This window comes from Pseudomonas sp. AP42 (genome assembly GCF_001728935.1).
Taxonomy (GTDB): Bacteria; Pseudomonadota; Gammaproteobacteria; order Pseudomonadales; family Pseudomonadaceae; genus Aquipseudomonas; species Aquipseudomonas lactis.
Genome location: NZ_LYSO01000020.1, coordinates 1 through 56,199, shown reverse-complemented (window position 1 = coordinate 56,199; position 56,199 = coordinate 1). Strand labels below are relative to the sequence as shown.

Annotated in this window: 58 protein-coding genes (1 of these 58 only partly in view); 32 read left to right on the top strand and 26 right to left on the bottom strand. The window is 58.1% G+C overall.

The window, feature by feature from the left end:
- From A7K61_RS10540 to A7K61_RS10500, 9 genes are all read left to right on the top strand, one after another.
- On the top strand, positions 1–118 hold the 3' end of the coding sequence (locus A7K61_RS10540; protein ID WP_032895109.1) for a YjfI family protein. The gene continues 464 nt to the left of window position 1, outside the view; the window shows 118 of its 582 coding nt (coding positions 465–582); its start codon lies beyond the left edge, outside the window; the stop codon is at positions 116–118.
- A gap of 17 nt (positions 119–135) precedes the next feature.
- Positions 136–834, top strand: a complete 699-nt coding sequence (locus tag A7K61_RS10535) for a PspA/IM30 family protein (protein WP_047711872.1) — start codon at positions 136–138, stop codon at positions 832–834.
- 184 nt (positions 835–1,018) lie between these two features.
- Entirely contained in the window at positions 1,019–1,579 is a 561-nt protein-coding gene (locus A7K61_RS10530) for a rhomboid family intramembrane serine protease (protein WP_047711871.1), read from the top strand.
- Between the two features lie 72 nt (positions 1,580–1,651).
- Complete coding sequence (locus A7K61_RS10525; protein ID WP_069557509.1) at positions 1,652–2,686, top strand: ion channel; 1,035 nt, start codon at positions 1,652–1,654, stop codon at positions 2,684–2,686.
- Positions 2,673–3,347 (top strand): DUF2491 family protein, encoded by a 675-nt coding sequence (locus tag A7K61_RS10520; RefSeq protein WP_069557508.1) that lies wholly within the window; start codon positions 2,673–2,675, stop codon positions 3,345–3,347. The genes A7K61_RS10525 and A7K61_RS10520 overlap by 14 nt, the downstream gene beginning before the upstream one ends.
- A 15-nt stretch (positions 3,348–3,362) precedes the next feature.
- On the top strand, positions 3,363–3,791 hold the full coding sequence (locus tag A7K61_RS10515; protein ID WP_003194539.1) for a DUF350 domain-containing protein: 429 nt from the start codon (positions 3,363–3,365) through the stop codon (positions 3,789–3,791).
- 18 nt (positions 3,792–3,809) lie between these two features.
- Entirely contained in the window at positions 3,810–4,520 is a 711-nt protein-coding gene (locus A7K61_RS10510) for a DUF1190 domain-containing protein (RefSeq protein ID WP_032895116.1), read from the top strand.
- An 11-nt stretch (positions 4,521–4,531) separates the two neighbouring features.
- Positions 4,532–5,689 (top strand): glutathionylspermidine synthase family protein, encoded by a 1,158-nt coding sequence (locus tag A7K61_RS10505; RefSeq protein ID WP_069557507.1) that lies wholly within the window; start codon positions 4,532–4,534, stop codon positions 5,687–5,689.
- A gap of 180 nt (positions 5,690–5,869) precedes the next feature.
- Positions 5,870–6,634, top strand: a complete 765-nt coding sequence (locus tag A7K61_RS10500) for a type IV toxin-antitoxin system AbiEi family antitoxin (RefSeq protein WP_057711956.1) — start codon at positions 5,870–5,872, stop codon at positions 6,632–6,634.
- A 192-nt stretch (positions 6,635–6,826) separates the two neighbouring features.
- Here the strand turns inward: A7K61_RS10500 and ycaC are convergent, their stop codons facing one another.
- Positions 6,827–7,459 (bottom strand): isochorismate family cysteine hydrolase YcaC, encoded by a 633-nt coding sequence (gene ycaC / locus A7K61_RS10495; RefSeq protein WP_069557506.1) that lies wholly within the window; start codon positions 7,457–7,459, stop codon positions 6,827–6,829.
- Positions 7,460–7,964: 505 nt separating this feature from the next.
- Between ycaC and A7K61_RS10490 the strand changes: the two genes are divergently transcribed.
- Positions 7,965–8,201 carry a hypothetical protein gene (locus A7K61_RS10490; RefSeq protein WP_069557505.1) on the top strand — a complete coding sequence of 79 codons (237 nt, stop codon included), beginning with the start codon at positions 7,965–7,967 and terminating at the stop codon, positions 8,199–8,201.
- A 359-nt stretch (positions 8,202–8,560) separates the two neighbouring features.
- On the opposite strand, the gene A7K61_RS10485 is transcribed toward A7K61_RS10490, so the two are convergent.
- Positions 8,561–9,235, bottom strand: coding sequence for a hypothetical protein (locus tag A7K61_RS10485; RefSeq protein WP_017736617.1), 675 nt, complete (start codon positions 9,233–9,235; stop codon positions 8,561–8,563).
- Between the two features lie 237 nt (positions 9,236–9,472).
- On the opposite strand from A7K61_RS10485, the gene A7K61_RS10480 reads away from it, so the two are divergent.
- From A7K61_RS10480 to A7K61_RS33650, 4 genes are all read left to right on the top strand, one after another.
- Positions 9,473–10,759 carry a hypothetical protein gene (locus tag A7K61_RS10480; RefSeq protein WP_017736616.1) on the top strand — a complete coding sequence of 429 codons (1,287 nt, stop codon included), beginning with the start codon at positions 9,473–9,475 and terminating at the stop codon, positions 10,757–10,759.
- 68 nt (positions 10,760–10,827) lie between these two features.
- On the top strand, positions 10,828–11,058 hold the full coding sequence (locus A7K61_RS10475) for an AlpA family transcriptional regulator (RefSeq protein WP_017736615.1): 231 nt from the start codon (positions 10,828–10,830) through the stop codon (positions 11,056–11,058).
- Between the two features lie 332 nt (positions 11,059–11,390).
- Positions 11,391–12,356 (top strand): inovirus-type Gp2 protein, encoded by a 966-nt coding sequence (locus tag A7K61_RS10470; RefSeq protein ID WP_017736614.1) that lies wholly within the window; start codon positions 11,391–11,393, stop codon positions 12,354–12,356.
- Between the two features lie 178 nt (positions 12,357–12,534).
- Positions 12,535–13,545 (top strand): hypothetical protein, encoded by a 1,011-nt coding sequence (locus A7K61_RS33650; protein ID WP_156796360.1) that lies wholly within the window; start codon positions 12,535–12,537, stop codon positions 13,543–13,545.
- On the opposite strand, the gene A7K61_RS10465 is transcribed toward A7K61_RS33650, so the two are convergent.
- Positions 13,473–14,204: a GntR family transcriptional regulator gene (locus A7K61_RS10465; RefSeq protein WP_231980899.1), complete on the bottom strand. Its 732-nt coding sequence runs from the start codon at positions 14,202–14,204 to the stop codon at positions 13,473–13,475. The two genes, A7K61_RS33650 and A7K61_RS10465, sit on opposite strands and share 73 nt — an antisense overlap.
- Positions 14,205–14,582: 378 nt before the next feature.
- Between A7K61_RS10465 and A7K61_RS10460 the strand changes: the two genes are divergently transcribed.
- The 9 genes from A7K61_RS10460 (at position 14,583) to A7K61_RS10420 (ending at position 24,843) form a co-directional block, all read left to right on the top strand.
- The gene (locus tag A7K61_RS10460) at positions 14,583–16,274 is read left to right on the top strand and encodes an ABC transporter substrate-binding protein (protein WP_254814061.1); all 1,692 of its coding nucleotides are present in this window, start codon (positions 14,583–14,585) and stop codon (positions 16,272–16,274) included.
- A 67-nt stretch (positions 16,275–16,341) separates the two neighbouring features.
- Positions 16,342–17,382, top strand: a complete 1,041-nt coding sequence (locus A7K61_RS10455) for an ABC transporter permease (protein WP_017736610.1) — start codon at positions 16,342–16,344, stop codon at positions 17,380–17,382.
- 41 nt (positions 17,383–17,423) lie between these two features.
- Positions 17,424–18,224, top strand: coding sequence for an ABC transporter permease (locus tag A7K61_RS10450; protein ID WP_017736609.1), 801 nt, complete (start codon positions 17,424–17,426; stop codon positions 18,222–18,224).
- The gene (locus A7K61_RS10445; RefSeq protein ID WP_017736608.1) at positions 18,221–19,879 is read left to right on the top strand and encodes an ABC transporter ATP-binding protein; all 1,659 of its coding nucleotides are present in this window, start codon (positions 18,221–18,223) and stop codon (positions 19,877–19,879) included. Before A7K61_RS10450 ends, A7K61_RS10445 begins: the two co-directional genes overlap by 4 nt.
- Positions 19,876–20,832 (top strand): NAD(P)-dependent oxidoreductase, encoded by a 957-nt coding sequence (locus A7K61_RS10440; RefSeq protein ID WP_017736607.1) that lies wholly within the window; start codon positions 19,876–19,878, stop codon positions 20,830–20,832. The genes A7K61_RS10445 and A7K61_RS10440 overlap by 4 nt, the downstream gene beginning before the upstream one ends.
- Positions 20,829–21,752, top strand: coding sequence for an allantoinase PuuE (locus A7K61_RS10435; RefSeq protein WP_019751963.1), 924 nt, complete (start codon positions 20,829–20,831; stop codon positions 21,750–21,752). Before A7K61_RS10440 ends, A7K61_RS10435 begins: the two co-directional genes overlap by 4 nt.
- Positions 21,745–22,506 (top strand): SDR family NAD(P)-dependent oxidoreductase, encoded by a 762-nt coding sequence (locus A7K61_RS10430; protein WP_017736605.1) that lies wholly within the window; start codon positions 21,745–21,747, stop codon positions 22,504–22,506. Before A7K61_RS10435 ends, A7K61_RS10430 begins: the two co-directional genes overlap by 8 nt.
- 154 nt (positions 22,507–22,660) lie before the next feature.
- Positions 22,661–24,097, top strand: a complete 1,437-nt coding sequence (gene hydA / locus A7K61_RS10425) for a dihydropyrimidinase (RefSeq protein WP_017736604.1) — start codon at positions 22,661–22,663, stop codon at positions 24,095–24,097.
- Positions 24,094–24,843, top strand: coding sequence for a fumarylacetoacetate hydrolase family protein (locus A7K61_RS10420; RefSeq protein WP_019818812.1), 750 nt, complete (start codon positions 24,094–24,096; stop codon positions 24,841–24,843). Before hydA ends, A7K61_RS10420 begins: the two co-directional genes overlap by 4 nt.
- A 1,127-nt stretch (positions 24,844–25,970) precedes the next feature.
- On the opposite strand, the gene A7K61_RS33125 is transcribed toward A7K61_RS10420, so the two are convergent.
- The 15 genes from A7K61_RS33125 to A7K61_RS10350 all read right to left on the bottom strand — a co-directional run bounded on the left by A7K61_RS33125 (position 25,971) and on the right by A7K61_RS10350 (position 40,077).
- Complete coding sequence (locus tag A7K61_RS33125) at positions 25,971–26,216, bottom strand: SDR family oxidoreductase (protein WP_256203226.1); 246 nt, start codon at positions 26,214–26,216, stop codon at positions 25,971–25,973.
- 14 nt (positions 26,217–26,230) lie between these two features.
- Entirely contained in the window at positions 26,231–26,410 is a 180-nt protein-coding gene (locus A7K61_RS10415) for a hypothetical protein (protein ID WP_017736600.1), read from the bottom strand.
- 13 nt (positions 26,411–26,423) lie between these two features.
- Complete coding sequence (gene radC, locus A7K61_RS10410) at positions 26,424–26,921, bottom strand: DNA repair protein RadC (protein WP_017736599.1); 498 nt, start codon at positions 26,919–26,921, stop codon at positions 26,424–26,426.
- Positions 26,893–27,843, bottom strand: coding sequence for a hypothetical protein (locus A7K61_RS10405; RefSeq protein ID WP_017736598.1), 951 nt, complete (start codon positions 27,841–27,843; stop codon positions 26,893–26,895). Before A7K61_RS10405 ends, radC begins: the two co-directional genes overlap by 29 nt.
- A gap of 91 nt (positions 27,844–27,934) precedes the next feature.
- Positions 27,935–28,939 (bottom strand): YqaJ viral recombinase family protein, encoded by a 1,005-nt coding sequence (locus A7K61_RS10400; RefSeq protein WP_019818805.1) that lies wholly within the window; start codon positions 28,937–28,939, stop codon positions 27,935–27,937.
- Between the two features lie 75 nt (positions 28,940–29,014).
- Positions 29,015–29,983 carry a DUF932 domain-containing protein gene (locus A7K61_RS10395; RefSeq protein WP_017736596.1) on the bottom strand — a complete coding sequence of 323 codons (969 nt, stop codon included), beginning with the start codon at positions 29,981–29,983 and terminating at the stop codon, positions 29,015–29,017.
- Positions 29,984–30,075: 92 nt separating this feature from the next.
- A complete protein-coding gene (locus A7K61_RS33645) occupies positions 30,076–30,405 on the bottom strand; it encodes a hypothetical protein (protein ID WP_074059157.1) in 330 nt (109 codons plus the stop codon).
- A gap of 295 nt (positions 30,406–30,700) precedes the next feature.
- Positions 30,701–32,086 (bottom strand): aspartate aminotransferase family protein, encoded by a 1,386-nt coding sequence (locus A7K61_RS10385; RefSeq protein WP_017736594.1) that lies wholly within the window; start codon positions 32,084–32,086, stop codon positions 30,701–30,703.
- Between the two features lie 11 nt (positions 32,087–32,097).
- Positions 32,098–33,570, bottom strand: coding sequence for an NAD-dependent succinate-semialdehyde dehydrogenase (locus A7K61_RS10380; RefSeq protein ID WP_017736593.1), 1,473 nt, complete (start codon positions 33,568–33,570; stop codon positions 32,098–32,100).
- A 145-nt stretch (positions 33,571–33,715) separates the two neighbouring features.
- Entirely contained in the window at positions 33,716–34,195 is a 480-nt protein-coding gene (locus A7K61_RS10375) for an Lrp/AsnC family transcriptional regulator (RefSeq protein WP_017736592.1), read from the bottom strand.
- Positions 34,196–34,334: 139 nt separating this feature from the next.
- Complete coding sequence (gene doeB / locus A7K61_RS10370) at positions 34,335–35,336, bottom strand: N(2)-acetyl-L-2,4-diaminobutanoate deacetylase DoeB (RefSeq protein ID WP_017736591.1); 1,002 nt, start codon at positions 35,334–35,336, stop codon at positions 34,335–34,337.
- Positions 35,337–35,339: 3 nt separating this feature from the next.
- Positions 35,340–36,530 carry an ectoine hydrolase DoeA gene (doeA, locus tag A7K61_RS10365; RefSeq protein WP_019818799.1) on the bottom strand — a complete coding sequence of 397 codons (1,191 nt, stop codon included), beginning with the start codon at positions 36,528–36,530 and terminating at the stop codon, positions 35,340–35,342.
- Between the two features lie 43 nt (positions 36,531–36,573).
- Complete coding sequence (gene eutC / locus A7K61_RS10360; RefSeq protein WP_017736589.1) at positions 36,574–37,566, bottom strand: ectoine utilization protein EutC; 993 nt, start codon at positions 37,564–37,566, stop codon at positions 36,574–36,576.
- A 36-nt stretch (positions 37,567–37,602) separates the two neighbouring features.
- Positions 37,603–38,574, bottom strand: a complete 972-nt coding sequence (eutB, locus tag A7K61_RS10355; RefSeq protein ID WP_019818796.1) for a hydroxyectoine utilization dehydratase EutB — start codon at positions 38,572–38,574, stop codon at positions 37,603–37,605.
- A gap of 108 nt (positions 38,575–38,682) precedes the next feature.
- Positions 38,683–40,077 (bottom strand): PLP-dependent aminotransferase family protein, encoded by a 1,395-nt coding sequence (locus A7K61_RS10350; protein ID WP_017736587.1) that lies wholly within the window; start codon positions 40,075–40,077, stop codon positions 38,683–38,685.
- A gap of 276 nt (positions 40,078–40,353) precedes the next feature.
- Here A7K61_RS10350 and ehuB point away from each other — a divergent pair, with 276 nt between their 5' ends.
- The 5 genes from ehuB (at position 40,354) to A7K61_RS10325 (ending at position 43,808) form a co-directional block, all read left to right on the top strand.
- Entirely contained in the window at positions 40,354–41,211 is an 858-nt protein-coding gene (gene ehuB, locus A7K61_RS10345) for an ectoine/hydroxyectoine ABC transporter substrate-binding protein EhuB (protein ID WP_017736585.1), read from the top strand.
- A gap of 69 nt (positions 41,212–41,280) precedes the next feature.
- Positions 41,281–41,940, top strand: coding sequence for an ectoine/hydroxyectoine ABC transporter permease subunit EhuC (ehuC, locus tag A7K61_RS10340; protein WP_019818793.1), 660 nt, complete (start codon positions 41,281–41,283; stop codon positions 41,938–41,940).
- Positions 41,937–42,593 (top strand): ectoine/hydroxyectoine ABC transporter permease subunit EhuD, encoded by a 657-nt coding sequence (gene ehuD / locus A7K61_RS10335; RefSeq protein ID WP_017736583.1) that lies wholly within the window; start codon positions 41,937–41,939, stop codon positions 42,591–42,593. Before ehuC ends, ehuD begins: the two co-directional genes overlap by 4 nt.
- 80 nt (positions 42,594–42,673) lie before the next feature.
- On the top strand, positions 42,674–43,468 hold the full coding sequence (gene ehuA, locus A7K61_RS10330) for an ectoine/hydroxyectoine ABC transporter ATP-binding protein EhuA (RefSeq protein WP_017736582.1): 795 nt from the start codon (positions 42,674–42,676) through the stop codon (positions 43,466–43,468).
- Between the two features lie 100 nt (positions 43,469–43,568).
- Positions 43,569–43,808: a hypothetical protein gene (locus tag A7K61_RS10325; protein WP_017736581.1), complete on the top strand. Its 240-nt coding sequence runs from the start codon at positions 43,569–43,571 to the stop codon at positions 43,806–43,808.
- Between the two features lie 484 nt (positions 43,809–44,292).
- Here the strand turns inward: A7K61_RS10325 and A7K61_RS10320 are convergent, their stop codons facing one another.
- Positions 44,293–44,625, bottom strand: coding sequence for a hypothetical protein (locus A7K61_RS10320; protein WP_017736580.1), 333 nt, complete (start codon positions 44,623–44,625; stop codon positions 44,293–44,295).
- A gap of 233 nt (positions 44,626–44,858) precedes the next feature.
- On the opposite strand from A7K61_RS10320, the gene A7K61_RS10315 reads away from it, so the two are divergent.
- Positions 44,859–45,077 (top strand): hypothetical protein, encoded by a 219-nt coding sequence (locus A7K61_RS10315; protein ID WP_017736579.1) that lies wholly within the window; start codon positions 44,859–44,861, stop codon positions 45,075–45,077.
- Positions 45,078–45,193: 116 nt separating this feature from the next.
- Here the strand turns inward: A7K61_RS10315 and A7K61_RS10310 are convergent, their stop codons facing one another.
- Both A7K61_RS10310 and A7K61_RS10305 read right to left on the bottom strand, forming a co-directional pair.
- Positions 45,194–45,814 carry a tyrosine-type recombinase/integrase gene (locus A7K61_RS10310; RefSeq protein WP_017736578.1) on the bottom strand — a complete coding sequence of 207 codons (621 nt, stop codon included), beginning with the start codon at positions 45,812–45,814 and terminating at the stop codon, positions 45,194–45,196.
- 149 nt (positions 45,815–45,963) lie between these two features.
- The gene (locus tag A7K61_RS10305) at positions 45,964–46,881 is read right to left on the bottom strand and encodes a LysR family transcriptional regulator (RefSeq protein ID WP_017736577.1); all 918 of its coding nucleotides are present in this window, start codon (positions 46,879–46,881) and stop codon (positions 45,964–45,966) included.
- A 143-nt stretch (positions 46,882–47,024) separates the two neighbouring features.
- Here A7K61_RS10305 and A7K61_RS10300 point away from each other — a divergent pair, with 143 nt between their 5' ends.
- The 3 genes from A7K61_RS10300 to A7K61_RS10290 are packed head-to-tail and all read left to right on the top strand — an operon-like array spanning position 47,025 to position 51,102.
- On the top strand, positions 47,025–48,449 hold the full coding sequence (locus A7K61_RS10300) for a cytosine permease (protein WP_017736576.1): 1,425 nt from the start codon (positions 47,025–47,027) through the stop codon (positions 48,447–48,449).
- 50 nt (positions 48,450–48,499) lie between these two features.
- A complete protein-coding gene (locus tag A7K61_RS10295; RefSeq protein WP_017736575.1) occupies positions 48,500–50,113 on the top strand; it encodes a class I adenylate-forming enzyme family protein in 1,614 nt (537 codons plus the stop codon).
- A complete protein-coding gene (locus A7K61_RS10290; protein ID WP_017736574.1) occupies positions 50,110–51,102 on the top strand; it encodes a DsbA family protein in 993 nt (330 codons plus the stop codon). The genes A7K61_RS10295 and A7K61_RS10290 overlap by 4 nt, the downstream gene beginning before the upstream one ends.
- A gap of 164 nt (positions 51,103–51,266) precedes the next feature.
- Here A7K61_RS10290 and A7K61_RS10285 read toward each other — a convergent pair whose 3' ends face one another.
- The 5 genes from A7K61_RS10285 to A7K61_RS10260 form a co-directional block, all read right to left on the bottom strand.
- Complete coding sequence (locus A7K61_RS10285; protein WP_017736573.1) at positions 51,267–52,472, bottom strand: integrase arm-type DNA-binding domain-containing protein; 1,206 nt, start codon at positions 52,470–52,472, stop codon at positions 51,267–51,269.
- Between the two features lie 361 nt (positions 52,473–52,833).
- The gene (locus A7K61_RS10275) at positions 52,834–53,604 is read right to left on the bottom strand and encodes a S24 family peptidase (protein WP_044269006.1); all 771 of its coding nucleotides are present in this window, start codon (positions 53,602–53,604) and stop codon (positions 52,834–52,836) included.
- A 211-nt stretch (positions 53,605–53,815) separates the two neighbouring features.
- Positions 53,816–54,343 (bottom strand): inorganic diphosphatase, encoded by a 528-nt coding sequence (gene ppa, locus A7K61_RS10270; protein WP_003176323.1) that lies wholly within the window; start codon positions 54,341–54,343, stop codon positions 53,816–53,818.
- Between the two features lie 109 nt (positions 54,344–54,452).
- Positions 54,453–55,268, bottom strand: coding sequence for a zinc-dependent peptidase (locus A7K61_RS10265; protein WP_044269004.1), 816 nt, complete (start codon positions 55,266–55,268; stop codon positions 54,453–54,455).
- A gap of 6 nt (positions 55,269–55,274) precedes the next feature.
- Complete coding sequence (locus tag A7K61_RS10260) at positions 55,275–55,931, bottom strand: DedA family protein (RefSeq protein ID WP_003194521.1); 657 nt, start codon at positions 55,929–55,931, stop codon at positions 55,275–55,277.
- Between the last annotated feature and the right edge of the window lie 268 nt (positions 55,932–56,199).

The window sequence follows — 56,199 nt, the reverse complement described above, 5'->3', positions numbered from 1 at the left end:
CAACATGTTCGGTGCGCTCAGCTCCGACTCCAGCCTGACCAACATCGTGACCGAGGTGAAAACCCTGGTTGATAACGTGCAGCGCGCCAGCGAAGCCTTCGAACGTTTCTTCATTTAATTATTCGGGAAAATCCAATGACTCAGTCCATCTGGAGCAAATTGTTCACCGCGTTGCGTGGCGGTGCCAGCGAAGTCGGCGAATCGATCGTCGACCAACAGGCCCTGCGCATCCTTGACCAGGAAATTCGCGATGCCGACAGCGCCTTGGCCAGCGCCAAGCGTGAATTGGTAAGCATCATGGCCAAGCACAAACTGGCGGCTGATCGCGTTGGCGAGTACGACGCCAAGATCAAAGACCTGGAATCCAAGGCGATGGCCGCTATCCAGGCCAACCGTGAAGACCTCGCCCTGGAAGTGGCCGAAGCCATTTCGACCCTGACCAACGAGCGGGACGTGGAGCAAAAGCAGACCACCGAGTTCGGTGGGTACGCTGAAAGCATGCGCAAAGACATCACCAAAGCCGAGAGCCGCATCAAAAGCCTGCGCCAGCAAGTGGACATGGCCAAGGCTCGCGACAGCGTGCAAAAGGCCCAGGTCAGTGCCTCCATTGCCAGCGGCGGTGCTAACGGCAAGCTGGAAACCGCGGTCGGTACGCTCAACCGCTTGCAGGCCAAGCAGCAGCAACGTGCCGCTGAGCTGCAAGCCCAGGATGAGCTGGCTGATGCGTCAACGGGCACGGACCTGGAGCGCAAACTGCGCGATGCCGGCATCACGCCGAACGAAGGCAGTGCCAATGCGATTCTGGAGCGTTTGAAGCAAAAGTCGGCTGAGTAATAAAGGCAAGTCCAAGCAGCGCAGACCAAAGTGGGGCTTGCTCGCGAAAGCGGTGGGGCAGTCACTGTCAATGTTGACTGAGCTGGCGCCTTCGCGAGCAAGTCGAATCGTCGCACCGCCGCTCCCACAAGGGGCGGTGTTTCACTGAGCGGCATTGGGCACTTCTTTTCATGTTGAGGTCAGGATGAACGCCTTGAACGGTTTCAAGACAATCGCAGGCCTGGCCCTCTTCATGGTCGCGCTGCAACTGCTCAATGTGGCGACCGGTTACAGCCTCATGGCGTTCGGGCTGATCCCGAGAACGGTGCAGGGCCTGTTCGGTATCCTCACCTCACCGTTTTTGCATGCCTCCTTCGCCCACCTGAGCGCCAACCTGATTGCTTTTTTGGTCTTGGGCTCTTTGGTCATGATCGAAGGGGTCAGCCGGTTCATTGCCGTCAGTGCCATCGTCATTCTGCTGGGCGGCTTGTTGGTCTGGCTGTTTGGTTTTTCAGGCGTACACGTCGGCGCCAGCGGCTGGGTGTTCGGACTATGGGCCTATCTGCTGTCTCGCGCCTGGTTTCACAGAAGCTGGGGCAATTTGCTAACAGCCGCTGTCGTGGCTTTGCTGTATGGCGGACTGATCGTGGGCTTCCTTCCGCGGCAGGGCGTTTCCTTCGAAGGGCATCTGTTTGGTGCGCTCGCCGGATTTATTGCAGCCAAGGTACTTCTATCCACGCCGCGCAGCGGGTTTAATGCCGGGTGACCGCACTTGAGCATCCAGACGCCGAGGCGATGCTGTCGTCAGGATTCAAGTACCCAGGGAGCCAGGGGCCAAATGTCGATTTTCCTACTGTTACGCATGTACGCCTCGTCCCTCTTTCACCGCTTCGGTTGGGCAGGGCTGATCGTTGCCTTGGGTGTCCACCTGAGCACGGCTTACCTGGGCCTGGTGTTGCTGGGCGAACAACACCTCACTGCTCCCGCCACGTTTATCTACTTCTACCTCACCACCACACTCACCGTCGGCTATGGCGACCTCGCGCCGCAGACCTCGGCGGGACGAATTTTCGTGGCGACCTGGGTCATGCTCGGGGGCATTGCGCTGCTCACGGCCGCCATCGGCAAAACCACCAGCAGTGTTATCGATGCATGGAGAAAAGGCATGAAGGGCAAAGGTGATTTCACCGGCAAGGTCGGCCATACCGTGCTGATCGGCTGGGAGGGCGCGTCCAGCGAGCGGGTGATTGAGTTGTTGCTGCAAGACGAAACCTCGAACGACAACCTGATCGTGATCTGCGATTGCAGCCTTGAAGAAAACCCGATGCCGGGCAAAGCAGCGTTCATCCGCGGCGAGAGCCTGTCTTCCACCGCGCTGTTGCTGCGTGCCGGTGTGCCCGGTGCCGAGCGTGTGCTGGTGCGAACCCCGTCTGATGACCTGACGCTGGCCACCGTGCTGGCGGTGAACCAACTAAGCCCCGTCGGGCATGTGGTCGCCCACTTCAACGAAAGTGAAATCGCCGCACTCGCCAGCTCCTACGCCCCGCGGCTGGAATGCACGTCCAGCATGGCAATCGAAATGCTGGTGCGCGCCTCTCAGGATCCGGGCTCGTCGGTGGTGATCAATGAATTGCTGTGCGTGGGGCAGGGCGCCACCCAGTACCTGATGAAATTGCCCGATGCCTTTGAGGCAACCTTCGGCGAGCTGTACACGCAGATGAAGGAACGCCACAACGCCACCCTCATCGGCTATCGCGCCCAAGGTGTTCAGCAGGCGTCGATCAACCCGCCCAATGCCACACAGGTCAAAGGCGGCGAACTCTTCTACATCGCTTCCACCCGACTTAAGGAAATCTCCCATGGGATGGCTTAAACAGTTGATGGGGCTTGAGGCCCCAAAAGCCACTACCGACTCGAGCCCGGCCGTCAGCCCAAGCCTGCCAGCCACCGGCCCGCTGGGCCTGGCACCGGGCAAGGGGGTGATGTTCGACACCACCCTGAAATTGCTGCTCGATGAAAAAACCAACGTGGTGATCCCCGGTTCCCAGGAAATCTGGAGCAACGGCACCATCGACCTCGGCCAGTCCACCTGGCTGTCGCGCTATTACATGAACGACGAAGATTATTGGCTGCAGGTGCACACCACCGGGCAGGTCGCAGGCCAGGTCGAGTCGGTGATTCTGTTCAACTACCTCAGTTACGTCACCATCAGCAGTGAAGCAGAACTGCGCAGGCTGGCGGGCCCACAGAGCCTGATCGGGCTGCCGACTTACACCCACGACGGCGTCGAGTTCTTCCGTGAGTGGGGCAGCGAGGACGGCCAGACCGAACTGGTGGCGATGAGCGAGCAGGTCACCAGCCCAGAAGCCACCTACAGCGTCGAGCACCGTTCGATGCTATACGCCCGCGACACCGGCCTGACCGACCGTCGAGAGTTCCTGCTGTTCTCCGTCGAAGAAGATACCGAAGGCACCATCAGCCTGAGCACATCCCTGGGCATTTCGCTGTACACCACCGACCTGACTACGCTCTAAAAAAGGAAGCCGTCCATGCTAGAAGCACTCTCCATCTCCCTTAACAAAGCTGCCGTGCTCGGCTTTGTCCTCTATATCCTGGGGGCTGCGGTACTGTTCGCGCTGTTCCAGTTCATCTACACCCGCATCACTCCGCACAAGGAGTTCGAACTGATCCGTGCGGGCAACACCTCCGCAGCGGTCGCCCTGGGCGGTGCCATCGTCGGTTTCGCCATTCCGGCCAGCAACGTGATTGCCTACTCGATCAACGTTCTTGACTTCATCGTCTGGGCCGTGATCGCCGCCGTCGTCCAGCTGCTGGCGTTCCTGCTGACCAGCCTGGTACTAAAAGGCACGTCCGAGCGCATCAAGAAGGGCGAGCTGGCGGCCGGTATCTACGTGGCCGCGGTGGCCATCAGCGTCGGCATGCTGAATGCCGCGTGCATGACGCCCACCTCGAACTGATTGCCCACGGAGCTCCCGATGAAACGAAGCAAGTACGTCCAGCTGTCGCTGGCAGCGTCGGTCGCCATGGCGATATCCGGCTGTGGCCCAACGGAAAAAACCTACGACCTGCAAAAGAAGTACAACTTCCAATCGGTACAGCAATGCGCCGATGAAAAACTTCCGGTAGACGTCTGCTCGGACGCCTACATGACCGCCATGGCCGAGCATCGCCGCATAGCGCCGGTGTACGACAGCCAGGCCGACTGCGACGCCGACTTTGTTGCCGACTGGTGCCAGCAAGACTCCACCGGCAAATTCATCCCGCGCTTGGGCGGTTTCGAACTGACCGCCGAAGGCCAGGTGACCCAATCCCAGGTCGACGCTGCCAATGCGCAAGCGGCCAACGCTCAGGCCAGCGGCGGTGGCTCAGGCTTCTCTACCAGCAGCCTGCTGACCGGCCTGCTGATCGGCAACATGCTGAGCAACAACCGCAACAGCTACCGCTCGGAGCCGGTGTACCGCTATCGCGATGATCGCGGCAATTACGGCAACTCGACGCTCAACCAACGCGTGTCAAATGGCGCGACCTTTGGCCGTTCCAACCAGGCCCGGTACGGCAGCAGCAATTACACCAGCACGCTGCGCTCTTCCCCTAAGTCGAGCTCGGTTTCATCGGCCACCTCCCGGGGTGGCTTCGGCAGCAAAGCCAGCGCACGCAGCGGCTGGGGCGGCGGGTCGAGCAGCTAAGGAAACCGGCCATGAAGAAGATCCAATGCGCAGAGCGTCATGACTGGAAACATACCGCCGAGAGTCTTGGCTTCCTGTTCCATACCATCGACGACGAACCTTACTGGGACGAAAGCGCGTACTACCAGTTCACGCTCAAGCAAATCGAGCGCGACCTCGAAGACCCGACCACCGAGCTCCATGACATGTGCATGGACCTCGTCGCCCGCGTGGTCCACAGCGAAGAGCTGCTTGAACGCCTGAGCATCCCCGCGCCCTTCTACGACATGATCCGCACCTCATGGCTCGAAGGCCACCCGCACCTGTACGGGCGCATGGACTTCTCCTACAACGGCAGCGGGCCCGCCAAGCTGCTGGAGCTCAACTACGACACCCCCACCAGCCTCTACGAAGCCGCGGCATTTCAGTGGGGCTGGCTGGAACAATGCATCGAACGCGGCCTGCTGCCCAAGCACGCCGACCAGTTCAATAGCATCGACACCAAACTGCACCAGGCCTTCGCGCAACTGCAGGTCAACCAGCCGTTCTACTTCGCCTCGATGAAAGACTCGGTCGAAGACAAAGGCACCACCGACTACCTGCGTCTGGTCGCCGAAAAGGTCGGCATCGAATCCCGCCACATCGACATCGAAGACATCGGCCTGACCAGCGAAGGCCGCTTCGTCGATCTTGAAGATCGCTGGATCCCCCACCTGTTCAAACTGCATGCCTGGGAGTTCATCTTCCACGAACCCTTTGGTGCGGCGATTGCCCAGAGCGACACACAGTTCTTCGAGCCCGCGTGGAAATCCATTATTTCCAACAAAGGCATCCTGCCGCTGCTGTGGGAATTCAACAAAGGCCACCCCAACCTGCTCGCGTCCCACCTGGACACCGATCCAAGTAAAGCCGTGCCAAAAGGCTGGGTGCGCAAACCTTTCTTCTCACGGGAAGGCGCCAACATCGAACTGCAAACCGCCGACGGCCTGACTGTAAAAGAAGACGGCCCCTACACGGATGCGCCCTTCATCCTTCAAGAGTTCGCGCCGCTGCCAAAATTTGGTGACAGCTACACGCTGATCGGCTCTTGGGTAATTGGCGACCAGGCCGCCGGCATCGGTGTGCGCGAGGACAATAGCTTGATCACCAAGGACTCAAGCCGGTTTCTGCCGCACTTGATCCTGGATTAAGGAAGTTGATCGTTCCCACGCTCCGCGTGGTAACGCAGCCACTGACGCTCCGCGTCACCGCGCCCTGGTATTGACGTACCCATTCACGGCTGCAATCAAAGCTTCGCAAGAATAGTCATGCCCAGCATTCTCGTGGTTTAATATTTTTTATATAAATACCCTTATAGGGTGATATTTATCATGAAAATAAACCATCTTCTCGCTGAATGGCCGTCGGGCTCCATTGCCACCCAAGCGTGGCTGCACGAACACGGCGTTGGGCCGAGCCTCATTCAAAAGTATCAGCACACGGGTTGGGTAGAGCGTGTGGGGCATGGTGCGTGGAAACGCAGCGGCGACGATCTTGACTGGCACGGCGGCGTCTTCGCACTGCAACAAGACGCAACGGTGCAGATTTGGCCGGGTGGTGCGACGGCGTTGAGCCTGGCCGGTTACAGCCACTACCTGACCTTCGGAAAGCAGACAGTCGATCTATTCGGCGCATCAGAAGCTCTTCTGCCAGGCTGGTTTCGCAAGCACGAATGGGAGGCCCAGGTAAATTTCTACCGAGGTGCGCTCTTTGCGGGGCTGGAAGATATGGCGTTACAAGTTTTCCAAGTGCCGTACCGCCAATTTGCGCTAAAAATCTCCACCCCGGAGCGTGCGGTGCTTGAGCTTATCCATCAAAGCGACGATGAAATGCTGTTCAGCGGTGTGGCCGATGTATTGAGCGGTCTGGCCACACTCAGCCCCAAACGCCTGCAAAAACTGCTTGAAGCGTGCAACTCGATCCGCGTCAAACGTGTGTTCCTGTTGCTGGCACGTAACGCGAACCATGCGTGGTATAGGCGAATAGATCGTTCCAGCATCGACATGGGTAAGGGCAAGCGGCAAATCATCCGGGGCGGTCGACTCGATAAAGAGTTCCTCATTACCGTTCCGGAGCGTTTTGCCAATGCCACTTGATCCACGTTATGCCGCTCAGGCTTGTTTACCTGCCGTGCGATGGAAGCTGCATACCATCAGGTAGATAGCTGTTGCTAAGCGGATAGGCGCTCTGACCAAATTCAAGGCGGTGGTTGGGCAATTGCTGGCCGGGTAAGCCGTGAAATGAAAAAGCCTGCTTTTCAAAGCAGGCTTGTCATACAGCGTGGTGACTTACTTAGATTGGGCAGTCAGCGCCGCATACCCATTCATCAAATTGCGATAGTTAGGAATCCGCTGGGACAACAGATTCCCCAGCCCTTCGATGTCGTTGCGCCAGTCGCGGTGCAACTCACACGCCACCGAGAACCAGTTCATCAACTGCGCACCGGCCTGCGTCATCCGGCTCCACGCCGCTTGCTGCACGGTGGTATTGAACGTGCCCGATGCATCCGTCACCACAAACACCTCAAACCCTTCCGCCAGCGCCGACAGCGTCGGGAACGCCACACACACATCCGTTACTACACCGGCAATGATGATCTGCTTACGCCCGGTGGCCTTGATCGCTTTGACGAAATCCTCGTTGTCCCAGGCATTGATCTGACCGGGGCGAGCGATATACGGCGCGTCCGGGAACATCTCCTTCAGCTCCGGCACCAGCGGGCCGTTAGGGCCTTGCTCGAAACTGGTGGTGAGGATGGTCGGCAAGTTGAAGAACTTGGCCAGGTCAGCCAGGGCCAGCACGTTGTTCTTGAACTCGTTGGGGGAGAAGTCCTGCACCAGGGAGATCAGGCCGGTCTGGTGGTCGACCAGCAGAACAATGGCGTCGTCTTTGTTCAAGCGGTTGTAGGTTGCAGTGCTCATGGTTGAATCCTTTTTTGTTTAGGTTGGTTGGGCGTTGCGTTCAACATGGGCACAGATTAATGGGTGGGTGACGAGGGATAAATCGGGTGGGAGGCGTCTTACTGTCAACTTAAAGTGGACAATGGTTGGCGCCCGATTTCAGGCCTCCGGGTTGCTGTGCAGAACAGGAGTGAATTGCCTGATTTTGAGTAGCCAGCAGGTCCGATCCCTTTCATTTGCAGGACGTTTCCTAGAGAATCCCAACCGCTTGCGCCAGTGGAATTGGGTGACTAGGCTGCTGACCGTCACTGCTAATTCAGTGATCGGGTTTAGTCGCCCGGATTCGATTGGCGCATAAGCAACTCGTGAGTCAGGCACCCCATCGCCTGCATCTTATGGTGGCTGTGCGCAGGGCACCTTCGGGTGCGCCGGGTTCCAATCGACCGGTCGACTAACCTGCGTACAGCTGCCACCTTTCGTTTAGTCGCGTAAATGGCAGCTTCAAATTATCGATTGGAGTTTTGCTATGGATAACGTTGTTTCAGATTTGCCGTCGTCAGGCGCAACCAACCCATTCAAGGTCAATGAAGAACTGAGCTTCGAGGATGCCTGGGTGCAGGTGGCTGAGCTGCTGCATTGTGCGCTGGCTACGTCACAGGTGATCGGCGATTCAGTGGCTGCGCCGCAGCGAGCGGTGATGCATTTGGTGGAGATGGCGAAAATGGTTGCGGATCGGGCGGTGGAGTGTTCGCAGCCCAGGTGAGGTGACATTGGCATTGGGTCAGCAAGGTGCTGATTCAATGCTGCACTGGCTGCCTGCTCATTTACCGCATTCATGTCGCTATCTGGCATCTTTTGCGACACGTTTTACCTTCATGTCGTTATTGGCGACATATCAACACATCCCCTTATCATTTGAGCAGCGGCCTGTTGCCCAACTTCGCTTGTCGCCAGCACGGCGCGCGACGGTGTATTGCCTGTTCAGCAGATATTAAAAAGCCGGCTTGTGGCCGGTGTTCTTATTAAATATGTTGTTGATTTTAAAATACTTTATTTTTGCTTGTCGTATTGACCCACACTTTGACCCACACTGATGCGAGTTGCTGCCCTGGGAGGCTGATCTCAGATGTTCCTAGGGCTCATCATTTCATGCTTCGCTAGGACGGCCCTGATTGCCTCCTGGATCTCGCGCATTCGCTTCTCGGCAATCCTGTTAGCTTCTGACTCCTGCTCAGCCGAAAGTTCGGGGGTCTGTTCGTTGAGGTATACCTGCCAGCCAGCCAGTCGTCTCAGGCTGGCGTCCAGGTGCTTGGTGGTCACCTCGAGCCTGATCTTGTTCAGCTCCTGCGCAAGCTTGCTTGAGTTGCGGGTGATTGTTTTCTCCAGGGCCTCGCGTCGCTTTCCCTCTTTCTGATCTTGGCTCGACTGCAGGGCGCCTGCGATCAGGCTTTCTATGATCGCTGTTTCGGTGGTGTCAGCATTTTTTGCAAGGATTTTTAGCTTGTCCTTGGTGTTGAGAGGCAGGGTGAAAGAGCACGTTTTTCGCCCGCCTTCCGCCAGTCTATAGCGCCGCTGTCTGATGGAGTTTCTCATCCGTTCAATGAGCTTTACGCCTGCTGCATATTTTTCTAGCTCATGGATCGACTCGGCGAGCGAGTGGTAAAGCATGGGGGGTGTCGGGCTGGGCTTGGCCTTAAGCCCTTCAGGCCATCGCTTCGACAGGTAGCTCGCTGCCCACTCCGCCTCTTTGCGATCGAGTTCATTTAGCCAGCTTGGCGCATTTTCAGTCTCAGCCATCCCCTCTTACCCCTCCCGTTTAGCGGTGCCGGTGCGCCGCACTCGTTCGATTTTTGACGATCGTTAACAGTGAGATTAACAGATCTGTTAATTGGCATACGTCATGCGTGTTTAATGGTAAGGTTAACTCATTCATTACAGGATGTGTTAATCGTCCTGTTACATGAATTATGGTTTGTGGGAAAATAGGGTATAAAGTCTGATCTAATTTGATCATGAAATTTTAGGTTAAGAGCTATGATAGCCTTCTTGAAGATTGATGTTGAGGCTGAATCAAGATTCTTCCTGCAAGCATTTCTATGCATGAATGACTTGAGTCTGGAGGCCCCTTACAAGATCAAGTCGGTAGCGAAGCAGCTCTGCTTGACGGAGAGATTTGTCCGGGACGCATCGCAAGAGTTGGTCAGGGCTAGGCTTCTGAGGGAAAGCAAGCAGGAAGGCGGGGTTGGGCGTCCTGGTGTTGGATACGTTGCCTCGGAGCGCTTGCTTAGAGTGCTCGCCGAAGTAGGCAGAGAATTCACCCACCAAGAGCTAATGCTTCGCCTTTTTCTTGAGCCGGACATTTACGCAGTTGGAGAGGGTGAAACGTCGGCATCGACAGATCAGGAGGAAAAGTCATCCCGCTCCGCTACCCGCAAAGACGGTCGACCTGCTGCCCCTGGTGCCAAGGGGCGGCTGGGGGCTGCCTCCCGGATGTTATTGGCCGCTCTTCTCAGCGAGGCTGACGAGTGCGGTGTCGTGACTGGGCTTGGAGGGCCGAGGCTCAGGGCCATGACTGGACTCGACTCCTTATCGATCAAGCATCAATTGAAGCGTCTTTTGAGCTTGGGGTTCGTTCGTAGCTATGTGCCGGGGCTGTCGAATGGGGTTTTCGTTGGCTCAAAGGTCACGAGCATTTACTACCTGAACCTTGATCACCCACAGCTCCGTGTGAAGCAGAGGCAGCGGGGATTGGTGGTGTACGCAACTCAGGGGCCGAACAAGTACGACATGCTTGAATCGGCAATGCCTACGACAGAGGCACTAAAAGTATTGGGGCCTAGAGCTTTGGATATGCTCTATCACAAGCTGGCAAGCCATACATCCCACCTGCTGACGGCTATTTGGGCGGCCCCTGAGTACGAGCTTGTTGACGTTAAAGCGGCAGTTCTTGAAAGGATTGCTGGTGAGCTGGGTGGGCCACTGACTGTTGGTGCTGATCGGGGTGTGCCTGGCCCATGGGATGGCTTGATGGAAAGCTTCCATGCTGAAGCGTGTAGATGGGCCGAGAGCATCTACAAAGGGCTGCGCCGAATGAAAGTGTGGCAAGGATACAGGCCCCAGCTGGTTAGACTCATCCCTGCTCCAGTCAGAAGCGATGGCTGGAGCATTGTGTCGCTGGTTGTCTATCCAGCCCCCAGAGCCAGCAATACATGTCTTTGGGTATGGGACGTGCGCGGAGGGAGGCTTGACTCGTATGTGCGAGAGGATGCATTGGACCTGGCGCTGCGCTATGAGGTGGCGCTTTTGACCAAGGCACCCTAGGCGAGCTACAGGCCGGTCATTTTTTACCGCCACCGCAGATCCTCTGAGCCATACAGAGGAGCCTGCTCATGCGAATCATGCGATTGAAAGAGGTAATCGATACAACTGGCCTGTCTCGGTCGACCCTGTACAAGTACATCGGGGAAGGCAGGTTCGTTTCCCCGGTCTCGCTAGGCGATAGATCAATTGGATTTGTCGAAAGCGAGGTCTTTGATTGGATTCTGGCCAGGATCGAAGAGCGTGACCTGGCGGAGGAGGCTGCAATGCGTTCCACCAGCCGCCTAAGTGTAGCCAAGTAGAGCCGATCATAAACGCCATGACTCGCTAAGGCTGGTCATGGCGTTTATGCCGTTGGGGGGCAAAGTTCTCAGCTAACTCTCCCAACGTTAAGCGCGGCGAATCTCTCGGCTGGCCGAGCAATGTTGCTCCCATTGCTCGGCCAGCCTGGGGTGGCCGCTGGGGCTTGGATCGGGATCTAGTTATATAGCTCTGGACTATCAATTTATAACCACGCAATAGCCTGAGCTCTAATGGCAGCACGAACTCTAACACCCTGCCTATGGGTTAGGTCATCGGTGAAAAAATACACATCACGTACCTGATATGCCAAAAACTAATCAGGTACACAACCATGACCAAACGAAACACCCACACCAGTCCATCCCGGTCCGATACCTCTATCCGGATTGAGCGTCTCATCAACGCCATCCAGCGTTCAGATAGCCAAGCCTACCGAATCAGATACTCGAAGCATGGTGATGAACTGGTCAGTGAAACCAGGCTGTCAAAGTACTTCGATGGGATCGAGCAGATGATCGCGCTGTTCGAGGGAGATGTGGAGTACCAATCCAGCTGGCACTTGAGCCTCTTTCAGCAAGCCTGCCAGACCATTGGGGTTGAGCTCAGCCCATGTGGCATTACCTGCTTGAGCGAGGACGGAACACGCTACCTGAGCACCAGCGAGACACTGAACGAACTGACCAAGTGCATCCGTACTCTCCGCACCCAAAAGAGGTTCATGCGTCGGGACGCTGACCAGCGCTACCTGGCTATTCAGCAGGAGATCGAGATCGGTAGCTACGTGGATGCCGTGCTTGATCGCTATGCCCGTACCTGCGTGGTCAGGGTTGATCTGTATTACCGGACAGAGGTCCAAGCGAGGTTGCGTGTGGAGCGCGTATTCGACGACCTGAATCGGTTGATTGCTGAGCGTGAGCGTAACCTGATTTTTGACCATGAAACCGGCTACATCTGCAGCGTTGAGCAAGGCGAGGATCGGGGCTATCACATCCATGCTGCGTTCTTCTTCAACGGTGCTGAAGTGAATGCCGACATCTACAAGGCCCAGCGGATCGGTGAGCTGTGGGAGCGCATTACCCGTGGTCAGGGCTGCTTCAACAACTGCAACCTCGAAAAGGATAAATACCAAGACAGGCTTGGCATTGGCCTGATCCACCGGCGAGACCTGAACGCGCGGGGTAACGTGCATTACGCCATGCGTTACCTGGTCAAGAATGATCAACACCTGCGACTCAAGCCGGTTGGTGCTCGTTGCTTGCGTAAGGGGCAGGCAAAGAAAGGCTTGCGGGGCGACTAATCGGTTCGCTCCCCTGGCGACCATATTGATCACGCAGGTTGGGTCGGTAGTTCAAGCTCGCGCTGGTGATCTGGTGGGTTGCCAGCGTGCTGGACGCTAGCGCGGTGCCTGTGGAGTCCTGGTCGGCCGATGGTTTAGGCTCTGTCCAGGAATCTAAGGCTGCTGTGAGTGCTGTGGGATGACAGAGAAAGGAGAACGATGCCGGCAGCATTACCAGTCGGTGTATGAAAGGAATCAGCCTGCACTCGGCAAAGGCCGTGCTCTTGATGAATCTTTGCATCATTTCTTGGATCAGCGGCCTGCAGGTAAAAACCTCTCTGCACTTGACCGCGCGACTGGCCTGGCTTCAGCACCGTTTTGGCATGATGCGGAGGCGGTCACTCGCTCCGAGCTGGCAAGCCTTGCTCTCAGTCGGGTGCTGCTCTTCGACAATGCAGTCAGTGTCGACCTACTGCTGGAGCTGGCCAGCCATGCCCCAGACACCCTCAGATGGGCAATCCGCTACTCGAAGCTGTTTGAGCGTACTGCTTCGCCGCTATGGCTTGCGCTTCGTGCAGCGCTCGTGGGGGGAGAGTGGCAGATATTCTTCGGTGTCTGTGACCGTTTGCTGGATCAGCTCAAGCCCTTTGATGAGCTGATTGGCAACGCTGAAAAACAGCTTGGGCACTTATCCCTGCTGGAATTGTTTTCCTACCTCAGCGTGCTGGCCTATCAGGCGTTTTCTGAAGACGCTTCCGATGATCGTTCCGGTCAGCAGTGGAAGCTCTACAACCGCATTATCCTGAGGAAACTCCAGGCTTGCCCGGAGGAAGATTTTCGCCTGAACGAGTCACGGCTCGGGCAGTCGCTGAAGCGCCACCTGTCACCGATTATTTTCCCCGAATCGTCCACCGCTGATGCAGCTAGATGTCGTGAAAACCTCGAATGGCTGGCTGTTCTGATTGCGGCAACCCAAGAGCGGATCGACTACGAGGGTTCGATTGACTGGTTCTGCTTCGGTCCGGAGTGCAATTACCAGCTAAAACCGGGTGTCGAAGGAGCGGCAAACACCGTTGTGGGATGGACCTTAATGCTCTGCAAGGAGGGGTTCGGAATATCTTCCCAATTTCGTACCGTTCAACCGAAGATTTCGTCCAGATCCACCTCCTGTTCTTCCCCTATCGAAAGATCCAGCGTGTTCTCGATGTGATTCAGGTGCTCTATCACGAGCCTGACCGCCTCCTCAGTTTCGCCTGACTTGATAGCGTTCACGATCTCAAGATGCTCATGGTTTGGGCATGCCGGCACATTGGGCGCGTCGTACAACAGGATAATCAGACAGGTCAGCGAAGACAGCTCTCGCATAAGTTTCAAAAGTGGGGGACTGCCGACCATTTCTGCGATCCGTAGGTGGAACTCTCCAGACAAGCGAATAACCGCGCGCTTGTCATTGTTTTCCCGAGCAGCGCGCTCTAGGGCCACATGGTCATAGAGTTGAGTGATCTGGTTTTCACCCGCGTGCGCTACGAGCGTCCGAATTAGCGCCGGCTCCAGAATCCTGCGTGCGTTAAATATATGCCGAGCTTCCTCTACAGACGGACTGGCTACGAACGCGCCACGGTTGGGAATCGTGGTGACAACACCTTCATGTGCGAGCCGGGCGAGCACTTCGCGAATGCGGGTGCGGTTGACCTCAAATACGCTGGCAAGCTTCTCCTCCACAAGCTTGGTACCAGGGATGAGCCGGTGTTCCATCACCGCATTCAGGATGCGCTCATAAATGGCGTCGCGTTTCTCGGCTGTTCCAAGAATCTGGCCAGTAGTGCGGGCTTTGCGAGGACGTGCTGTGGGTGAGTCGTCGATGAGCATGGGTGCCGTCTGCATGGTTTGTTACCAAAGAATTAGCGATTGTCACAGAATTACCCGGGATTGTTCAAATGTGCACCTCGAATGACCACGAATCATGGGTGCGCACCGAGAGTGAGCAAGAACTCGGCCAGGGTTGGTTGGTGCTTGACTGGCTGTTGGCTTACCCCGTTGCACATCGTGAAGTTCCTGATTTCGGGGCCTGTAAGACTATTGTCATTGACGTTCAAACCGGGAGCGAAGTTTTGTCACACCGATGGCACAGGGATTGCTATGTGATTGTCACAATTTCAAATTGTTTAGCAACAATCTTGGGGCTGCATGTCAGCTATCGATTCTCTCACTGCCCAAGCCATAGACAGCCATTCTAGAGCGGGGGAGGTGAGCCATAAGTTTATTGGCATCACGTCTTCGTATTTGAGAAGGGCTTACTCAATCACCTCCAACCAAGAATCCTATCCTATGAATACGAAAATAATGCGGTTCCTTCTGAGGCCCGCTGCGCAGGCGCTGGCAGTCGTTTCGCTACTTGGTGGGGCTGTTGCTCCGAATGCATTTGCCCAGAATGCGAGCGCCATCCTGGTGGTTGCAGGCCCTCGCACGCCTGAGTCGCTCGATCAGGAATATCCGCCGACCGAAGCCACCCACGAAGCCAAGCGCAACATCTACGAGCGCCTGCTGGCCTACGACACCAAGGTCGTCGACGGTGTGCAGGTGGAAAACTTCGACAAGCTGGTGGGGGCGCTGGCTGAAAGCTGGACGGTGGCAGACGACAAAACCTCGATCACCTTTCATTTGCGCAGTGGCGTCAAGAGCGCAGCGGGCAACACCCTGTCCGCCGACGATGTGATGTGGTCGTTCGAAAGGGGCTGGAACAAGAACGCGAATTTCCGCTGGTACATGAGCCAGATCCTCGGCATCAAATCCTTTGAAGAAGCGTTCAAGAAGCAGGATGAAATGACCGTCACGGTCACCTTGCCCAAGACCTCTCCGCTGATCGAGCGAATCTGGGTCAACAATGACCTCGGCATTCTGGACGCCACTGCTGCCCGCAAGAACGTCACCAGTGACGACCCTTACGCATCCAGTTGGCTGGCCACTCACTCGGCCTCGTTCGCGCCCTATCAGGTGACGAAATTCCAGTCAGGCCAGGAGGTGGTGTACGAAGCCAACCCGAATTATTACCGGGGCGTGCCGCGTCTTTCGAAAATCATATTCCGCGAAATGCCGACATCGGCCAACCGCCTGGCAGCACTGCAAGCTGGGGCCGTGGATGTAGCCGAATGGCTTTCGCCACGTGAGCTGGCGATGCTGGAGAAGAATCCTCAGCTGAAGATTTGGCAGGTGTTTGGCAACTACATTCACCGCGTTGAAATGAACAACACCACACCTCCGTTCGATAACCCCAAGGTTCGCCAGGCGTTGAATTATCTGGTGCCGCGCGAAGATATTCTGAAGGCGGTGTATTACGGCAAGGCACGGGCAACCAAGAGCCCGATCTCTGAAATCTATCCGTCCTATACCGATGAATATTTCACGTACACCCAGGATGTGGAGAAGGCCAAGGCACTGTTGAAAGAGGCGGGCCAGGAATCGGGCTTCAAAACCCAGCTTGGCTACCGTACCGGTGATCAGATCGAGGAAGAGATTGCCGTCATCCTCAAGACCGCGTTCGCCCGCGCCAACGTTGACGTGGAACTGGTGAAGTTGCCCGCCTCGACGCTGGTGGAGAAGTACTCCAAGGGCACGATCCCCATGTATTTCTTCCGCGACATGGCCATTGTCCCCGATGCGGCTTATGTGGCGAATCTCTGGCTTAACAGCGCCTCACTTATCAACTACCCGAAATTCAACAATGCCGAAGTCGACAAGCTGATCAACGACGCGTTGTCGAGCACGGACGAGGCGGCGAGGGATGCTGGCATGAAGCGCGTCCAGCAAATTGTTGTGGACGAGGCGCCTTGGGTGTTTTTGATGAATCCAGGCTACCAACTGGCCACCCGCGCCAATGTCGCTGGTTTCAGTTGGTACACGCCCAACAGCAACAGTTGGTACGACCTCTACAAGAAATAAGTAGAGCCAGCAGCGGGGTGGTGCTTTGCCCCGCTAGCTGCGCAAGACTACTTGCAAGGAAACCAGTATGAGACTTAGCAATTCATTGCGGTCGCTGCCTCGCCCACTACGTATCGTACTGGCCAGGCTGACTATTCTTGTTCCGCAGATGTTTGGCGTGCTGCTTGCCACGTTTCTGCTGATTCGTTTACTGCCTGGTGACCCGGCCCTGCTGATGCTAGGCAATATGGCCACGCCCGAGCAGATTCTGAGCCTGCGCGAGCGGCTGGGCCTCAACGGCAGCATCTGGTCGCAGTTCACGAGCTACCTTTCAACGGTCGTTCACGGTGACCTGGGAACGTCGATGTTCACCTCCAACCCTGTGGCCGTTGATTTGCTCGACCGGGTGCCGGCAACGCTCGAGCTGATTACCTACGCAATGATTCTGACGATCATGGTGAGCGTGGTGCTTGCGGTTGTTGCAGTGACCAAGCCCAACGGAATGATCAATCGGTTCAGCAAGGTCTACGGCCTGGCGGCGGGCGCGGTGCCTGACTTCTGGGTGGGTCTGCTGCTCATCTACTTTCTGTTCAATGTCGCCGGCATTGCTCCCGCACCGTTCGGCAGGCTGGACCCGATACTCACTGCGCCGCCAGCCGTTACCGGGTTTCTGACCATAGACACGTTGCTTGCCGGTGATACCGCCGCATTCGCCTCGGCTGTCGGCCGCCTGTGGTTGCCGGTGCTTACGCTGACCATCGTCAACGCCGGCGCGTTGATGAAGATGACCCAGATTGTTTTCGCCGATAACTACCGCAGCGAGTTCATTCGTCATGCACGGGCGAGCGGTCTTTCTGAATGGCAGTTGGTTCGGATCGCGATGCGCAACAGCCTGCCACCGATCATCACCATGGTCGGTTTTCTCTTCGGTTTTCTGCTGGGCGCGGCGGTTCTGGTTGAAACGATTTTCGCCTGGGGCGGCCTCGGCCAGTACGCGGTATCCGCTGTCATGAACAGCGATTACCCCGCGTTACAGGGATTTGTGCTGGTCGCTGCCGCTTTCATTCTCATCGTTTACACCGTCGTAGATGTTCTGTACGGCATTGCTGATCCGAGGATTGAAGTATGAGACCGCTATCTGCACAGCGTAGCGTTGCCGGCAAGGCAACCTTGATCATCGGCCTGGTGCTGCTGGCTATTCAGTTTGTGGCGATCATCTTTGCGCCATGGATTGCCCCTTACTCGCCGGAAACCGCTGATCCGATAAATGCACTGCAAGAGCCATCGTTGATTCATTTTTTCGGCACCGATGTGTCCGGCATGGACATTTTTTCCCGTGTCATTTTCGCGACCCGAATCAACCTTCTGATCAGCGTGACCGCCGTGGCCATCGCCTTTGTCATTGGCGTTCCACTCGGGCTCGCCATTGGCTACTACAAAGGCTGGGGCAGCTCCCTGGCGATGCGTTTTTTTGACTTTATCCAGTCATTTCCTGTGTTTGTGCTGGGCATGGTGCTGGTGTCCGTCATGGGCCAGGAAATATGGAACGTTGCCATTGTGCTGGCCGTACTTTTCACACCGGTCTTCGCCCGGCTGATCCGGGCTGAAGTCTTGTCGCTGCGTGATCGTCCGTTTATTGCCGCGGCCAGATGCAGTGGTGCCACGGACAGCGCAATCATGTTCCAGCACATCCTGCCAAATGCGTTGACGCCTGCCATCGTGCAGATATCCATCAGCATCGGCATGGCCATTCTGCTGACGGCGGGCCTGTCCTTCGTCGGTGCCGGCGTGCGCATGCCTACTCCGGAATGGGGTCTGATGGTCAGCAACGGCGCGCAGCAAATGATCCTGGGTATCTGGTGGGTCGCGCTGTTTCCAGGGCTCGCCATCGTTTTTTCAGTACTGACGTTTGCGCTTCTCGGAGACGCGGCCAAGCAACTGTTCGACCCGCAGACAAGGAGCTCCTCATGACAAACACCAACGAACCCTTACTTGAGGTACGCAACATCAGCGTCGGGTTTTCGGACCGATCAATGCCGCCTGCCTTACAGGAAGTGAGTTTCTCGCTGAAGAAGGGGGAGATTCTCGGCATTGTTGGTGAGACAGGTGCAGGAAAGTCGCTTCTTGCGCGCGCCATTATCGACATGCTGCCAGGCGACGGATGCATTGTTGACGGCGAGATACGGGTCAACGGGCACGCGATTTCCACGATGACACCGCAGCAAAGACGCGGCTATCGAGGCGGCGAGGTTGCGCTGATCGGAACCAACGCTAAATCGTTGCTGGACCCGGTAGTGAAGGTGGGCGAGCAAATCGCCAGAGTTCTTCGGGCCCATCGAGGAATCAACAAAAAAGACGCATGGCAGGAGTCAATTCGCCTGTTTGAGCAAGTCGGAATTGTGAACCCTGAGAAAAGGGCGCACGCCTACCCGCATGAGCTTTCCGGTGGTATGGCGCAGCGGGTGGTAATCGCCATGGCGTTGATCGCACAACCGAAAATTCTGCTCGCCGATGATGCGACCCTGGGGCTTGATGCAACGATCCAACTGCAGGTGCTGGACCTGCTAGTGGAAAAAGGGCGTGAGCTTGGGCTGGCGGTTGTTCTGATTACCCATGACCTCGGCATGGTGGCCAGCTACTGCGATCGGGTCGGCATCATGAAAGCCGGGCGTTTGGTGGAGCTCACCACCATCCGCTCTTTTCTTAACGATGGTCCTCAGCATCCCTATAGCCGGGAGTTGCTGGAGGCAGCCCGTGTACGTCCGTTGCCGATGGATGGCCAGCCGGCACAACCCGGCGCCGAGGCTGCACCGCTGCTAGAGGTCACGAACCTGGTGAAGTTGTTCCATGTGGAGGGCTCCACTGAGCCGGTTCGCGCGGTAGACCATGTGTCGCTGACCATCCGCAAAGGGGAGACCTTGGCCCTGGTTGGGGAAAGCGGATCCGGCAAAACCACGACCGGCCAATGCCTGGTTCGTTTACTGCAATCGGACTCGGGCTCGATCCGGTTCGATGGCCAGGAAACACTGACCCTCTCTGATAAGCAGTTCAGAAACGTGCGCCGGCGGATGCAGATGGTGTTCCAGGAGCCTTATGTGGCGCTTAACCCCAGGTGGCGGGTGCGCGATCTCGTTGCCGAGCCTCTCAAGTTGGGCGCACCGCTGACCCGCGCGGCCAAACAGGCGCGGGTTTTGGAGTTGCTCGATCTGGTTGGCATATCCAGGGCCAAGGCAGATGTTTACCCCCATGAGCTGACGGCCGGCGAGCAGAAGCGCGTAGGCGTGGCCAGGGCCTTGGCGGTCAATCCTGATTTTGTGATTTTCGATGAGCCGACAACGGCACTCGACATCCGGGTTCGAGCGCAGATCATCGACCTTGTGCGGGATTTGCAAAAGCGTATGGGGCTGTCGGCGCTGTTCATTACCCATGATTTGAACTCAGTCCGGTCATTGGCGCATTACGTTGCCGTGATGCGCCACGGCAAGATCATCGAGCAAGGCCCGACGGAGGAGATTTTTGCCAATCCGAAGGAGGCCTATACCCGCAAGCTGCTCGAGGCCGAACTGCCTATCGAGGTCCGAGAAGAGGCGCCAATGCGCGCCCCACAGGCGGAGCTGCGCGCATGAGTTTCGATCAATCGATAAGCAAACCGGTATTGGTCACCGGAGCGGCAGGGTTGGTAGGTCGCCAGGTGGTGCGTCGTCTGGTCGAGCAGGGCCGACCGGTGCTGGCACTGGATCGGCTCGCCTCGGTCACCCAGGAGGGGGTCAAGATCACAGCGTGCGACCTTGGCGATATCCATCGCCTGCATGCCATCGCTCTGGATGGAGTCGATTCCATCATTCATTGCGGTGCGTTTTCCGGGCCAATGGTGGCGCGTGATGCGCCGTATTCGATGGTGCAAGTGAACATTGTCGGTACCGCCAACGTACTTGAGTTGGCGCGTGTTCACGCTGTTCGGCGCTTTGTGTATTGCTCCTCGACCAGTGCTTATGGGGTGGTCGAGTCGGGTCCCGCTTACGAAGACGTTTTACTCAAGCCAGGCAGCCTCTACGGTGCCAGCAAGGTTTCTTCCGAGTACATCACCACGGCCTACGCCGAACAGTATGGGCTGTCTGCGGCGAGTGTTCGACTGTCCTGGGTCTACGGCCCGGGGAGAACCACTGACTGTGTGATTCGTAAGATGATTGAAGATGCCTTGGCCAGGCGCGCCACCCGAATGTCTTTCGGAGCGGACTTCCCCAGGCAATTCATTCACGTTGAAGACGCCGTTCAGGGCTTGCTTTGTGCGCTGGATGCCCCCGTGCTGCCACGCACCACCTACAACGTCACCGGCGACACCCGTGTAACGCTTGAAGAGATCGCGCAGGTCGTGCGCACTATCTTTCCCGGTGCCGATATCGCCCTTGAGCCGGGCGCGGATCCTGTCGATGAATTCCAGCAGAAATTCAGTATTGATGCGGCGCGCCGTGACCTGGGTTACGTGCCAAAAATATCCCTTGATGACGGCATTCAAGCGTACGCGCGCTGGCTGGAATCGACTCACCTTCCTCATAGTTTCGAGGTGCAGAAAGCATGAGTGATCTTCAACGAGATTTTGTCGGCTATGGCCGTAATCCTCCTGATCCTAAATGGCCCGGGGGCGCCCGACTCGCACTGAATTTCGTCATGAACTATGAGGAAGGCTCGGAGCCGTCCATTCAGGACGGCGAGGACAGTAGCGAAACGTGGTTCACCGAAAGCAGCGGCCTCAATACCGGTGTAAAGGGCCGGGATCTGGCCGCTGAAGGGCTATTCGAATATGGCAGCCGAGTGGGTTTCTGGCGGGTGATGCGCCTGTTCCAGGAGCGTTCCCTGCCAGCGACCATCTATGGCTGCGCGCTCGCCCTGGAGCGTAATCCGGATGCCTGTGAAGCCATCCGCGAATCGGGCTTCGATGTGTGCTCCCACGGCTGGCGGTGGATCCAGCACTACCAGCTCAGCGAGGAACAGGAGCGCGAGCACATCCGTAAAGCGGTGGAATCCCTTGAGCGTACAACGGGCGTTCGGCCCCAGGGTTGGTATTGCCGCTACTCCCCGAGCGTCAACACCCGTCGGCTGCTGGTCGAGGAGGGCGGGTTCACCTACGACTCGGATTACTACGGGGACGAGTTACCGTTCTGGACCCAGGTAAGCGGCAAACCTCACCTGATCATCCCGTATTCGTTAACCAACAACGACGGACAGTTCGCGGCTGGCGTCAGTACCGGAAGCCAATGGTTCAGCTTCCTCAAAGATGCGTTCGACATGCTCTACAAGGAAGGAGAAACCCAACCCAAGATGATGTCGGTCGGTCTGCACCTGCGCTTGGTGGGGCATCCGGCCCGGGCAGCTGCATTGGAGCGATTCCTCGATTACGTTTTGAGTTTCCCTGACGTATGGATCACTCGACGCATCGATATTGCCAACCACTGGCAGAGCGTCCATCCCGCTCGAACACTGGGAGTCGGTCATGAGTAACGTGTTTGATCTTTCGGGCCGCAAGGCTGTTATCACCGGCGCAAGCAGGGGAATCGGTGCGGCGATTGCGCAATTGTTTCTGGAGCATGGTGCAGAAGTTGCCATTTGCCATGTGGCAGATCATCAGAATGCCGAGGCGTTCCAGAATCGCGTGCGCTCGCGAGGCCTTGAACTACACGCCAGCGAATGCGACGTCTCTGATCCAGCGGCGGTAAACCGTTTCTGCACCTGGGCGCAGGAGCGTTTGGGGCAGGTCGACATCGTGGTCAATTCGGCCGGTGTGGGTGGCGGCGACCGTCCATTTGCCATGACCGATGATCAGGATTGGGATCGTATCATCGGGATAAATCTGCGCGGGACGATGCTGGTCACTCGCGCCTTTTTCGCCGGGATGCTCGAACGCCAGTATGGCCGCGTCATCAACGTTGCTTCACAACTGGCATACAAGGGCGCGCCAGGGCTGGCGCATTACTGTGCGGCGAAGGCCGGGGTGGTGGGGTTTACCCGAGCACTGGCTTATGAGGGTGCGCCACACAATGTGATGGTCAACGCGATTGCGCCGGGGCCGGTCGATACCGACTTGTTGCGCAATCACAGCGCGCAATGGCTTGAGGCCAAGAAAGCACAGTTGCCGGTGGGGCGCTTCGGCCAGGTAGATGAAATCGCACCTACCGCTTTGCTCCTGGCTTCGAGCGCTGGCGCATTTTATGCCGGGCAAACACTGTCCCCCAATGGCGGCGATGTAATGCTCTGACTACGTAATGCGCGCGCGAGGCATGGCATTCGAGCGACGCAATGTGAACCCGTGATTCCAGATACCACCCGTAGGTTCGAACGCTTCGAGCAGCCGGGCGTGGCTTGCTACGCCCGGAATAACGGTGGCTGGCTCCTGCTTGAAAGAGGTTGATATGCAAATTCTGGACACTGTTATCCGTAATGCCCGCGTGGTTACAGCCGCTGACATTTTTACCTGCGACATCGGCATTCGTGATGGACAAATTGTTTCACTGGCGACTGACTTGCCCACTGGATTGAAAGAGATTGACGCGGCGGGGCGGCACGTTACGCCGGGGGGCGTCGATAGCCATGTGCACCTGGATCAGCCGACCGGCGACGGTTCTGTCATGGCGGACGACTTCTACAGTGGCACCGTATCTGCCGCCTGCGGTGGCACTACCACGGTCATTCCCTTTGCCAGCCAGCAGAAAGGCGAGAGTTTGCGTGCCGCTGTCGAGGACTACCATCGGCGAGTTGGCGACAAGCCGGTGATCGATTACGCATTCCACCTTATCGTGACTGACCCCACGCCTGATGTGCTGCAACGGGAGTTGCCCGCTCTGATTGCCGAGGGCTATACCTCGTTCAAGATCTACATGACCTACGACGCGTTGAAGCTCGGTGACCGGGAAATTCTCGAGACGCTGTCGGTGGCACGTCGGGAAGGAGCCATGGTGATGTTGCATGCCGAGAACAGCGATTGCATCGCCTGGCTTACCGAGCGCCTGCTGGCTGCAGGCCTGGACGCGCCCCGTTATCACGCCACCTCCCGGCCCATGCTGGTTGAGCGTGAGGCCACGCATCGAGCGATTGCATTGGCCGAGTTGGTGGATGTGCCAATTCTGATCGTCCATGTGTCTGGTCGTGACGCAGTCGAGCAGATTCGCTGGGCGCAGAGCAAAGGCCTGAAGGTCTACGCCGAGACCTGTCCTCAGTATCTGTTCCTGACGGCGGCTTCGCTCGGATGCGACGACAGCTTTGAAGGCGCGAAATGCATCTGCAGCCCACCACCGCGCGATCCTGCCAACCAGCAGGTCATCTGGGACGGCCTGGAAAATGGTTCATTCGAGGTGTTTTCATCGGACCATGCGCCGTTCCGGTACGAAGGCCACGACGGTAAAAAAGCCCATGGTGAAAGCCCGACGTTTGAACAAGTCGCCAATGGTATTCCTGGGATCGAAACGCGAATGGCGCTTCTCTGGTCCGAAGGTGTTCGCAAAGGCCGGATTACCCCGCAGAGTTTCGTCGCACTCACATCCACCAATGCCGCAAAAATGTATGGTTTGTACCCACGCAAAGGCAGCGTCGCAATTGGCGCCGATGCTGACCTGGTCATCTGGAACGAAGGTGAGCCAGTACGCATTACCAACGAAATGCTGCACCACAATGTGGATTACACCCCCTATGAAGGTATGCAGTTGAGTGCATGGCCGGCCATAACGCTGGCACGAGGAGAGGTCGTTTGGGACGGCGAACCAAGAGGCGCCGCGGGCCGCGGGAAGTTTTTACCGTGCCAGAAGCCTGCTCCCGCTCAAACTCGTCGTCGCCCGCATGAACTGCCGCTATGAACGGCGCGACCCAGGTAGCGGCGGCATTGGTCCAAGCATGGCGACAGCGGCGTAATGTGCCATATGACGGGCTTGGTTTGCTGACTGAAGCCGATGCTTACCAGGTTCAGGAACTTGTCGCCGCCGAGCTTGGCTGGTTCGGTGACTCGTCGGAGACTGCGTGGAAGCTTGGCGGCAGCCCTGGAAGGCTGGTCAGCACTGCGCGCGTGCCGAGCCACTCCATTCATTTATCGGGTTGGGCGGTCCCTGAGGGCTATTGCAGCCGTTTCGGCATCGAAGGTGAGCTGATCGTGCGACTTGGGCGAGATGTCGATGGCGATTCCGATCATGCAGCAGCCTATGAAGCGATTGATGCATGGCATGTCGGGATCGAGCTGTGTGATACCCGCTTTCAACAGGGAGAGCAGGCGCATCCCTTGCTTCGCCTGGCTGATCAGCAACTCAACCGCGCATTGGTGCTGGGCGAAGCGACTCAGCCTCCGGCAAACTGGTCGCAGCAGGCAGTCGAGGTCTGGGTGGATGGGCGGCTGCAGATAGTTGATGTTGGAAGCCATCCCTTCACTGATCCACTGGCCTCGCTGCCGTGGTTGGCGAGGCATGCTGCATCGCAGAACCGGCCCTTGAGGGCTGGTGATCTGATCGCCACAGGAAGCTGGACAGGCCTTTTTTGGGCCCCGCCAGTCGCAAATGTGAAAATTAAATTTCCAGAATTAGGAGAGGTATTGCTCTCAACAGGACCCGCTTAGAGGCGACTTGAAGCTGCCACCCGCCCTGAGAGCGTTGAAACATGGCGTTTATGGAATGCGAGGAGTTATGGCGAACCGCGCAATCTGATGGCGATGCTGCGCGAGAGGTTCTGAAGGTAAAGGGTAAGCCAGCCTCTGGTTTCCGACAGTTCAATTCTGTCGGCGTGGGAAAAAACGCCCCGACAAAACCCTAAAACAGGGACTCAGATAGCTGAGTCTTTGCAGGAAATGGCTGATTAGTCGGTGCGCATCAAGCCGAATTTTCTGGAATCAACGATAACGCCCCCGGGCAGCTACTTCGTTCGTAGCTGAAGCTCTCAATCTGATGCTTGGCAGACGGCTTCCAGATTTACCTCATCAGGGCCTAGCACATAGGCCGCGTAATATCCGGCGTGGTAATGGGACCTGATTCCTGGCGCTCCGTTGTCTTGACCCCCAGCGACCAGCCCGGCCGTATGGAACGCGTCGACTGCCTCATGACTCTGGGCGATCAAAGCTATATGCGCCCCGATGCTAGGGGAGGTGGTGGCATGCACCCAGAGAAATGGCTTGCCAGAAGAGCCGAAGCCCAATCTCCGAGGAGCTGATTGCGGAGGGGGGCTTCTATGCTCGCGAGGAGGGTAATCCCCAGCGGCTTCAGCGCTTGTTCGTAGAAGGCGCGAGCATGTGAAATGTCCGAAACACCAATACCCAGATGATCGATTAACGAACCAGAAAATTCATCCATCAGAGTGTCCTAAGGAAGTTGAAGTTAGGTAGGTCAAGCTCACATTGGCCGCGGGCGCCGCATTGGTCCGTCTCCCAAGGTCGCCAGAAGCAACGTCGCCGGCCAGCGTGAGGACAATGCCGCCATAGCAAAGGTCGCGGCCGATCCAGCAAATGAACTTGTTCGGTGCCAAGAATGTATGTGTACGCAGCGGCACCTAGAGCATGGCCTATCTGCTGATCCCTTTGCGTCAGTCCTTACACGCTACCGGGGTTCCGCCTGGAGGCTCTACGTATACCCGCACCGGCAACACGACACCACGGCGACGGTCCAGCATCCGCACCAGCACTACACCGATGCAGCTTCCTTAGAAATCCACCTAAGGGTCGGCGTTAACCGGAGCGAATGGTTGGTGGCCTGCTCAGGTCTGGGAGGCGCCGCCGTCCGCGAACAGTTCGGCGCCGTTGACGTAGCTCGACGCATCGCTCGCCAGGAAGAGCGCGGCGGCCCCAATCTCGTCTGCTTGGCCGATGCGGCCCAGGGTTCTCTGTTCGTCATAAGGCTGCGAGGCTTGGTCAAACACTGCCAGAAATTCAGCATTGCCCGATGAACAGGGGAAAAAAGAAAATACTCCTGTTCCAGTATGGGCAGCCTTGCGACTGCCCATACTGATGATGCCGCTTACCGAGGTGCTCCTCGTGAAGATTTCAGCAACCGATTGACGATCCAGCATGCCAGCACCACGGCAATCAGCAGTGGTGGAAAGCGCACCATCAGAAGTACCAGCAGCAGAAGGGCCAGGCAGCCCGCGAGGATGCCGGCGAACAGGAACACGGCAGCAAAGATCCGCAGTAGCTTCATCGTCGTGTTCTCCTCACAGGTAGCCCAGTTCCGCCAGCGATACGCAGCCCTCCTGGCCCACCACGATATGGTCCAGCGTTCGCACCCCGACTAGGTTCAGGGCCTCCCGCAGTTTGTGGGTCAGGGTGAGATCTGATTGGCTGGGTTCCGGATCACCGGAAGGGTGGTTGTGGACCAGCACGGCTGCCGCGGCGTTGTGCTCCAGGGCAGCCTTGACGACTTCTCGGGGATAGACGCTGGCGCTGTCCAGGGTGCCCCGGAACAGTTCATGAAAGACGATCACCCGGTGCCGGCTGTCGAGCAGAAGCAGGGCGAATACCTCATGCTCGTAATCGCCCAGCAGCGCCTGCAGGTGGCCGAACACTTCCTTCGGTGAGGTCAGTGCTCGCCCCCGGCGCAGGCGCAGACTCGCCAACTGGCGGGCCATCAGCAGGATGTCGGTTTCGGTGACCGGTGAATCGACCAGGTAGGTGCCGGTCGATTCACTGGCCTTCAGCTTGTGCAGGCGCATGGTGGGCTCCTTGATGGTTATCGATCGGTGGGGTGTGGCGCTGGGCTTGTGCGTCCAGCTTCTCGGCCAGGCTGGCTTTCGCAGAGCGCTGGGAGGTGTTGGGGGATGGAGATTGGCTTTCCTCGGCGGGGTAGAACTCTTCGGCGATGGCACCAGAGTCTTCCTCGCTGTCCTCGAAGGCGCCATTGCCGAAGCCACGCTGCGCCGCTTCATCCAAGGCGGCCTGATCGAAGCCTGCTGCTTGCCGCTGTGCATCGAGCCCATTGGCGGCCTGCAGCGCCTCCGTCATCACCATACCGCCGCGTACCGTCAGGTCGACGTAGAAGATCGGCGTACCATGGCTTTGCCGGGTGGACTTTCCACGCAGACGCAGCTCCAGCGGCAGGCAGGCCAGGCGGTTGCCGGAGATGGCCTGGAAGTAATGCAGGCGAGCCGCCAGAGTGCGGATGCTGTTGAAGCCGGTGGTGCGGAACACGAAGCTGCCCAGCGGATCGTCGTCGCCGATGATCACGTTCAGCCGGCCGTAGGGCCTGCAGGCATTGCCTTTGGCTAGCGGGCAGGCATCCGGCGAAGGGCAGGGCAGTGTCTGCATGCCGTCCTGGGTGACGCGCCTGCAGGTTTCGCCATTGCCGACGCAGAGCGGGCGCCCGGACTGGCGGTCGAACAAGGTGTAGTCGGCGCGGAAATTCAGTTCCGGCTCGTTGAACAGCAGGCGTACCGGAATGTTGCGCAGCTTGTCGTCCTTGCTCTGGCGCAGCTCGTCATTGAGCGGGTGGAGCAGCCAGCCGTCCTTGCCTTGCACCTGTGAGGTGATGGTGAACTGGTCATCCTTTTCCGGCAGGCGCTTGCCGTTCTTCTCGACGACCTTGCCTATCGAGATGCGGCCGAGCACCGGCGGGGTGATAGCTAAACCTTTGAGCATGATGGCTCTCCTGGAAATGAAAAAAGGCCAGCTACGCAGCGCGAACTGCATGGACTGGCCAAGGGGAGGGAAGAGTTGATGGAGACGGAAATCAGCTGACCAGGAAACGGCGCGCACCGGGTTTCAGCAGCGGGTACTTGGCCTGCAGGTAGGGCTTGTCCTGGAGCAACTGAGCGACATCGAGACCGATGCTGTCCTTGGCCTTGCGCCAGCTGACGTAGCCGCTGGAGAATTCCACCCGACTGGCATCGCCCATGGCCTGCTGCAGCATCTGCTTGAGCTCGGCCTCGCGTTTTTCCTTGTCGGCAATCGACTGACGCACGGCTTTCAGCTCGATGTAAGCCGCTGACAGACCAGCATGCTGGCTGAGGTCGATGACCTGGCCGTTGTCCTCCGGGTAGAGGCAGCGCAGGGCTGATTCAGCGGAGGCGGTGCCATCGGCCGGCGGTGGGGTGTCGGTTTCCACGTAGTGCCAGAACTTTCGCTCCAGCTCGATCAGCCGAGCGATCATCTGCTCATCTCGCTCGATGCGGTGGATCTCCAGCATCTGGCCACCCAGCAGTACCGCCACATCCGCCGCCTGCTTGCCGGTGACGGCGAGCTGGTGCATCACCTGCAGCTGCACATACTCCGGCACGCCCTCCTTCCAGAGGCGTGCCCCGTTTATGCCGGCTGTTTTGCATTCGAGGATCTGCACGTCGTCCGCCCCGATCACCTCGCGGTCGATGTTGGCCAGCATCCAGGGCAGCTCCGGATCCGGATGTTGGAGCACGGCATTGATGCGCCGTACCTTGTTCTTCGTGCGCTTGCTGTAATGCCAGGCCACGATGGGCTCCAGCACGTTGCCCCAGTACATAGGGCTTTCCTCATCCTGAGGATCAGCCTTCGGCATGCCGGCATCACGCCCGGTCTTTTCAATCCACAGCTCCAGTTGCGACTTGTAGGGGTTCAGTCCTACGGCTGCGGCAGCGTCCGAACTGCCAATACCTTGCTTGCGGATCTGCAGCCAGTCTTCGCGCGGTAGCTCCTTGGTGCTGACCAGGCGCAGGGCAGGGCGTTTCTTGCCGGTGCTGCTGTTCAATGACGTTGCTTTCATGGGATTCACCTGCAGACATAAAAACGCCCGACCAGCACAAGGCTGACCGGGCGCGAGGGTTGATGTGAGTAAGGGTTAAGCGGCGAGCTGCAGCGCGGCATCCAGGGCGCGTTGCTTGATCTGCGCGCCTTGGCCGAACCAGGCCGAGTCCATGCGGTACTCGTTGCTGCGCGCACGGCGCTCGTGGTCGACGTATTCGGTCACGGCGTTGAGCAGGCCCCAGGCGGTGCCGCGCGCCGAGTCCAGCTGGCTACCGCGACCACGGCCTTCGTACAGCTCCTGGACCTTGCGCAGGGCGCGCTCGTTGGGCAGTTGCTCCGGCAAGGCGCCGGTCGGGCTGGTCTCGCACAGCACGTTCATGAAGAAGCCCAGGGCCTCATGCCACTGAACCTTGCGCTCGGCCAGCACGCGCATGCGGTACATGAAGTCGTCCCATTGCGAGGCGGCGATGCCGAGCTGCTTCTTCACCACCTTGGGATCGAAACGGGTGTTGTGCGGTACCTTGATTGCCCGGCTGGTGCCATCCAGGGCGATGGTCAAGGTGTTGTTGCACACCACGCGCACTGTGGTCGGCGTTGCCGTGGTGGCCAGGGTTCCGTCGCAGGAAGTGGCCAGCAGCAGGTAGCCATTCACCTGATCGTTACCCTTGAGCGCAGCGCCTTGCCCGGTACGCGCCAGCGCCCAGAACTTGCGTCCGCCTTTGAGCACGCCAGCGGTCTCCAACTCGTAGCCGGAGACCTCGGTGAGATCCCTGTAGAACTCCAGAACTTCCCGAGGCTGCACGGTGTGATAACGCTGCGAGACCACCGACAGCGGCGCCTTGGTGTCGGAGCGGAAGAGCACCTTCTGCTCGGGAAAGGAGTGGATAGCGCCCAGATGCCCGGCGACTTCTGATTTGAAATGCACCGGGCTTTCGAGGATCTGCCAGTCCATGCCGGCTTCGCGTTGCCAGACTTCGATGGGCTGTTTCTGAGTCAGCTGATTGCCCAGGCCGTGCCACGGAGTAGCGCCAGCGTAGGCCATGGTTTCGACGAGATGTGCCATGAGAGTGATTCCTTTGGGTGCAGGTCGGCATAAAACGCCGCGCCAGGCGCAGCACCGACCGGACGAGAAATAAGAGGAGAGAAAGAGCCGGGTCAGGCCGGCAGGTTGAAGCGGTGACCGCAGAGCAGGCAGAGGTTATGGGCCAGGACGTGGCGGTCGAGCGACTCACCGAGCTGGGCACCGAGCGCACAGCCACCGACGCCTCCGGCAAGACCGCCGAGAATGGCACCGGATACCGAGCCCAGGGTTATACCGACAGGGCCGGCAATTACGCCGAGCGCTGCGCCGGCCTTGCCGCCAGCCAGAGCAGCGCTAACGCCACGTGCGATGCCACCGACCGCGCCGATAGCAGCGCCGGCCTTCATGGCGTGATGGAAAGAAGCGACTTTGGGGGAGTGACAGCGAGGGCACTGCAATGACATGGGACGAACCTCCTTGGTGCTGATGTCATTGCGGTAATGTGTGGTTGAGATTTTTTTCGATCGAATGGCTGCTTTTCAGCAGCGCTAACTGAGTGCGAACTGGCTGGAGTCGGCCAGAAGCAGTCATTCGATGGGCCTTCAACAGTGCATCTCCGGCTCCCCTTACTCCCAAAATGAGTTTATGTAATCACAATCTTCTCTTCGCAGTTTGTTCACAACAAGACCAAACTTGCGATACAAAAAACCACCCGAACGGTGAAGGATCGAGCGGTTTTTTGGGGGGGAGCGGTAAGGCTTAGCCCAGTATCTCGCTGGCCACGTGATCGACCGCACTTTTGGTGATGTCGACAATCAGGTCGGCCTCCTCCTCGGTCAAGATCAACGGTGGTGCAAAACCGAGAATGTCGCCATGGGGCATCGCTCGGGCAATCATTCCGCGTTCAAGACAGGCTGCCGATACTTTCGGACCGACCTTCAACGCAGCATCGAATGGTGTGCGTTGCTCACGATCGGCCATGAACTCGACCGCGGCAAGCATGCCGTCGCCGCGCACTTCGCCCACCAGTGGATGACCTTCCAATACTTCCCGCAATCGACGATTCAGATAGCTGCCAACATTCTCTGCGTTGGCCGTCAGGTTTTCCCGCTCCAGGATGTCGAGGTTGGCCAGGGCCGCCGCCGCGCAGATCGGATGCCCGGAGTACGTCCAGCCATGTCCCATGGCACCTTGAGATTCGGAGGCTTTTTCGATCACGTCCCAGACTTTTTCACCGACAATCACTGCTGACAAAGGCGCATAGGCACTGGTCAGGCCTTTGGCCGTGGTGATCAGGTCAGGACGCATGCCATAGCGCCGACTGCCCATCTTCGAACCCAGGCGACCGAAGGCGCAGACCACTTCGTCGGCGATCAACAACACGTCGTATTTGTTCAACACCGCTTGTATGGCGGCCCAATAGCCGGCCGGCGGAACGATGATGCCGCCGGTGCCCATCAGCGGTTCGCCGATGAACGCGGCGACGGTGTCCGGCCCTTCGGCCAGGATCATTTTCTCCAGCTCGTCGGCGCAATAGCGCACGAAAGTGGCTTCATCCATACCTGCCGGTGCCTTGCGGTACCAGTGCGGACAAATGGTATGTTTAACGCCTTCGGCCGGGAGGTCGAAATGCTGGTGGAAAGTCGGTAGGCCGGTCAGGCTGCCGGTCATGATGCCTGAACCGTGATAACCGCGATCACGGGAGATGATTTTCTTCTTCTGCGGGCGACCCAATACGTTGTTGTAGTAACGCACTAGTTTGATCTGGGTTTCGTTGGCGTCGGAACCGGACAGGCCGTAGTAGACCTTCTTCATGCCCTCCGGCGCCCAGTCGATGATGCGGCTCGACAGCTCGATGATCGCTTCGGTTGAGTGCCCGACATAGGTGTGGTAATAGGCCAGCTCCTTTGCCTGCTTGTAGATCGCATCGGCGACTTCGGTGCGCCCGTAGCCGATGTTCACGCAGTACAGCCCGGCAAAGGCGTCGATGAAGTCGCGGCCTTCGTGGTCGCGGATACGAATGCCTGACGCGCTCTTGATGATGCGTCCCTTGAGCGTGCCGCTGGCGTGGTCATGGGCATGGGTTGACGGGTGCATGAAGTGCGCACGGTCTTGTTCGAACAACGAATCGAGTTTTTGGCTCATGGCGGATCTCCTTAGAACTGGCCTTGATGGTGCAGGCAAAAGTATTTGGTTTCGACAAAGGCTTCGAAGCCCTCGGTACCGCCCTCGCGGCCCAGCCCCGAGGCTTTCATGCCACCGAACGGGATCGGATGGCCGGTGAACTTGACGCCATTGACCGCGACCATGGCGTGGTCGAGGCGGCGAATCAGGGGGTAGATTAGGTCCAAGCGGTTGGAACAAATGTAGGCAGCCAGACCGTATTCGGTGTCGTTGGCCATTTCGATGGCTTGCTCGAGGGTGGCGAAAGGCATGACGCCAGCAATCGGCGCGAAATTTTCTTCGCGGTAGATACGCATCTGCGGCGTAACGTCGGCCAGCACCGTCGGCTGATAGAACAATCCGCCGAGGGCATGCGCTTCGCCGCCCACCAGACGTTGCGCGCCCAGCTTCAGCGCATCAGCCACACGCTCGACGGTCACATCGAAGGCGGCCTGATGCATCAGCGGGCCGATGTCGACGCTTTGCTCTTGATCACCCACCAGCGCGGGGCCGACCCGCAGTTCGCGCACCGCAGAGGCAAAGCGGCTGAGGAACGCCGGATAAATCGAGCGTTCGACCATAATCCGATTGGCCGCGCAGCAATCCTGGCCGGAGGTCTGGAACTTGGCCTCTACCGCGACTTTCACCGCCAGCTCCAGATCGGCATCGGCGCAGACAATGAACGGCGCATTGCCGCCCAATTCCAGCGATACCTTCTTCACATCCTGGGCTGCCGCTTGCAGGACCAACTTGCCGACCCGGGTCGAGCCGGTGAAGCTGACCGAACGCACGCGAGCGTCCTGCACCAGGGTTTGCATGGTCATTTGCGGTTCGCCCAGCACCACGTTGAACACGCCGGCGGGGAAGCCTGCTTCTTCCGCCAATTGCGCCAACGCGAACGCCGAGTAAGGCGTTTCGTGGGCCGGTTTGATGACCACAGTGCAACCGGCGGCCAATGCGGCGGCGGCTTTGCGGGTGATCATCGCCGAAGGAAAATTCCACGGCGTCAGCAGTGCACAGACGCCAACCGGTTCCTTGATCGTGCCCAGATGCGCGCCGGGGATATGGCTGGGGATGTTCTGCCCGTAAAGGCGCCGCGCCTCTTCGGCAAACCATGGAATGAAACTGGCGGCGTAGGCGATTTCGCCGCGGGACTCGGCCAGGGGCTTGCCTTGTTCCTGGCTGAGAATCCGCGCCAGGTCTTCCTGATGCTCAAGGATCAACGCCGCCCAGCGCCGCAGAATCGTTCCGCGGTCATCGAGGCTTTGTTCACGCCAGGCTGAAAACGCCCGGTGTGCGGCATCTACGGCGGCGATGATCTGAGGCTGATCGAGCATCGGCACATGACCGATTAACTTCTGATCGGCCGGATTGTGCACGGCGACGCTATGGCCGCTGTCACTGTGGACCCAATGGCCGTCTACGTAGCAAAGTGCTTTGAACAACAGCGGATGTTTGTATGTCATGGCGTTCACTCCAAACCGTGTGCGTGAATCCATGCTAGGGCAGCGCAGCCAAGATGATTTGGCGTTTGGCGGGGTGTAACCATAGGTTTTTTCTGATTGAACGCCGGTAAACAGGGACTTTTTGCGGTGAAGGTTTTGCCCCGATTTATGGTTCTTGCGCCACCTCGGCCGGCAAGGCACCCGCGGTCTTGATGGTTTTAGTGACGATGTAGGTGAAGTAGCGCTCAATGCCCAGGTCATCGAGCAACAACTGGTCGATAAACCGCTGGTAATGGTCAATGTCCGGCGCCTGGATCATCGCCATGTAATCAACACCGCCACCGGTGGCGTAACAGAATGCCACTTCGGCGGCCTCGTTCATGCGTTGCTCGAACCGCCGCATGTCCTGGGCGGTGTGTCGGGCCAGGGTGATTTCCACCAGCACCTGCTGGCCTTTGAACACCGCGTTCCAGTCGATCTGTGCCCGGTAGCCCTTGATAAGCCCTAGCGACTCCAACTTGCGAACCCGCTCCCACGCCGGGGTCACCGAGAGATTGATCGCCTCGGCCAGGCTCGACTTGGTGATCCGACCATCTTCGGCGAGGATTCGCAGGATTTTCAGGTCATAGCGATCGAGCTTGTGCATGGTCCGAGGACCTCCGGGCATTGAAAATTGTGGCAGAACCTGTGGGAGCGGGCTTGCCCGCGAATGCGGTATGTCAGTCACATCGATGCTGGATGTGCCGCCGCCATCGCGGGCAAGCTCACTTTCACAGGGGTTGGGGTCAGGTCAATACATCGGCGATGACTGCAATGATATCGCCGCACTGCACCATTCCTGGAAAGTGGCGCGCCGCCAGCAGCCCGCTGCGGGCCGCGCGATATTCCACCGGAGCGACGCCGCTACGGGTAGCGTCGTAAACGCGGGCAATCACTTCTCCCTTGCTCACGTTGTCGCCCAGATCGCGGCACATTTCCAGCAAGCCATCGTGTTCGCTATCGATGAAGCAAGTGGCATCGGGCATGCCTAACATGATTGACTCCGCGGGCTGGATCTCACCTTCAAGAATCCCTGCATGCACTAGCAGATTGCGCACCCCGCGCTCGGCAATCGCCACACTGCGCGCCGTGGACGAACCACCGCCACCCAGTTCGGTCGTGACAAAGACTTTGCCCTGACGCTCGGCGGCGGTGTCGTACATCGACCCTGCATCGAGCTCCAGCATGCGCATGCTGTAAGGCGCATTGAAAGCGCGCATGCCGGCTTCGCATTGAGCCTGCTGTTTTTTGTCGGGCAGCACATGACAGGCTGCAAAAGGCAGGAAATCCAGGGTGCGGCCACCGGAATGGATGTCCAGCACGATATCGGCCAAGGGCAACAGAGTCCGATTGAAGTAATCGGCAATTTTCTCGGTCACGGTGCCGTCCGGCTTACCGGGGAAACTGCGATTGAGATTGCCCTTGTCGATCGGCGACGTGCGCCGACCAGCATGGAACGCCGGGGTGTTCATGAACGGGACGATAATCACCCGCCCCGTTACCTCGGCGGCCGTCAGGCCCTGCGCCAGCTTGCTCAGCGCCACCGGGCCTTCGTATTCGTCACCGTGGTTACCGCCGGTAAGCAGCGCAGTCGGACCCTGGCCGCGCTGAATCACCGTTACCGGAATCATCACCGCGCCCCAGGCCGAATCGTCCCGGGAATACGGCAATTTGAGGAATCCGTGCTGCACGCCTTCGCGGGCAAAGTCCACCGTGGCATTGATCGGATTGTCAGGTAAATCGCTCATGGCTCAATCCTTCACGAACAGTTGGCGTGGCACATTGCACAGTGTCTCGACACCGGTCTCAGTGATCAAAATGCTTTCGGTGATCTCCAGTCCCCAATCGTCCATCCACAGGCCCGGCATGAAGTGGAACGTCATGCCCGGTTGCAACACACTGGTGTCGCCGGGACGCAGGCTCATGGTGCGTTCGCCCCAGTCTGGCGGATAGCTGATCCCGATCGGGTAGCCGCAACGGCTGTCCTTGTGGATGCCGAATTTCTCCAACACTTTGAAAAACGCCACAGCGATGTCGCCGGTGGTGTTGCCCGGTTTGGCTGCTTCCAGTCCCGCGGCGATGCCTTCGACCACCGCTTTTTCGCCGTCGAGGAAGTGCTGTGGAGGTTTGCCCAAATAGATCGTGCGCGACAGCGGACAGTGATAACGCTTGTAGCAACCGGCGATTTCAAAGAAGGTCCCGGCGCCTTTTTCGAACGGCGAATCGTCCCAGGTCAGGTGCGGCGCGCTGGCGTCGGCACCCGTGGGCAATAGCGGCACGATGGCCGGGTAATCGCCGCCATGACCGTCAGCGCCGAGGATCCCGCTGCTGTAGATTTCAGCCACCAGTTCATTTTTGCGCATGCCCGGCTCGATTCGTTCGAGGATCCGCCCGTGCATGTTTTCGACGATGCGCGCAGCGATGCGCATGTAAGCGATTTCCTGGGGCGACTTGATCGCCCGCTGCCAGTTCACCAACCCGACCGCGTCGATCAGCTTGGCCTGCGGCAGGTTTTTCTGCAGCGACAAATACGCGGCGGCGCTGAAATAATAGTTATCCATTTCCACGCCGATGGTCAGCGCGTCCCAACCCCGGGCACTGATGACTTCCCGCGACAGGTAATCCATCGGATGGCGTTCCCGGGACTGCACGTAGATGTCCGGGTAACCGACGATGTTCTCGTGCTGCATGAACACCGTGCGCTTGGCGCCGTTGGCGTCTTGCCCGCGACCGAACCAGACTGGCTCGCCGTCGAGCGCCAACAACACGCATTGGTGAACGTAAAACGACCAACCGTCATAGCCGGTCAGCCAGGCCATGTTCGACGGATCGGTGACCAGCAACAGCTCGATGCCCTGAATCTGCATGGCCGCTCGAACCTTGGCCAGACGCTGGGCGTATTCCTCCCGTTCGAACGGGAGATTGATGACTATCTGAGACATGCACATGCCCTCTGATAAATGACGCACGGATGAAAAAAGTGGATTAGCTGCCGAACTGAAAACCCTTGCCGGCCGAGCGCGCGCGCTCGAAGGCCAGATTGGCCATGGCGGTGTCCTGGGCGCCGGTGCCGGTGAGGTCGCACAAGGTGACTTGCGCCTCGCTGGTCCGACCTGGGCGCTGGCCTGCGAGCACTTGCCCCAATTCGGCCAAGCCCGATTCGTCGGTAATAGCGCCGGCCGCCAGAGCGTGATGCAACTCGCCGAGGATTCGCGTCTGGCTCAAGCGATCCGCCACGTAGCGGTCGACCTGCGCCAGCGCCTGGGGGGAAATTTCGTTTTTGTGTTCGGCGTCCGAGCCCATGGCTGTGATATGCAAGCCGGGGTGCAGATGGCGCGCTTCGATCAAGGGTTCGCGGCTCGGGGTGCAGGTGATCGCAATGTCCACGCCGGTCATGGCCTCGTCGATGCTCGCGCAAGGCGTGACCGTCAGGCCGCTGTCGCGCGCCAGTTCAGCGCTGAAGTCTTGAGCCTTGGCGCTATCACGTGCCCAGACTTGAACGGATTCAATCGGTCGCACCAGGCGCAATGCCTGAAGCTGTAACGCGGCCTGCTCGCCGGCACCGATCAGCGCCACGCTGCGACTGTCGACCCGCGACAGGGCGCGAGCCGCCACGGCGCCCGCCGCGGCTGTGCGTACGGCGGTCAGATAACCGTTGTCCAGCAGCAAGGCGTCGAGCAAACCGGTGCGCGCCGACAGCAACATCATCATGCCGTTGAGGCTCGGTAGGCCGAGTTTCGGATTGTCGAAAAAACCCGGACTGACCTTGATCGCAAAACGCTCCAGGCCCGGCAGGTACGCAGTCTTCACGTCCACTTCGCCATTGTGCTCGGGGATGTCCAGACGCAGGATCGGCGGCATTGCCACCGCTGCTGTGGCCAGCAGCACAAAGGCTTGTTCGATGGCTTCGATGCTCGGCAGGTCTAGTGCTACGCAGGCACGCAGATCCGCTTCGCTCAATAAGGTGATGTCACTCATCAATGCGGCACTCCATTCAGTCGTTATTGTTGGGGTTCACGCATCTGCGCCCGCGAGGACGCGCAGGTGCTGATCGATGTCGACGTTACGGCCGCTGACCACCACCACGATCGGCCCGCGCGGCTCAATCAATCCATCAAGCAACGCGGCAATCCCGACCACGGCCGCGCCTTCCAGCACCAGACGCTCTTCGCGATAGGCATGGCGTAGGGCATTGGCGATGGAAGTCTCGCTGAGCAAATGCAGGTGGTCACACAGATCGCGAGTCATGTTGAAGGTGTAACGGTTGTTCAGGCCGATGCCACCGCCGAGCGAGTCGGCCAGGGTCGGCAGCTCTTCGACTTCCACCGGATGCCCGGCTGCGAGGCTGGCGTGCATGGCTGCACCGCGTTGCATGCTGATGCCGTGGGTGATGATGTTCGCGCTGACGCTTTTGATCGCCAGCGCAACCCCGGCAAACAAACCGCCGCCGGACAACGGCACGAGAATTTGCACCACGTCCGGTTGCTGTTCGAGGATTTCCAGCCCCAGCGTGCCCTGCCCGGCGATGATGGTCGGGTGATCGAACGGCGGCAGCAATGTCGCGCCTTGCTCGTTGGCGATCCGTTCGGCTTCACGCTGGGCGTCGTCCTGAGACTGGCCGACGATGCATACCTCGGCGCCCAGATCACGAATGGCTTGAACCTTGTTCGCCGGCACCAGATGCGACAGGCAAATCGTCGCCTTCACGCCTTGCCGGGAAGCGGCATACGCCAGAGCACGACCGTGATTACCGGTCGACGCCGCCACCACGCCACGCGCTTTCTCCTCGGCGCTGAGCTGCGCCACGGCATTGCTCGCGCCGCGCAATTTGAAACTGCCGGTGATTTGCTGGGATTCGAGTTTGAGGTACACCGCCACGCCCAATCGTTGCGAAAGGCTGGGCGAGTATTCCAAGGGGGTACGCCGGACAAGCGATTCGATGCGCTGGCGAGCGAGGTAAACATCATGTAGCTGCAACGTTGACATGACCGCGTCCCGACTGTGGTGTTGGGCGCAGTCTAAGAGGACTGGATTGTCGTAATGAATGTACTAGGGCAATTTATCCGACAAACTTTTTTGCGGACTTTTTCCCGGTCAAAAATCATGGATTTGCGGGTACTGCCCGAATATCTCGCGCATGCTTATCAATGCATCACGCATTTCTTCGTCGCTGCATTCGGCGCCGACACACACCCTCACCGCTCGAGCTCGCGGCGTTCCACGCACGGTGAACGGATCAGGCGATGCGACAGCGATGTGCCGGTGACGCAAGGCCCGCACCAGGCTGTCGACCTCCCAGTGTATTGGAATGCCAACCCACGCGTTCAGTGCATGAGGATGCTGGCCGAGCAGGTGCTCGCCCAGGTATTTGCTGACTATCGCCTGCCTGCCGGCCAACAGTTTGCGCTGCAATCGCACGAGCGTGTCGGCGCGACCGTCACGAATCCAGCGCGCAGCGATTTCGGAGACCATGGGCGTGGCCATCCAGCTGTTGACCCGCAAGATACTTTCGGTGCGCAACGCCAGTCGCTTGGGCACTACCAAATAGCCGATGCGCAAACCGGTCAGCACTGACTTGGTCATGCTAGTGCAATAGAACGATAACTCCGGCAGGTAATGGCTGATTGGCGGCGCGCGATGCTCATCCAGCAACGGCCCGTATACATCGTCTTCAATGATGTGCACACCGAAACGCCGGGCGATATCGGCAATCTCCCGCCGACGACTGTCGGGCATCAGGCTGGTGGTCGGGTTGTTCAGGTTGGGCGTGCACACCAGCGCGGTGATGCGCTCATTGCTGCACATGTCTTCGAAGTGTTCCGGGTCTATGCCATAGCGGTCCATTTCCAGGCCTTTGAGGGTGAATCCCAATACCTGAGAGTTGCCGATTACCCCGTGATCGGTGATCCCTTCGCAGAGCACGACATCATCGGGACCGGCCAGAGACGCCAGCGCAAGGAAGATGCCGTGAGCGGCGCCGTTGGTAATCAGGATGTCATCACGCTCGACCCGCAGTCCTTGCCGTCCGATCCAGTGCGTGGCCTCTTCGCGGTGCGACTCGAAACCCGCAATCGGACGAAATGCGTGTATCCACGGCTGATCCTCTTCCGTGCTGAGTTCGAGACAGGTGTCACGCCAGAACTGGTCGTGCTCGCGGGTGTGCAGGATCCGCGCGATGGAAAAATCCACCAGGGCCCGTTCGGGGCTATCGAGAATATAGGTAGCCACTCGATCGCTCATGCGCCGCGACACAAAACTGCCGCGCCCGACTTCGCAACGCACCAGCCCCTGACGCTCCAGCTCTTTATAGGCGTTGGTGACCGTCTGCACGCTGATGCCCATGGTATCGGCAACATGCCGCTGCGGTGGCAGGCGCTGATCATTGGCCAAGACACCCTGCTCGATATCATCGGCAATCGCCTGCACCAGAATCTTGTACTTTGACTCGCCACTGCGGGCGATATCCAGTGCCGCTTTCCATTTGTCCATCAGCGCTAAAACTCGGGTCTGTGCTCGTCGGGACAGCATCGCGCTAGTATCCATGCAATGCAATTGTCCTAGTGCAATACAATGATGCTCAGCGCTTTTGTATGCTCGGCTCAAGGTCGACAGCGGGCACCTTAAAGCCCACAACAAAATCAATCGACCTGTACCGGACTGCGCCCAGCTCCATGAGATCAGTCCTTGTACGCTTTGCTCTTGTAACACTGCCTCCTACCACAGAGCCGTCACCGACGGGTCAACAAGAAACAGGAGATTTTATCGATGAGCAATTTCCCTTCCCGCAGCACCCATGCATTGCGTCACCTGTTCATAGCTTGCGCGATGTTCGGCCTAGCCGCCGGCGCCCAAGCCGCTACGACACTGGAAACCGTCAAACAGAACAGCAGCATCCGTATCGGTTATGCCAACGAAACCCCATTCGCCTTTACCGAAACCGACGGCAGGGTCACCGGTGAATCACCGGAAATCGCCAAAGCCATCTTTGCCAAAATGGGCATCAAACAGGTTGACGGCGTGTTGACCGAATGGGGCTCGTTGATCCCGGGTCTGCGCGCCGGGCGCTTCGACGTGATTGCCGCCGGCATGTACATCACGCCGGCTCGCTGCAAGCAGGTGCTGTTTACCGATCCGCAGTATCAACTGCCAGACGCGCTGCTTACGGCCAAAGGCAACCCGAAGGGGCTGCACAGTTACGAAGACATCGCCAAGAATCCCGAGGTGAAGCTGGCAATCATGGCCGGCACGGTGAACCTGGGCTATGCCCGCGACTCGGGTGTAAAGGATGAGCAAATCCTCCAAGTACCGGACACCACCGCCCAGTTGCAAGCCGTGCGCGCCGGTCGTGCCGATGCGGCAGTGGGTACTCAACTGACCATGAAAGGTTTGGCCGCCAAGGGTGGTGAAAAAGTTGAAGCAGTCACCGAGTTCAAGGATGACCCGTCACACATTGGATACGGTGCTCTCGCCTTCCGTCCGGAAGACAAAGACCTGCGCGATGCGGTCAACGCCGAGTTGAAAAAATGGTTGGGTTCCGAAGAGCACCTCAAGGCAGTTGCCCCTTTCGGGTTTGACAAATCCAACGTGACAAGCAAAACGGCTGCCGAGCTCTGCGCTCAATAGTCGAAACAGGCATGGCGCCACGGCGCGATGCCTATTTCCCTGCTTAACCCGGATGGACAGGTTTAAACCATGGGTGAATTACTTCCGCTATTGATACAAGGCGCTTGGGTGACGCTCCAGGTGACGATCTTCGGTTCGCTGCTGGCGATTGTCGCGGCGATTCTCGCGGCCCTGGGGCGCATGTCGCCCTGGCGGCCATTGCGCTGGTTTTCCATTGCTTACATTGAAGTGTTTCGCGGCACGTCGTTACTGGTGCAATTGTTCTGGCTGTTTTTTGTGCTGCCGCTGCCGCCCTTCAACCTTGAACTGAGCCCCTACAGCGTGGCCATCGTCGGCCTAGGCTTGCACATTGGTGCTTACGGCGCCGAGGTGATGCGCGGTGCGATCAGCTCCGTCGCCAAGGGTCAATACGAAGCGTCCACGGCACTCAACTTCAGCGGCTACAAACGCTTTCGCCGCATCATTCTTCCGCAGGCGTTGCTGGCCGCTATACCGCCGGGTACCAACCTGCTGATCGAATTGCTTAAAAATACTTCGCTGGTGTCGTTGATCACCCTGTCAGACCTGAGCTTCAGGGCTCGTCAACTGGATCAGGCCACTTTCCAGACCCTGGAAATCTTCAGTCTGGCGCTGGTGATGTATTTCATCCTGGCGCAAGCCATCAACATCGGCATGCGCCGCATTGAGCAGCATCTGGCTCGCGGGCGGTTGCGTGGAGGTCTGTCATGACACTGTTCGACTGGACCTATGCCTGGCATATCCTTCCCGATTTGCTGCGCGCCTCGCTCAACACCGTGGGCATTACCCTGATCGGTTTCCTGATCGCCATTGTGCTGGGACTGTTCCTGGCTATCGGCCGACGGAGCCGCAGAGTCTGGCTGTCGTGGCCGACCACCGCTGTGATCGAGTTCATTCGCAGTACGCCACTGCTGATCCAGGTGTATTTCCTTTACTACGTGCTGCCCAATTACGGCGTCAGCATGACCGCCATGCAAGTGGGCATTCTGGGTATCGGCCTGCATTACGCCTGTTACATCGCCGAGGTGTATCGCGGCGGCCTCGATGCGGTGCCGCGCGCACAATGGGAAGCAGTCACGGCGCTGAACATCGCCCCGTACAGCGCATATCGCAACATAATCCTGCCGCAGGCCCTGCGGCCGATCCTGCCGCCATTGGGTAACTATCTGGTGGCAATGCTCAAGGATACGCCGGTGCTGTCGGCGATTACCGTGGTGGAAATCATGCAACAGGCCAAGAACATCGGCTCCGAGAACTTCCGCTATCTGGAGCCGATCACCATGGTCGGTCTGTTTTTCCTCGCCCTAAGCATCGCTTTGGCTTATCTGGTACGGCGCCTTGAAGTGCGCCTGGAGCTACGCTAATGACTACCCCACTGTCGACACCCGGTGACCTTTCAAGGCACAGCAACCCGACCCCGCTGCATCCGCAAGAGGCCACGGCCATGCAGAAAACCAAACCGGTAAAGCCGATCGTCAGCTTCCAGGACGTTACCAAGAGCTACGGCAACTTTACCGTGCTCGATCATTTGAACCTAGACGTCACGCCGGGTGAAAAAGTCGCGATCATCGGCCCCAGCGGCTCCGGAAAATCCACACTGCTGCGGGTACTGATGACACTCGAAGGCATCGATGACGGACTGATTCGCATTGAGGATGACTTGCTGACCCACATGCCCAATCGCAACGGTGTATTGGTGCCCGCCAATGACCGGCACATCCGCCGAGTGCGTGGCAAGATCGGCATGGTGTTCCAGAGTTTTAACCTGTTCCCTCACATGACAGCGTTGCAAAACGTTATCGAGGCGCCGGTGCAGGTGCTCGGCATGAAACCGACCGAGGCCCGTGAACGTGCAGCAGACTTGCTGGAACTGGTGGGTCTGGGCAGCAAGCTCGGGCATTACCCATCGCAGTTGTCCGGTGGTCAACAACAACGGGTGGCGATCGCCCGGGCACTCGCCATGCGCCCGAAAGTCATGCTGTTCGACGAAGTGACCTCCGCCCTCGACCCGGAACTGTGCGGTGAAGTGCTCAACGTGATCCGCAAGCTCGGCACCGAACACAACCTGACCATGCTGATGGTGACGCATCAAATGGGTTTCGCCCGTGAGTTCGCTGATCGTGTGTGCTTTTTCTACAAAGGGCAGATTCACGAGCAGGGCACCCCGGCGCAAATCTTCGAACACCCGCAGCAGGAACGCACGTGCGCGTTTCTCAGTGCGGTGAAAGAAGCAAACTAGGCAAGCTCACCAGCCCTGGCCGCCACTCGGGTCGATTACGCGTTGGGATTGCAGTTCATCGTCCCGCTGGGGGATTTGGTAAAGCCAAAAGGAGTAGTTCATGACTTGCTTGATTTGTGGTGAAACTGCGGCGGTCGTTGAAACTGATGGTGAATACGAGGAAGGAATCTGTCCGAGCTGTGGGCATTGTCGAATTACGGGTGCGGCGCTTGTGCTGATGAAAACCCACGGCCGGTATTTCGATATAGAGCTGACTCGGAAGTGGATCACAGAGCACCAAGGCATCGGATTTATTCCAACAATTGATTCGCGCCAGGCAGTTCGCCTGATTGACGTTTAATCGGCGACTCAATTCAGATCCGTCACTGTCCCGCTGAGGCAAATACGCTTTTCTGTGGGCATAGGGGCCCAATCCAGGGGCATGTCCTGGCGGTGACGTGATTCGGATTTATGGGCTATTGGTTGATGGCCCGGTATATGGTCTGATTCAGGAGCTTTGTAATGACAGATACCCCCTTACAGAGATGCCGACGTGGTGTTGGCGTGCCCAAAATGTGGAAGCAACCACTTTGAACGTCCGCTTCCGCGAAAGTCGTAAGACCGCTTAGGGTCGATTTTTGCCTGTCGCCACCCTCAGATATGTGGCTTGGGGTTGGCGACCATTTAAACATTGAGAGTGGGATCGGGTGATGGTTTTAAATCCAATCCGGGATACGACTAACGCCCCTAATATTTGAGGCTTCAATCGACACGAATCTGTTGGGTGGCCCGCGGTAAAGTGAATGCGGCATGATGCCCAGCGGGCGAAAAGTGAGAGTACCCACTTACATCGGTTTGACCGAGACTACTTCCACAAACCTGAATTTTTTTCTGGCCGTCTTTGTAGCTTCTTGTTCTGCAACTAGGGAGCTCAGCGTATCGGCCTCATGCACCATCTCGTACATCTCGCCTTCAAATTCGTTTCCCACACGGAGCGTAACTCTCAACCTAGGAGTGAAGCCTTTTGAGACTGCCTTTTTCTTCGCTGCCTTCACCGGTTGTACGATCACAACATCCGGGACTGTGTCCTGCACGTCTGAGTTAATTGCCGGCGCAGAGGGCTCAGAATCACCGAATAGCGCCCGGCGCATCTCATCTTCCATCAATTCCGTATTCATACCATTTCTCAGAAGGGTGTTATCTATAACCTGATCGATTCTATCAGGATGGCCGGACTCTGTAGTAAAGCGTCGTTGGGTCTGACCTGAGGTGACAAAGGCCAACAGAGCAGATACCGGCGAGCGTCAGCATCTGTCCATCTGCCGCCTATCATGGCGGGCAGCTGTCGGCCAGTCTCAGCCAAAGACGAGATGAGCTAGGCTTCCGGCATCATTCCTCAAGGACGACCGCCATGCCAGATAACTCAGACTGCAAGATCGCCACGGCGGACGCTCTGACATTGCTCCTCCACAACCAGCACGCCTTAAGTGCAGCTATAGAAGAAATAACCAAGTGGCTCTCAGAAAATGGGGTAGGAAGCGTCGCCGCTAATGCGATGTCGGCTATGGAAACGCTGGACACTAATGCTCAAGCCATCACAGATTCCATTTTGAGGATACGCCAGTCATAAATTACTCAGCGCAAGACTGCCCTCTGATTTGAATGCCCCCCGATTTTGTAGACACAATTGACTGGCGGCTATGGGACGGATAGCGACGGTCTAGCATCGACCGTCGCAGTGAATGGTCAGACTTCCGTCTGCTCGGCCATTTCCAAGGCATCATCGACCTCGATTCCCAGGTATCTGACAGTGCTTTCAAGCTTCGTATGACCAAGCAGGAGTTGGACGGCTCTCAGGTTCTTCGTCCTGCGATAGATCAACGAAGCCTTGGTTCTCCTTAGCGTGTGGGTTCCGTACATGGTTGGATCAAGGCCAATAGCTGTCACCCAAGCTTTGACTATTCGAGCGTATTGCCTGGTGGAAAGATGGTCTGAGGCGTGCAACCGGCTCGGGAACAAGAAGTCCTCGCTGCGGAGACGCGCCTCGCGCATCCAAGCCTCCAGAACCGTTCGGGTTTGCTCAGTGATTTCAAACTGCACTGGGTGCTGAGTTTTTTGCTGCATCACGATGGCCCGTGACGACACATGCTCCCCATGGGCGATGTCTCGGACTCGCAACTTGGTTAAGTCACAGGCACGCAGCTTGCTATCGATGGCCAAGTTGAATAGCGCCAAATCACGCGCCTTCTCAGCAAGCTGAAGTCTTACTCGGATAGCCCAGATATCTCTGACTCGGAGCGGGGCTTTCTGACCGACAAGCTTTCCCTTGTTCCAAGGCTGATGGCTGTATGTAGCAATGGTGTTCATGGCTCGTCCTCCACGTTGAGGGAGGACAAGAGTGGATCAGTCACAATGGCTGGTGGTCGCTATCCGACCCATAGCTGTCGTTCACCAGCGGAAAACTGCTCCGCAACGGACTGTCGAAAATAGCTCGGCGGAGAAATCAAAAACCTTCATCAGATTGTCGAGGTTTCAAGCGTATCGGCTTCATTGAACAGTTCGCGCATCACCACCACGAACGCTTCAGCCGGGCGGGATGGGTTCTGGGTTTGCGACGAGGCGATCACGACTCGTTGCGGTGGGATGCTAGCGTCAAATGGGCGACACACGATGGGTCGCCCGTCGTAGCTCAAGTCTCCAGCGGGTCGAGTGACGAGAATCGACACTCCGTGCCCATGTGCCACGAGTGAGCGCACCATTTCCACCGAGCGCAACTCCATAATGACATTGGGCTCTACACCGCCCGAGCGGAACAGTGACAGGAAATAGTCGCGACTGTGAGGTAGGTCTAGAAGGATAAAGGGCTCGGTTTGCAAATCCTGAATACACAAGCTGGCTTTTGCTGCCAGATGATGCCCTTCGGGCAGCAGCACATAAGGTGATTGCAGTCCCACCGCCTGTAGCTTGACCTTACGAGCCAGGTTCATGTCATAGATCAGCGCTAAATCAAGGGTGCCGCGCTCCACCCGTTCAATCAGTTCCTCGGTGTCACCTTCGACAATGGCGACTCGTACCTCAGGAAAGCGCTGCTTGAAGCGCTCGACCATGGTGGGGACATGTCGCGCGCCCAACGTTGCAAAGCAACCCACCGAAAGGTCCCCCACCACGCTATCAGTCTCCTTGGCAGAGAGCTGCGCGGCACTTTGCAGTAGCTGCCTTGCTTGCTGGTAACGGCGGGTTCCGGCGGAGCTGAGTTCGATCCCTTTGCCTGGAATCCTCACGAACAAGCGCTCATCCCATAAGGCTTCCAACTCCGCAATCGCGTTTGATATCGAGGGTTGGGACACACTCAGCGACTTCGCCGCATTGACGGTACTTCGACATTGGGCCGCTGCTACAAAATATTCGATTTGCCGAAGGCTGAAGTGAATCATTATTTTTAATTCGCTGTATCAACAGTGCATATTTTTAATTATATACCCCGCCGCTTAACCTCAGTCCATCCACAGCCTGTGTCCTTCCAAAAAACGCGCTGATCTGGCGCAGATGCTGCACTAACAATATCGAGGATTCGCCCATGGCTAGTTCAACTGCGCCTGTTGCACCGAGGTCGGTAATTGAAACCCGCTCCATCGATTACATACCGGAAAACGAGCGCCATGGCAGCGCCTTCGGTCAGTTCACACTGTGGCTGGGTGTGAACCTGAACATCACGGCCATCGTCACCGGGGCTTTGGCGGTGGTGCTGGGAGGCGATGTATTCTGGTCGTTGATTGGCCTTCTGATAGGCCAAGTACTTGGCAGCATCGTCATGGGCCTGCAAGCTGCCCAGGGGCCGGCGATTGGCCTGCCACAGATGATCCGCAGTCGCGTGCAGTTCGGTGTCTATGGTGCGGTCATTCCGCTTGTACTGGTGAGTTTGTTGTACGTGGGGTTCTCGGCGGGCGGCACGTTGCTGGCCGGTCAATCGGTGGCGAAAGTGCTATCGATCGCGGACTGGCAGGGCATCATTCTGTTCGGCCTGGTAACCCTGTTGTTGGCGACCCTTGGGTATCGCACCATCCACTCCATCGCCAAAGTAGCCAGCGTGGTGGGCGTCATTGCCTTTATCTACATGTTCGGTGCGTTGCTGGCCCGGCACGATATCCATGCGCTGCTCGACAATCGTCACTTCGTCGCTGCCAACTTCGTGTTTTCGATCTCGTTGGCAGCCGCCTGGCAGATTTCGTATGGGCCATATGTAGCGGACTACTCCCGATATTTGCCCAGTCAGACGTCCAAGTTGAAGATCTTTCTGGCTGCATCGCTGGGCACAGTACTGGGATCACAGGCCGCCATGACCTTCGGTGTGTTTGCCGCAGCCCTCGCCGGAACCGCCTTCTCGGGCCATGAGGTAGAGTTTGTCGTCAGCCTGGGCTCGACGGGTGTGTTGGCCATGATCCTGTATCTGGTGGTCGGCTTCGGCAAGATCACCATGATGACCCTCAACGCTTACAGCAGCTACATGTCCAGCGCGACCATTGTCAGCGCGTTCTGCGGCGTCAGCAGAGTGTCTCTGGCCCATCGCTTCATCTATGTGCTGGGAATGGTGTCCGTTGCAGTGCTGATTGCCCTGGCCGGTTCCCACAGCTTTATCAGTGCGTTTTCTTCCTTCCTCATTTTTCTCCTGGCGTTCATCACCCCCTGGAGCGCGATCAGCCTGGCCGACGTGTTCTTCGTCAACGGCACGCGCTATGACCTGGCAGCTCTCAATGATCCCGCTGGCCGCTATGGCCGTTGGAACTGGCCGGTTATTGCCACCTACTGCTGTGGGGTACTGATGGAGTTGCCGTTCATTTCCAGCGGTTTCTACACCGGACCGGTCGCCCGTGCGCTGAACTATGCAGATGTTTCCTGGGTGGTCGGCCTGCTGGGTACCGGAATGCTTTATTGCCTGGTCAGTCGGCGAATGGCCGCCAGGGTGCCACCGTCCCTGACGCCTGCTCTCGACAGCAAAGCCTAACTGGATTTCCAATCCAATCAGCCTTCACTCCACTCTCAGGTAGTCTTTTCATGACATCGGATAAATCCCGCTTCGCACGCGAAAACTTGCCCGGCGACCCATACGCAATGCTGTTGCACTGCGCGAACCGCTGGCCGGACAAGGAGGCGCTCGTATTTGACTCCACACCTCAGCGGCTGACCTTCAGCCAATGGTTGCTTGCTTCCCAGACACTGGCCTGTGCCTTGCGGCGGCGCGGGATTCAACCCGGCAGCTCGGTGGCATTGTGGGCGGAAAACAGAATCGAATGGCCAATCGCGCAGGTCGCCATCGCTGCCATTGGTGCGGTGCTGGTGCCGGTTAATACGCACTTTCGCGAGGACGACCTCCTGCATGTGCTGGACCACAGTCAGTCGGTGGCGATCTTGCTTTCCGCGCGCTTTCGCTCCAGTGACTATCTGTCCATGACACTGGACACTCGTAACCGGTTACCCCTTCTGCGCGACGTGATTTGTTTCGACGGACCTGGGCTTCACGCTGAGAATTGCTGGAGTTACGCAGCACTGATGAGCGAAGGACCGCAGCTGCCATTTCAGGCGTGGCCCTGGTCGCCTCGCGAGCTGGCCAGCATCCAGTACACCTCCGGCACCACAGGGCGGCCAAAGGGCGCTGAACTGTGCTTCGAAGGCATGTTGATGAATGCACGAGGAACCGTCGCGCGTCTGGCGGTTACCGCCGAGGATCGCTGGACTTCCATCATTCCGCTATTCCACTGCGCGGGCTGCATTATGAATGTGCTCTCAGCGCTGGCCGCAGGGGCTACGTATGTGGGGGTCAGTGCCTTCGAAGCCGAGCGAATGTTGCACCTCGTGGAGGCCGAGCGCTGTACGCTGCTGACGGGCGTTCCCACCTCTTATCTGGCCATGCTGGAGCACCCGCGACGAACACAGTACGACCTTGGCTCGTTGCGGGCGGGCACTTGCGGTGGCGCCGATTGCGACCCGGCTTTGCTCGAACGCTGCGCGTCTGCGTTCCCGATTCCAGGCCTGGTACAGGTGTACGGCCAGACTGAAGCCAGCACCCTTATCGCTTTGGACAGTTGCGAGAGTGCGCAGCGATTCACCACCGCCGGCATGCCATTGCCAGGCATGCAGGTGCGCGTGTGTGATCCGGACAACGGCCAGGTGCTGGCCTGCGGTGAGACCGGGCAGGTTCAGGTGCGCGGGCCCATGGTGATGCTCGGTTATCATCGTGACCCGCTGGAGACTACTCGTTGTATCGACCTCGATGGCTGGATGCAGACGGGGGATCTCGGACGCGTTACCGCCGATGGCCGAGTGGAACTTGTGGGAGGACGGTTACGCGACATGATCATCCGCGGTGGCGAGAACATCTACCCGGTGGAGGTGGAGAACCTGCTACGCGGCCACCCGGCGATCACCGAAATCGCTGTATTTGCCATGCCGGATCCTTTCTACGGCGAAGTGGTCGCCGCGGCGGTCGAGTTGGGTGGGGCGCTCTCCGCTGCGCAGGTGAAGCAAGCGTGTGCCGGAAAAATCGCTGGGTTCAAGCATCCATCCAGGGTGTTCAAGGTCAGCCAATGGCCCATGACGTCCAGTGGAAAAATACTCAAGCGCGAGCTGAAAGCCCAAGCCATGGCGATGCAGTTGGAGGAATTGCCATGAGCACACCGATCATCGGCCACCGGCATCACTGCGCATTCGTACCAGGGCTTCAACAGACGGCTGCCGCCATCGGTAATGCCGGGGTGCAGGTGGTATCTACGCCGGCACTTATTGCTCTGCTGGAGGAAACGGCGGGCAGTGGCGTTCAGGCTTTCTGCGTTCCGGGATGGGGCACGGTTGGCACTAAAGTGGATATTGCGCATTTGAGCCCGGCCTGGCCGGGCATTGAGGTCCAGTGCGAAGCCGTGTTGGAGTCGACCAAGGGCCGCACGTTGAGTTTCGCGGTGAGCGCGAGCCAACAAGGGCGGTTAGTGATGCGCGGCCATCACGAACGAGTGAGGGTCGACCTCAGCCGCTTCTCCCTACCGCAACCGATCAGTGCGGGCGAGCCAATTGAGTTTTTTTTCGATTTTCACAGTCCATGGTGCTACCTGGCTATGCCGCGCTTGCGAGAAATCGCCGCTGCCCATGGTCGAGCGATTCATTGGCGGCCTATGCACTTGGCCAACCTGATCGATCACATCGGGGGGCGGCGACCACTGGAAGCATCGCCAGCATTTGTGCGGTGGTTTCAGCAGGATTTGCAGGATTGGGCTCGACTGAGACGCTTGACGCTAAGCTACCACCCTCAGTTTCCATTACGGCCTTCCCGAGCTTTGCGTTGCAGCTTGTATGCAATCGAGAAGGGAAAGGGCGTGGAGTTCATCTTCAACGTGATGCGAGCTTACTGGAGTGAAAACCGGGATATCAGCGACCTGGAGATCCTCGGCGATCTGGCGATTGCAGCAGGCCTGGACCGAAGTGCAACTATTCAAGCTGCTTCCGATGAGCGATTCAAACTGGCACTGGAGGCTAACAACGATCAAGCCGTGCAGGTAGGCGTTTTCGGTGCTCCGACCTTCATCGCCGATTCGAAGCTGTTCTGGGGCAATGATCGGCTGGAAATGATGGGAGATTATCTAGCCCAGAGTAACGGTCAGAACAATTAGTCCCTGGCGATGGAGGAGCGTTGAATCAGGCTTAAAGAGTGGGAAGGTTTCTGTATTGCTTCATTTGACGAACCGCTCCTCAATTCATACCCGGGAGCAAGTCGACTGACTGCTTATGGCCGGTTTCTGCCTGTTGTTACCGGCTGCTTTGGGCTGGCTGTGGGTCACTTCTTGCTCGTGCAGAACTTGGCCCATTCCGCCATCAGTGCCCTGCGCTTCTCCAGAAGGTCGGAGCGCGAATAGGCCGCCTCGGTCTGGTCGCGTTCATCATGGGCAAGCGCAAGCTCGCATACCTCTCGCGGGTAGTTGGTGCATTCGTTTGCCCAGTCCCGGAAGGTCGATCGAAAGCCATGTCTCGTGATGTCTGCATATCCCAGCTTGTGCAGCAGGTTGCGTATGGCGTTGCCATGCATGACACCATTCTTCCCTTGCCCAGGGAAGAGATATATTGAATGAGTCGTATTCATGATATCCAGCATCTCGACTACCGGGGGCGATAGAGGAATGACGAAAGGTTTTCGCATCTTCATGCGCTCAGCCGGCAGTGCCCAAGTGCCAGTTTCGAGGTCAAACTCAGACCATTGAGCATGTTGGATCATGTGGTAACGAGCACCGGTCAGAATCAGTAATCTGGTTGCGATGGCGTCACGTGTATCGATGTTGGCCAGGGTGGATATCAGCTTCGGAGTGTCTTTCCACTGCAGTGCTGGGAAGTGTTGGCGCTGCCTGGCCTTCTTCTTCTCTGCCTTGCTCAGCAAGTTGTCCAAGTGCCCGCGCCAGCGGGCAGGATTGTCTCCCTCGCGTAAACGCCGAGTCTTGGCTGCATCCAGTATTTGCTCGATCTGGCCCCTGATTTCATCAGCAGTCCGTGTCTTGGTTACCCAGATGGGTTGCAATGCAGCAAGCACATGCTCGGTGCTGATGATGTCAGCCGACAACTTGCCCATGGTCGGGAAGGCGTAGAGCTCCAGTTTGCGCAGCCAGCCTTTCCGCCACTTCTCAGACCAACTGCTGCCGTGTGCTTGTTGGTATTCGCGAGCGAGATCTTCGAACGTCGTGCGACGTGCTGCAGCCTGGCGTTCCGCTTCGCGCTTGGCTTCCTTTGCTGCATCGCGGGTTGCCAGTGGGTCGCTTCCGGAAGCTAGAAGCTTGCGTTGATCGGCGGCCAACTGCCGGGCTTGGCTGAGTGTGACGGTTGGGAAGGGGCCTAGCCCCATTTCGCGGCTGCGGCCATCCAGCTTGTAGCGGAAGATCCAGCTGGTGCCGCCGCTCTTGGATACCTGGAAGTACAGGCCATCGCCATCATTGGTTTTTCCTGGCGTTGCAGCCTTGGTTATCGACTCCACGGTCTTGCTGGTCAGCTTGCCCATTACTAGCTCCTACTCCAACCCACACCCCTCGACCCACACTTTGACCCACACCTTGGTCGCGGATTTTATGGATGGTTACTGGATGTCCTAGGACGAATGCTAAGCTGCAGGGCCCGTATTTGCTAGTGCTGTAGGATCTTGTCGGATTTCTTCGGGCAATAAAAAAGCCGGCTTGTGGCCGGCTTCTCGGGGACTGCCTCAGCTTGTTTTTGACAAACCTCACCAGCCTTCAAATCGCTCAGCCCACATTGCGTCAGGCTGAATAGTAGGGGCATCCGCGGGAACTCCTCCGCTTCGCCAGCAGGGAATCAGCTAAAAGCGACCCCTGCCAAATGTGCGGCGCATGATACCCACATTCACTTCAGTTGCCCACCTCCGGTTCCGATTTAGAGCCTTCCCAGCCCAGCAGGTGTTCATCCAGTGGCACCGGTGGGCGGCGGTTGTTGAGGGTGGACCACCAGAATACCCAGCCGACGATCTTGAAGCTTTGCTCGAAGCGTTCCTCGTGGTTGAGGTATTCGTCCGGGTGTTCGCTGGCGTTGTGGCTGCGCATGCGCAGGCCGCCGCCGGGGCGGTTGTAGAGGTATTTGATGCGCAGCATGCCGTCGTGTTCGACGGCGTAGATTTCACCGTCGATGATTTGGGTGCGGCCTCGGTCGATGGCGAGGGTAGCGCCTTGTTGGATGATGTCGATCATGCTGTTGTCGACCATGTAGGCACCTATCGCGCGGTCAGGGTTGACGTTGAGTGTTTCCAGGCTGTGCAGGTTGACGCGGATGCGTTCGGTTGAGGTGAAGGTGGGGTGGAGAGGGATCTCCACGTCGGTTTTTTCCGGGCGGCAGGCGGGGCCTGTGAGGTATTTGCCTGTGTCTTCGCGGGCGGTTGCAATCCTTGCGGTGGGGCCTTCCAACAGGTAGTTGGCGGGCGGGTGTTTGGGGCCTTTGCCGTCGCTTAACCAGCGGCTTGAGACGCACAGCAACTCTGCGATCTCGTTGAGTCGGCCCATGGGGACGCCGCGTTTGAACCAGTTGTTCACGTGCTGAGGCGTGACGCCGCGGTTCTTGGCGAAGTCGGAGGCGGAAAGATGAACTTCCCGTAGTAGCGCTTTTAAACGATCACCTGATGTATTCATAAACGCAGAGTTTACTGGCCGGAAAGTCTAATCAAATAAACCATGCGTTGATTTGCGGTTGTAGGATTTGGCTTAGTTGTGGCTGGATCTTTCAGGTGTGCAACTTGGTTAAACGCTTCAAATAAACATTGAACTTGATGTTTAATTCGGCCCATAAAAAAGCCCCGAATTAACGGGGCTTTTTAATTGCTGTGGCAATAAGGCGCGGGTATCAGCCTTTGTAGGCGGCAACCGACTTCATGATCTCGGCGCGGGCAGCGTCTGCGTTGCCCCAACCGTCGATCTTCACCCACTTGCCTTTTTCGAGGTCTTTGTAGTTCTCGAAGAAGTGCTTGATCTGTTCCAGCAGCAGTGGCGGCAGGTCGGTGTATTCCTTCACGTCCACGTACAGCTGGGACAGCTTGTCGTGTGGTACTGCGATGACTTTGGCATCGCCGCCGCCGTCGTCGGTCATGTTCAGGATGCCGACTGGGCGTGCGCGGATAACCGAGCCTGGGGTGACCGGGTAAGGGGTCACTACCAGCACGTCGAGGGGGTCACCGTCGTCAGCCAGGGTGTTGGGGATGAAACCGTAGTTGGCCGGGTAGAACATCGGGGTGGCCATGAAACGGTCAACGAACAGGCAGTCGCTGTCTTTGTCGATTTCGTATTTGATCGGCGCGTGGTTGGCCGGAATTTCGATGGCGACGTAGATGTCGTTCGGCAGGTCTTTGCCAGCCGGAATCTTGCTGTAGCTCATTGGGCGTTGCCCCCGTTAGTTGGCCATATGACATGGCCGGATTGGCCTAAAAGTGGCGGCGATTATAGGCATATTCTGACGCCGATGCCATGCGCCAAGCGTCGTACGGTCATTCGCCCTGTGGCGAGTAGCGCGGGTCGCTGGCTTGCAGTTGGGCTAGGCGGGCTAGGGGATCCTGGCGATAAAAGCGGCTGAGTTGGGCGTACACCTGTGGATAACTATTGAGCAGTAAATCCGGGGCGCTGAAGAAATATTCACTGGTGACGGCGAAGAACTCCGCCGGGTTTTCCGCAGCGTAAGGGTCTATCTCGGTCTCGGCGTCCGGGTTGGCGTCCAACTGGCGGTTGAGGTCATCGAAGGCGCCTTGCATGACGCTGGCCCAGTCTTGCACGCGCATGTCGTGGTGCAGGGGCGGCAGGCCGTTGGCGTCGCCGTTGAGCATGTCCAGTTTGTGCGCCAGTTCGTGGATGACCAGGTTGTAGCCTTCCCATTGGCCGCTGGCGAGCACGCCGGGCCAGGCGAGGATCACCGGGCCTTGTTGCCAGGCTTCGCCGCTGTGTTCGCCGTCCCACTCGTGTTCGACGCCGCTGGCATCGCGATGGCGTTGTGGGCTGAGGAAGTCGTCGGGGTACAGCACGATTTCATGGAAGCCCTGGTACCAGTCGAGGTCGCCCAGGTTCATCAGCGGCAGTTGCGCCTGGGCGGCGAGCAGCAGGCGTTGTTCCTGGTGCAGTTCGACGCCGGGCAGGGCGGTGAGGTGTTTTTCACTGAGGAACACCACGCAGGCTTCGCGCAGCCACTGGTCTTGCTCCGGCGTGATGCCGTCGAGGAAGGTCAGATGGTGGCGCACCCGTTGCCAGGTGTCATCGGCAATCGGGTGCTTGGCCAGCAGGCGCCGGCGACGCCAGGCGCTGAAGGACCACACGGGCGGTCAGTGCGGGTTGGCTTCGGAGGACGTGCGGCCAAAGCGGCTGCGCACCACGCCAATAATCATTGGCACCAGGGACAGCAGGATGATGAACACCACCAGCAGCGACAGGTTCTTCTTGATAAAAGGCACGTTGCCGAAGAAGTAACCCAAGGTCACCAGGCCGCCCACCCACAGGATGGTGCCCAGTACGCTGAAGCCGAAGAAGCGCGGGTACGGCATCTTGGCCACGCCCGCGACGAACGGCGCGAAGGTACGCAGGATCGGCAGGAAGCGCGCCAGGGTCACGGTCTTGCCGCCGTGCTTGTCGTAGAAGTCGTGGGTTTTTTGCAGGTAGTCGCGGCGGAAGATTTTCGAGTTCGGGTTGCTGAATAAGCGCTCGCCCGCCGTTCGTCCGATCACATAGTTGGTGCTGTCGCCGAGGATGGCCGCCAGCATCAGCAGGCCGGCCAGCAAGACGGGGTCCATACCGCCGCCGGCCGCTACGGCACCGGCGATAAACAGCAAGGAGTCGCCCGGCAGGAAGGGCATGACCACCAGGCCGGTTTCGCAAAAAATCACCAGGAACAGAATGGCGTAGATCCACGGACCGTAATTGGTTACCAGCATGTCGAGGTAGACGTCGAGATGCAGGATAAGGTCGAGCGGGTTGAAATCCATGGATGGCACCTGTGTGAATAGCCCGGCTCAGCGGGCTTGTGCGGAAGCTCAGGCAATAAGGCTACAAGTAATTGTCGCGGTTCTTACAACCCTGAAAGGTCGGCATTATACGGATTGAGAGGTGAAAAGCGTGTGGCTTTTGTAGCGGGGAGTGTCGCGAAATTGTGAAGGGGTTGGGCTTCGCCTGAGTCGCCGGATCAAGTGTGGGAGCTGGCTTGCCTGCGATGGCCATAGGTATTAACGCCACTCTGTAGCGCCAAAGGTAACC

Coding starts and splice junctions, on each gene's coding strand:
- eutB (WP_019818796.1), bottom strand. CDS start 38,574: ATGTCAACGTTGCAGCTACATGATGTTTACCTCGCTCGCCAGCGCATC.
- A7K61_RS10470 (WP_017736614.1), top strand. CDS start 11,391: ATGACCAAACGAAACACCCACACCAGTCCATCCCGGTCCGATACCTCT.
- A7K61_RS10300 (WP_017736576.1), top strand. CDS start 47,025: ATGGCTAGTTCAACTGCGCCTGTTGCACCGAGGTCGGTAATTGAAACC.
- A7K61_RS10440 (WP_017736607.1), top strand. CDS start 19,876: ATGAGTTTCGATCAATCGATAAGCAAACCGGTATTGGTCACCGGAGCG.
- A7K61_RS10315 (WP_017736579.1), top strand. CDS start 44,859: ATGCCAGATAACTCAGACTGCAAGATCGCCACGGCGGACGCTCTGACA.
- A7K61_RS10530 (WP_047711871.1), top strand. CDS start 1,019: ATGAACGCCTTGAACGGTTTCAAGACAATCGCAGGCCTGGCCCTCTTC.
- A7K61_RS10435 (WP_019751963.1), top strand. CDS start 20,829: ATGAGTGATCTTCAACGAGATTTTGTCGGCTATGGCCGTAATCCTCCT.
- A7K61_RS10285 (WP_017736573.1), bottom strand. CDS start 52,472: ATGGGCAAGCTGACCAGCAAGACCGTGGAGTCGATAACCAAGGCTGCA.
- A7K61_RS10380 (WP_017736593.1), bottom strand. CDS start 33,570: ATGACATACAAACATCCGCTGTTGTTCAAAGCACTTTGCTACGTAGAC.
- A7K61_RS10475 (WP_017736615.1), top strand. CDS start 10,828: ATGCGAATCATGCGATTGAAAGAGGTAATCGATACAACTGGCCTGTCT.
- hydA (WP_017736604.1), top strand. CDS start 22,661: ATGCAAATTCTGGACACTGTTATCCGTAATGCCCGCGTGGTTACAGCC.
- A7K61_RS33650 (WP_156796360.1), top strand. CDS start 12,535: ATGACAGAGAAAGGAGAACGATGCCGGCAGCATTACCAGTCGGTGTAT.
- A7K61_RS10505 (WP_069557507.1), top strand. CDS start 4,532: ATGAAGAAGATCCAATGCGCAGAGCGTCATGACTGGAAACATACCGCC.
- ehuB (WP_017736585.1), top strand. CDS start 40,354: ATGAGCAATTTCCCTTCCCGCAGCACCCATGCATTGCGTCACCTGTTC.
- A7K61_RS10525 (WP_069557509.1), top strand. CDS start 1,652: ATGTCGATTTTCCTACTGTTACGCATGTACGCCTCGTCCCTCTTTCAC.
- A7K61_RS33645 (WP_074059157.1), bottom strand. CDS start 30,405: ATGTCATTGCAGTGCCCTCGCTGTCACTCCCCCAAAGTCGCTTCTTTC.
- A7K61_RS10275 (WP_044269006.1), bottom strand. CDS start 53,604: ATGAATACATCAGGTGATCGTTTAAAAGCGCTACTACGGGAAGTTCAT.
- ehuC (WP_019818793.1), top strand. CDS start 41,281: ATGGGTGAATTACTTCCGCTATTGATACAAGGCGCTTGGGTGACGCTC.
- A7K61_RS10510 (WP_032895116.1), top strand. CDS start 3,810: ATGAAACGAAGCAAGTACGTCCAGCTGTCGCTGGCAGCGTCGGTCGCC.
- A7K61_RS10415 (WP_017736600.1), bottom strand. CDS start 26,410: ATGAAGCTACTGCGGATCTTTGCTGCCGTGTTCCTGTTCGCCGGCATC.
- A7K61_RS10310 (WP_017736578.1), bottom strand. CDS start 45,814: ATGAACACCATTGCTACATACAGCCATCAGCCTTGGAACAAGGGAAAG.
- A7K61_RS10295 (WP_017736575.1), top strand. CDS start 48,500: ATGACATCGGATAAATCCCGCTTCGCACGCGAAAACTTGCCCGGCGAC.
- ycaC (WP_069557506.1), bottom strand. CDS start 7,459: ATGAGCACTGCAACCTACAACCGCTTGAACAAAGACGACGCCATTGTT.
- A7K61_RS10455 (WP_017736610.1), top strand. CDS start 16,342: ATGAGACTTAGCAATTCATTGCGGTCGCTGCCTCGCCCACTACGTATC.
- ehuD (WP_017736583.1), top strand. CDS start 41,937: ATGACACTGTTCGACTGGACCTATGCCTGGCATATCCTTCCCGATTTG.
- A7K61_RS10535 (WP_047711872.1), top strand. CDS start 136: ATGACTCAGTCCATCTGGAGCAAATTGTTCACCGCGTTGCGTGGCGGT.
- ppa (WP_003176323.1), bottom strand. CDS start 54,343: ATGAGCTACAGCAAGATTCCGGCTGGCAAAGACCTGCCGAACGACATC.
- A7K61_RS10385 (WP_017736594.1), bottom strand. CDS start 32,086: ATGAGCCAAAAACTCGATTCGTTGTTCGAACAAGACCGTGCGCACTTC.
- A7K61_RS10350 (WP_017736587.1), bottom strand. CDS start 40,077: ATGGACAAATGGAAAGCGGCACTGGATATCGCCCGCAGTGGCGAGTCA.
- A7K61_RS10430 (WP_017736605.1), top strand. CDS start 21,745: ATGAGTAACGTGTTTGATCTTTCGGGCCGCAAGGCTGTTATCACCGGC.
- A7K61_RS10515 (WP_003194539.1), top strand. CDS start 3,363: ATGCTAGAAGCACTCTCCATCTCCCTTAACAAAGCTGCCGTGCTCGGC.
- A7K61_RS10290 (WP_017736574.1), top strand. CDS start 50,110: ATGAGCACACCGATCATCGGCCACCGGCATCACTGCGCATTCGTACCA.
- A7K61_RS10325 (WP_017736581.1), top strand. CDS start 43,569: ATGACTTGCTTGATTTGTGGTGAAACTGCGGCGGTCGTTGAAACTGAT.
- A7K61_RS10420 (WP_019818812.1), top strand. CDS start 24,094: ATGAACGGCGCGACCCAGGTAGCGGCGGCATTGGTCCAAGCATGGCGA.
- doeA (WP_019818799.1), bottom strand. CDS start 36,530: ATGTCTCAGATAGTCATCAATCTCCCGTTCGAACGGGAGGAATACGCC.
- A7K61_RS10400 (WP_019818805.1), bottom strand. CDS start 28,939: ATGAAAGCAACGTCATTGAACAGCAGCACCGGCAAGAAACGCCCTGCC.
- A7K61_RS33125 (WP_256203226.1), bottom strand. CDS start 26,216: ATGGGCAGTCGCAAGGCTGCCCATACTGGAACAGGAGTATTTTCTTTT.
- A7K61_RS10320 (WP_017736580.1), bottom strand. CDS start 44,625: ATGAATACGGAATTGATGGAAGATGAGATGCGCCGGGCGCTATTCGGT.
- eutC (WP_017736589.1), bottom strand. CDS start 37,566: ATGAGTGACATCACCTTATTGAGCGAAGCGGATCTGCGTGCCTGCGTA.
- A7K61_RS10500 (WP_057711956.1), top strand. CDS start 5,870: ATGAAAATAAACCATCTTCTCGCTGAATGGCCGTCGGGCTCCATTGCC.
- A7K61_RS10485 (WP_017736617.1), bottom strand. CDS start 9,235: ATGGCTGAGACTGAAAATGCGCCAAGCTGGCTAAATGAACTCGATCGC.
- A7K61_RS10465 (WP_231980899.1), bottom strand. CDS start 14,204: ATGCTCATCGACGACTCACCCACAGCACGTCCTCGCAAAGCCCGCACT.
- ehuA (WP_017736582.1), top strand. CDS start 42,674: ATGCAGAAAACCAAACCGGTAAAGCCGATCGTCAGCTTCCAGGACGTT.
- A7K61_RS10260 (WP_003194521.1), bottom strand. CDS start 55,931: ATGGATTTCAACCCGCTCGACCTTATCCTGCATCTCGACGTCTACCTC.
- A7K61_RS10395 (WP_017736596.1), bottom strand. CDS start 29,983: ATGGCACATCTCGTCGAAACCATGGCCTACGCTGGCGCTACTCCGTGG.
- A7K61_RS10375 (WP_017736592.1), bottom strand. CDS start 34,195: ATGCACAAGCTCGATCGCTATGACCTGAAAATCCTGCGAATCCTCGCC.
- A7K61_RS10520 (WP_069557508.1), top strand. CDS start 2,673: ATGGGATGGCTTAAACAGTTGATGGGGCTTGAGGCCCCAAAAGCCACT.
- radC (WP_017736599.1), bottom strand. CDS start 26,921: ATGCGCCTGCACAAGCTGAAGGCCAGTGAATCGACCGGCACCTACCTG.
- A7K61_RS10480 (WP_017736616.1), top strand. CDS start 9,473: ATGATAGCCTTCTTGAAGATTGATGTTGAGGCTGAATCAAGATTCTTC.
- A7K61_RS10305 (WP_017736577.1), bottom strand. CDS start 46,881: ATGATTCACTTCAGCCTTCGGCAAATCGAATATTTTGTAGCAGCGGCC.
- A7K61_RS10490 (WP_069557505.1), top strand. CDS start 7,965: ATGGATAACGTTGTTTCAGATTTGCCGTCGTCAGGCGCAACCAACCCA.
- A7K61_RS10405 (WP_017736598.1), bottom strand. CDS start 27,843: ATGCTCAAAGGTTTAGCTATCACCCCGCCGGTGCTCGGCCGCATCTCG.
- doeB (WP_017736591.1), bottom strand. CDS start 35,336: ATGAGCGATTTACCTGACAATCCGATCAATGCCACGGTGGACTTTGCC.
- A7K61_RS10445 (WP_017736608.1), top strand. CDS start 18,221: ATGACAAACACCAACGAACCCTTACTTGAGGTACGCAACATCAGCGTC.